This is a genomic window from Mesorhizobium sp. B2-3-10 (assembly GCF_006442275.1).
GTDB classification, from domain to species: Bacteria; Pseudomonadota; Alphaproteobacteria; order Rhizobiales; family Rhizobiaceae; genus Mesorhizobium; species Mesorhizobium australicum.
Genome location: NZ_VFVT01000001.1, coordinates 1 through 56,721, shown reverse-complemented (window position 1 = coordinate 56,721; position 56,721 = coordinate 1). Strand labels below are relative to the sequence as shown.

Below are 56,721 nucleotides of genomic sequence, written 5' to 3'. Positions count from 1 at the left end.
TGCACGGTCGATGGCAGCGGCTCAGCCAAATGCCGGCAGCACGCCGCTGTCTCACCCCACTGAGCGTGCCGCCGCCCGGCCGGCGCTGCGGCCCGAGAAGATACAGCCGCCCAGGAATGTGCCTTCGAGCGCCGCGTAGCCATGCACGCCGCCGCCGCCGAAGCCCGCCACTTCACCGACCGCATATAGGCCCGGCACCGGCTGGCCGCCGGCATCGAGCACGCGGCTGTCGAGATCGGTCTGCAGGCCGCCCAGCGTCTTGCGGGTCAGGATGTTGAGGCGCACCGCGATCAGCGGTCCGTTCGCCGGGTCGAGCATCTTGTGTGGCTTTGCCGTGCGGATCAGGCGGTCGCCGAGATAGGCGCGCGCGCCGCGCAGCGCGGTGATCTGCATGTCCTTGGAGAAAGGATTGTCGAGTTGCATGTCGCGGGCGCGGATCTCGCGTTCGACCCTTGCGACGTCAAGCAGCGGTTCGCCGCCGGCCAGCGCGTTCATGCGCGCGACCAGTTTCGAAAGATTGGCCTCGACGATGAAGTCCTCGCCCTTTTCCATGAACGCCTTGACCGGGCCGGGGATGTCGCTCGTGGCGCGACCGAGCACCTGGCGCCAGCTTTTTCCCGTCAGGTCGGGGTTCTGCTCCGAGCCCGACAGCGCGAATTCCTTCTGGATGATCTTTTTCGTCAGGATGAACCAGGAATAGTCGAAGCCGGTGCTCATGATGTGGCTAAGCGTGCCCAGCGTGTCGAAGCCGGGATAGAGTGGCACCGGCAGGCGTTTTCCCCGGGCATCGAGCCACAGCGAGGATGGGCCGGGCAGGATGCGGATCGCATGGTCTGTCCAGATCGGCGCCCAGTTCTTGATGCCCTCGACATAGTGCCACATGCGGTCGCGGTTGATGACCCTGCCGCCGGCCTGTTCCGATATGGCCAGCATGCGGCCGTCGACGTGGTCCGGCACGCCGGTGATCATGCGCTGCGGCGCGTTGCCCAGCCGCGTGGGCCAGTTTTCCCGCACCAGCCGATGGTTGGCGCCAATGCCGCCGGAGGCGACGATCACCGCCTGCGCTTGCAATGCGAAATCGCCTGATACCTCGCGCGGGCTCTTGTGGCCGCGCTCGACAGGACTCGGTTGCAGGATGTCGCCCTGTACGCCGGTCACGGCTGCACCCGTCCGCGTCAGGGCATTGACCCGGTGACGAAACCTGAAGTCGATCAATCCCCGCTTTTGCGCCTCGCGCACGCGCAGCACGAAAGGCTCGAGCACGCCGGGACCGGTGCCCCAGGTGATGTGGAAGCGCGGTACCGAATTGCCATGGCCGATGGCGTTGCCGCCGCCGCGCTCGGCCCAGCCGACGACAGGAAAGAATTTCAGGCCGCGCTCGATCAGCCAGGAGCGCTTCTCGCCGGCGGCGAAGCCGACATAGGCCTCGGCCCATTTGCGTGGCCAGTGGTCTTCCGGCCGGTCGAAGGCGGCGGTGCCCATCCAGTCCTCGAGCGCCAGGTCATGGGAGTCGCGGATGCGCATGCGCCGCTGCTCCTGTGAATCGACGAGGAAAAGCCCGCCGAACGACCAGAACGCCTGGCCGCCCAGCGATTGCTCCGGCTCCTGGTCGACGATGATGATTTTCTTGCCCGCTTCCGCAAGCTCGGCGGCGGCAACCAGTCCGGCAAGGCCGGCGCCGACAATGATCACATCCGCGTCGTCAGCCATTTTTCCTCCCCAGGATTAGCCGGCTATGTAATATGGGTTTCAGACGGTCTCCCAGCCGCCTGTGTCGCCGGCGCGGAAGATGGCGTCGATGACTTTCTGGTTGAGCACGGATTCTTCCAGCGTGAAGACGCGCTCCTTGCCGCCAAGAGCTGCCCGCGCGAAGGTCTCGACCTCGAGCCTGTATTGCTGCGTGCCGGGGAAGCGGAACACCTGCGCCTCGGTGTGGTTCTGGTTGTGCAGTTCGACGCGGTGATGGTCGTAGAGCCCGGCATTGAAGGGCGAGAACAGTTCGATGAAACCCTTCTCGCCGTGGAACACCATCACCTGCCGCGCCGCCATCTGCGTCGACAGGTAGAAGGACAGTTCGAAATCGCCGAAATCGGCGCGGATCGACGAATAGATGTCGGTGCCGAATGTCTTGTCGCGCTCGATCGTCGCCTGTACGCGCAGCGGCTCCTTGCCCGTCGAGAAGCGTGTCGACACGGTCGGGTAGACGCCGATGTCGGGCAGCGCGCCGCCGCCGAGATCGAGCTTGTTGCGCATGTTGTTGGGGTCGACATTGTAGTAGGAAAACGCGCCCTGCACATGGCGCAGCCGGCCGATGGCGCCGCCGGCGATGAGATCACGCACCTTGATCCACTGCGGATGGTAGATGACCATGAAGGCTTCGCAGACCAGCACTTTTTTCTGGTCGCGCAGCTTGATCAGGGGTGCGATGTCCTTGGCATCGAGTGCCAGCGGCTTTTCGACCAGCACATGCTTGCCCGCTTCGATGGCTTTTGCAGTCCATTCGACATGCTGCGAGGTCGGCAACGGGATGTAGACGCCATCGACCTCGTTGGAAGCGAGCAACTCCTCATAGGAGCCGAAGGCATGGCGCGCGCCAAAGCGGTCGCCCAATGCCTTGGCCTTCGACAGGTCGCGGCTGGCGATCGCCGACAGGACGCCGTTCTCCGCTTCGACGATTGCCGGCAACAGCTGCTCGCGGCCGATCTTGGCCGTCGACAACACACCCCATCGGAACATCACGCTTCTCCATATCGATTGCAGGCAAGGAGGTTTGCCTGAAATCGCTGGAAAAGCCAATGCAGGTCGCTCGGTTCCTCGGCCCGTGAAAGCGGGCAAGGAACCCAGGTACCTCAGCCGCGCGCTAGCCCCTTTTCCCGGTCAGCGTCATGTCGAAATCGACGACGTTGGAATAGAGCGGCGTGCCGACATCCATGCCGTAGCGCGAGCGCAGCACCTTGCCGGTGACATGGAATTTGATCGTGCCGCCCTTCAACCCGTCGAGCTCGGCGGTGAATTTTTCCGGAAACGTCTTGCCGCGCGCCGTCAGCCTGCCGGTGACAAGGGCCGACGTGTCGCCGGTGCGGGTCACGCTGGTCGAGCGGAACTGGATTTCGGGACTGTTGGCCGCGTCGAACACCGCGTCGGAGCGCAGGAACGCATCGATGCGGCCTTGGCCGGTGCCGACGCTTTCGGGATAGATGGTGAGGTCGACCTTCGAGCGGCCGACATCATTGTTGTCGATGCGGATCATGCCCTTGAAACGGGCAAAGGCGCCGTCGAACCCGCCGCCGCCGGCCTTGCCGATGGTGAAGCGGATCGCGGAGCCAGTTTGGCTGATCGTATAGCTGCCGGCGGCATCGCCGAGCACGACCGCCGCATAAACAGGCATGGCAAGGCAGGCGGCGATAGCCGCCAATCCGAGGATTCGCGCACGCATTGGGTTGTTCCTTGTTAGGAGGAAGCGCTCTCTGGCGTCCTCACCCCACAAACGAGACCAAGGCGCCTTCTATTCCCCGGCTGACGAAGGCGTGATCATACGCGCGAGCACCCCGTCGCGAAGCAGGAAACGGTGGCGCAGGGCAGCCGCGACATGCAGGGCGACAAGCGCCGCGCCGGCATAGGCGAGATACCAGTGTGCCGACGTCCAAAAGCTTTCGGCGGCATCGGATTCGGCGAGCGGCAGGTTCGGCATGACGAACAGGTTGAACGGCATGCTGGGAATCTCCAGCGTCGAGACCGACACCAGCGCCCAGCCTGACAGGGGCAGGGCGATCTGGAAGGCATAGAGCGCCAGATGCGCCAGCGGCGCCGAGCGGCGCTCCAGGGCGCCGACAGAAGGCGGCAAGGGCGGTGCCGCATTGCCGAGCCGCCAGGCGATACGCAGGATGATGAGCCCCAGCAGCAGGAAGCCCAGGGATTTGTGCAGCTGGATCAATTCGAAGGCCGTGCGTTGGCTCGGGGTCCTGACCATGACGAAGCCGAGCATGAACTGGCCGATGAAGATAATCCCGATCAGCCAGTGGAGGACGATGGTTGCCCATCCATAGCGGGTCGCGGTGTTGGTGATTGAAGCCTGCATGCGAGGCGAACGTTGGCGCGGCCAGCTTTCTTCCCCTTGCCGACGAGGAGGAGAGTTGCCTACCCACCCACCTTGAAGAAATCGACGAAAGCCCTCAGCGCCGGCCGCATCTGGCGGCGGCTCGGGTAATAGACGAAGAATCCCTGGAAGGGTGGGCACCAGTCCTCCAGCACGCGGATCAGCCGTCCATCGGCGAGCGGCGCGCGGACATAATCCTCGAAAACGAAGGCGAGCCCGGCGCCGTCGACCGCGGCCTGGGCGATCAGATGGTCCTCGTCGAGGATCAGCGGCCCTTGCACAGCCATTTCGACCTCCTCGCCGTCCTTTTCGAATTCCCAGCGGTAGAGGATGCCGCTGGAGAAGCGGAAGCGGATGCAGCGATGCTCGGCAAGATCGCGCGGGTGGCGGGGCCGGGGCCTGCTCTCGAAATAGGATGGCGCGCCCACCACCGCGCCACGAATGTCCGGCCCGATGCGCACCGCGATCATGTCGCGCTGCAGGCTCTCGCCGAGCCTGACACCAGCATCGAAACCGCCTGCCACCACGTCGGTGAAGCGATCCTCGATGATGATCTCCAGCACGATGTCGGGATAGGCCGATGCAAAGGCGCTGAGCCGTGGCGTCAGCACCAGATGCGCTGACGTGCGCGGCACGCTGAGCCGCAAGTTCCCGGCGGGCCGGTCGCGCGCCTCGACGGCCGTCTCCAGCGCCAGGTCGATCTCGGAAAGCGCCGGCCGCAATCGCTCCAGCAATTGTGCGCCTTCCTCGGTCGGAGCGACACTGCGTGTGCTGCGCGCCAAAAGGCGCACGCCAAGCCGTGCCTCCAGGCTGGAGACCGCGTGGCTCACCGCGGAGGGAGCTATCGCCAGTTCCCTGGCCGCGCCGCGAAAACTGCCGCATTGGGCAACGGTTGCCAGTACCGCGAGCTGTGAGAGATGTGCTCGGTTCATTGATCTATTTCATGGAACGACCCGTACGAAGAAGAGCCGATTATCGAACGTTCTGCAAGGCGTTATTTCCTAGGCATCACAACAAGGAGATGCGTGATGAAAACCCGCAAGCTAGGAACTGAGCTCGAAGTCTTCCCGGTCGGCCTCGGTTGCATGGGCATGAGCTTTGCCTATGGCGGCCAGCCGGAAGCCGAGGCGATCGCCACCTTGCACCGCGCCGTCGAGATCGGGGTCAACTTCTTCGACACGGCCGAGGTCTACGGCCCCTACGAGAACGAGATCCTGCTGGGCAAGGCGCTGAAATCGGTTCGCGATAAGGTGACGATCGCGACCAAATTCGGCTTCAAGATCCTGGAGGAAGGCACCGGCATGGATCGCATGGCCGGTGTCGACAGCCGTCCCGAGCACGTCAAGGCCGTCGCCGAGGCGTCACTGAAGCGGCTCGGCACCGATGTCATCGACCTCTACTACCAGCACCGCGTCGACCCGGACGTGCCGATCGAGGATACGGTCGGCGCCATGGCCGAGCTGGTGCGCGAGGGCAAGGTGCGGGCGCTTGGCCTGTCGGAGGCAAGTGCCGCCACCATCCGCCGGGCACACGCAGTGCACCCGATATCAGCAGTGCAGAGCGAATACTCGCTGTGGAGCCGCGACCCGGAAGACGAGACATTCGCCGTCTGCCGCGAGTTGGGCATTGGCTTCGTGCCCTACAGCCCGCTCGGCCGCGGCCTGCTCACCGGCACCATCGCGAGGCCGGAGACCCTGAGCGACGACGATTGGCGCCGCACCTTGCCGCGCTTCCAGGCCGACGCCATGGAAGCCAATGGCAAGGTGATCGCCACGCTGGAAAGGATGGCGATGGAGAAGGGCGTCACCTCGGCGCAGCTGGCGCTGGCCTGGGTGCTGCACCAGGGCGACTTCATCGTGCCGATCCCGGGTGCGCGAAAAATCCGCCATTTGGAGCAGAATACGGCGGCGGCTGACATCGTGCTCAGCGCGGCAGAGGTCGCGGCGATCGGCGATGCGCTGTCGCCCGACAAGGTTATGGGCAAGCGCTATACGGAGGAGTTGCTCGCGCTGGTGAATGGGTGAAGGTGGAAAAGGGCGCGCCCTTTTATGCAGCGAATTAAAGGGCGTTGGCGCGAGGCACCCCCCTCTGTGACAGAGGGGGGTGCCTCGCGCCAACCTGAAACTCTTTTAGCTCACCACGGCACCACCGTAATCTCCGGCCAATACGCCCGCGCTCGCGCCCTTCTCCTCATGCGTCTTCCGGTTATCCATCAGCCGGCTGGGCGTAATTCGAAACGAAAAAAGGTCGTCGAGCCCGAACGGCGCCACGAGGTCCAGCTGCCCGTCCCCGTCGAACCGCACCCCCACCGCATGCGTCTTCGAGGCAAAATAGCTGACGGATTGGCTGGCACTCGTATAGCGCGGGCACGGCTGCCCGAACTTTTGCGGATACCACAGATGCACGCGCGCCTGGTTGCGCACTTCCACCGGCAGCGGCAGTCCTTCGAAATGCCTGGCGGCCCGTTGGATCACCGCGTCTTCGGCCTCGTAGGACAGGTCGGAACCGTCGAAATAAAACAGGTCGACATCCCTGATGCCGTAGCCCGATGGCTTGCCGGTCAGGTGGTTCCAGACGCTATTGTAAAGCGCGCCGGAAACCACCAGCCAATCCGGCAGCGCAAGCGCGCGCACCCTCGCCAGCATTTCGGCAAGCAGCGGGTCAGCCGCGACGATGTCGAGAAAAGCCGTACGCTGTTTCTCGAAGGAGAGCCCAGAATAGCGCAGATGGTCCATCGCCCTTTGGAAAGCGATTCGCCATCCGCCCGCAAGTCTCAGCCGCGCAGCACGCCGCCCGTCTGCTTGCCGACATTCTCGACGATGCGCTTGGCCAGCGTCTCGAAATCCTCGTCTGTCAACGTCTTCTCGACCGGCTGGATCGACACTTCGATGGCGATCGACTTCTTGCCTTCGCCCAGCGACGCACCTTCGAACACGTCGAAGACCGAGACAGCCGTGATCAGCTTCTTGTCGGCGGCAAGCGCGGCACGTACCAGCGTGCCGGCCTCGACTCCCTTGTCGACGACGAAGGCGAAGTCGCGCTTCACCGCCTGGAAAGCGGACAGGTCCAGCCTGGGCTTGGTCTTGGTCGGCTTGGCCTTCGGCTCGGGCACGGCATCGACGAACACCTCGAAGCCGCAGAGCGGCCCCGAGACATCGAGCCCTTCCAGCGTCTTCGGATGGAACTCGCCGAACGTGCCGAGCACGGTCTTCGGGCCAAGCTTGATCGTTCCGGAACGGCCGGGATGGTACCAGGCGGGTCCGCCGGCCTCGATCTGCAGCCGGTCGACCGGTGCGCCACAGGCTTCGAGTGCGGCGATCGCATCCGCCTTGGCGTCGAACACGCCGACCGGGCCCGAATTGCCGGCCCAGTTGCGGCCGGAGCCGTCGAGCTTTGCCGTGCCGCGGCGCACGCCGGCGGCGACGCGCCGCTGCTGGTCGGCGCCGTCGCCCTCATAGGTGCCCGAGACCTCGAACAGCGCCACGTCGCCGATGCCCTTGTCAGCGTTGCGCTGCGCGGCCGAAATCAGCCCCGGCAGCAGCGAGGGCCGCATGTCGGACATGTCGGCGGCGATTGGGTTGGCAAGCTTCAGCGCCGTCTGGCCGCCGCCGAACAGTTCGGCGTGTTTGGCCGGGATGAACGACCAGGTAACGGCCTCCATCATGCCGCGCACCGCAAGCGAACGCTTGGCGGCACGGGTGCGGATCTGCAGCGTCGTCAGGATCTTGCCGTTGACCACGTCATGCGCGCCGAGCGGCTGCGGCGCGATGTTGTCGACGCCATGGATGCGCATGACCTCCTCGACCAGATCGGCCTTGCCGTCGACATCGGGCCGCCAGGACGGCACGGTCACGTCGACGACGTCGCCCGATCCCTGCGCGTGGAAGCCGAGACGCGACAAGATGTCGAGGCTCTCCGACCTTGGCACCTCGATACCGGTCAGCCGTTTCACTTCCGATAGCGGGAGCGACACGATCTTCGGCTGATGCCCGGCATAGCCGGCCACCTCGGCCTCGGTCGGCGTGCCGCCGCAGAAATCGATCACCAGCTTGGTCGCCAGTTCGATGCCCGGCACCATGAATTCAGGGTCGACACCGCGCTCGAAGCGATAGCGTGCGTCGGTGATGATGCCGAGCGTGCGGCCGGTGCGGGCCGTGGTGATTGGGTCCCAAAGAGCGGATTCGATCAGTACGTCCGTCGTGTTCTCGTCACAGCCGGAGTGTTCGCCACCCATGATGCCGGCAATGGACTCGACGCCATTGTCGTCCGCGATCACGCACATCTCCGGCGTCAGCGTGTATTCGCGCCCGTCGAGCGCCTGCACCTTTTCGCCATTCTTGGCGCGGCGCACCACGAGGTTGCCGGCGACCTTGGCGGCATCGAAGACATGCAGCGGCCGTCCGCGGTCGAAGGTGACGTAATTGGTGATGTCGACCAGCGCGCTGATCGGCCTCAGCCCAATGGCGATCAGCCGCTGCTGCAGCCATTTCGGCGAGGGTCCGTTCTTGACATCCTTGACCAGCCTGAGGGCGAAGCCGGGGCAAAGCTCCGGCGCTTCGATCGTCACCTTCACCGGGCACATGCCGTTGCCGACATGCGGCATGATCGCCCCGCCGACGAGGCGGCCAAGCCCGCTCGCCGCCAGATCCCGGGCGATGCCGTAGACGCTGGTGGCGTCGGGCCGGTTCGGCGTCAGATTGATCTCGATGACCGGATCGTCGAGATGCGCATAGGACGCAAAGCTGGTGCCGACCGGCGCATCCTCGGGCAGGTCGATGATGCCATTGTGCTCGTCGGACAGTTCCAGCTCGCGCTCGGAACACATCATGCCATGGCTTTCGACGCCACGGATCTTGCCGACCGTCAGCGTCACGTCGATGCCGGGCACATAGGTGCCGGGCGCGGCGAAGGCGCCGATCAGGCCGGCGCGGGCATTCGGCGCGCCGCAGACGACCTGCACCGGCGGCTTGCCGTCGCCGGTATCGACGGTCAGCACCCGCAGCCGGTCGGCGTCGGGATGCTGCACCGCCGTCAGCACCTTGGCGATGACGAAGGGTTTCAGCCCCGCCTTGTCGTCGACATGCTCGACCTCGAGGCCGATCGAGGTCAGCCGCTCGACGATTTCGGCCAGCGTGGCGTCGGTTTCAAGGTGATCCTTGAGCCAGGAGAGGGTGAATTTCATTGGGCTGTTCCGTGGTAGCTGGCAGCAGGAGTCTTCAGGGCCGTCACGCGCTCAAGCCTCCGAACAACGTCGGCATGTCGAGCGGCCGGAAGCCGTAATGCGACAGCCAGCGCACATCCGCGTCGAAGAAGGCGCGCAGGTCGGGCATGCCGTATTTCAGCATGGCGATGCGGTCGATGCCCATGCCCCAGGCAAAGCCCTGGTACTCGTCGGGATCGAGCCCGCCGGCCCTGAGCACATTGGGGTGCACCATGCCGCAGCCCAGGATCTCCATCCAGTCGGAGCCTTCGCCGAAGCGCACTTCGCCGGGCCTGGAGCGGTCGCACTGTATATCGACCTCGAGGCTCGGCTCGGTGAACGGGAAGAAGGAGGGGCGAAAGCGCATCTTGACCTGCGGCACCTCGAAGAAGGCCTTGCAGAACTCTTCCAGCACCCACTTCATGTTGGCGACGTTGGCCGATTTATCGATCACCAGCCCCTCGACCTGATGGAACATCGGCGAGTGGGTGGCGTCGGAATCCTGGCGATAGGTCTTGCCCGGAATGACGATGCGGATCGGCGGCTTCTGCTTCTCCATGGTGCGGATCTGCACCGGCGAGGTATGAGTGCGCAAAAGCTTGCGCTCGCCCTTCTCGTCCGGCTGGAAGAAGAAGGTGTCGTGCATCTCGCGTGCCGGGTGGCCCTCCGGAAAATTCAGCGCGGTGAAATTATAGTAGTCGGTCTCGATGTCGGGTCCTTCGGCGATGGCGAAGCCGAGATCGCCGAAGATCGCGGCGATTTCGTCGATGACCTGGCTGATCGGATGGATGCGGCCGCGCTCGGCCGGCGACTGTCGCACCGGCAGCGTCACGTCGACCTTCTCAGCCGCCAGACGGGCGGCGATCGCCACATCCCTCAGTTCAGCCTTGCGGGCCGTCAGCGCCTCGGTGACACGGTTCTTGAGGCCGTTGATGGCCGGGCCCTTCACCTGCCGGTCCTCGGCGCTCATCGCGCCAAGCGTCTTCAGCATTTCCGAGATTGAGCCCTTCTTGCCAAGCGCCGAAACGCGCACCGCCTCGATCGACGTCTCGTCGGCGGCCGAGGCGATGTCAGCCATCAGGGTATTTTCGAGTGCATCAAGGCCAATGGTTGCGTCGTTCACGATCAAACTCGCTGCGTTGGAAGTCGGCTTAAGTGAAAGTCACTTTAAAAGTGAAATTTCAGGCAGAGACAAAAGAACCCGCGCCAGCCGTGCCAGCGCGGGTTCCCCAAATCAGAATTTCGAATGCTTGGGAAGCGCTGGGCTCGGAGCCCGATCCCGAAAAGTTGCAGACTTTTCGGAAAAGATCGCGCTCCCCGCTAATTTCCCTGGAGCATGATGTTGTCCAAAAAGTCAGAAACTTTTTGGCATCATGCTCTAGGCGACAGCGCTTTCAAAAGCATTCGGAGTGGTGTTCTTGAGGTACTCAAGAGCAACCTTGGCCTTGGCCACCAGGGCGGCGAAAGCCTGCGGCTCGTGGATGGCCATGTCGGACAGGATCTTGCGATCGATCTCGATGCCGGCCTTGTTCAAACCGTCGATGAAGCGGCCATAGGTCAGGCCATGCTCGTGCGTCGCGGCGTTGATGCGCTGGATCCACAGCGCGCGGAACGAGCGCTTGCGGTTCTTGCGGTCGCGGTAAGCATACTGCAGCGACTTTTCCACCGCCTGCTTGGCAATGCGGATGGTGTTCTTGCGGCGGCCGTAGAAGCCTTTCGCGGCTTTCAGGACCTTCTTGTGCTTGGCGTGCGAGGTGACGCCTCTCTTTACGCGTGCCATGTCATGATCTCCTTAAAAGCAATTCCAGGTGCCTGGCGGCGTTCCGTTCGAAATTGCGTAAAACTGATGCGTGTCCGGACCGAATGCCTTAGAGGCCGTTCGGCAGAAAATTCTTGATGACCTTCTTGCCATCCGGTTCAGCCAGAACCATCGTGCCGCGGGCATTTCGAATGAACTTGTTGGAACGCTTGATCATGCCGTGACGCTTGCCGGCCGCAGCCGACAGGACTTTACCCGTACCTGTGATCTTGAACCGCTTCTTGGCGGCCGATTTGGTCTTCATCTTGGGCATTTTGCTACTCCGTATTGTTGGCGCACGATCGCGCTTCTTGTTCGCTCCGGGCCGACCAAAGCCCGAAAAGCAAATGAAACCGCCACGGCATGCCCTGCCGGGCGGTTTTCTTGGAACGGCGGTGCTATAGATCAAAGATGGCGCGGGCGCAACACCCTCAGCACCGTGTGCGACGCACTGTCCCCGGTCAGGGCAGCCTAAACCAGACCGGCAGCATGCCCGACAACTGCGCGCCGTCGATCAGTTCGAAAGCCGGCAGCGCGATCAGGAACACCAGCCCGTCGAGCAGTGTGGTCAAAAGCAGGCTCGGCCTGAAGCTGCCGGTGTCGCCTTCCTGGTAGAGCGAAAGCTTGGGGAAGAAGCGCGGCACGCGTGCCAGATAGTCGGCATAGGGTGCACCGAGCGCCTCCTTGAGGAACTTCTCCTCGCGCAGGATGACGATATGGAAGGCACCGGCGCACAGAACCGCGAAAAGGATGATGCCGGAGAACGAGCCGATCTGCGCGCCGACGCCGGCGGCGGCCACGGTCGAGAACACGTAGAGCGGGTTGCGGGTGATCGAGTAGGGGCCGCCGGTCACCACCTCGGAGGATTTGCGCCCGCCTATATAGAGCGTCGCCCAGAGGCGCCCGACGATGCCGAGGAAAATCAAGAGCACGCCGAACATCTCGATCGTTTCGTGCACCGGCGTGTCCGGCGGGAAGGTCGACTGGCCGAACAGCAGCGCCAGAAACAGCACCACCACGAGCACGGCAAGCACCAGCCGGCGCATCTGCTGGTAGTTGCCCAGCCCGTGTTTGACGTCCTTGACGTCCGAAACCTTGTCGTTGGCCATGCGGGAATCCGATCGTCGAAGAGCTTTGCCGGCGATCGCAGCTTTGAGCTAAGAAATAAGGCGTCCCGCCGATCGCCGGGACGCCCTGTAGCACAATTCAGGCGGATTTAGAGCGCGATGTCCGGGCCTGACGTCATCGTGATCCAAGTGGGTTCCGCAAACCTTAGCGCGGCGCCAGCACCATCATCATCTGGCGGCCTTCGAGCTTCGGCTCGGCTTCCACCTTGGCGATGGTCGCCACCTCCTCGCGCACCTTGTTCAGAAGCTGCATGCCGAGTTCCATATGCGCCATCTCGCGGCCGCGGAAGCGCAGCGTCAGCTTGACCTTGTCGCCTTCCTCGAAGAAGCGGCGCACCGCCTTCATCTTGGTTTCGTAGTCATGGCTGTCGATGTTCGGGCGCATCTTGATCTCCTTGATCTCGATGACCTTCTGGTTCTTGCGCGCCTCGGCCGCCTTCTTCTGGTTGGCGTATTTCAACTTGCCGAGATCGAGGATTTTTACGACGGGGGGGACCGCGTTGGGCGATATTTCGACGAGATCGAGCCCGGCCTCTTCGGCGAGCAGCAATGCGTCGTTGATGGAAATATCGCCGCGATTCTGGCCGTCGGCGTCGATAAGCTGGACCCGGGGAACCCGGATGTCACGATTGGAGCGCGGCCCATCCTTGGTCGGCGCCGCTGCTTTGAAAGGTCTGCGAATGGTCGTGGTCTCCTTGGCCGTTTCGTTCGGGATTTGTCGGTCTTGATACGTGGACGCGCCAATGTGGTGAGCGCGCGGGCGGAGTCAATAGCACAGCATTGACAGAAAATCACCCTGATCGCTGGCCTGCACCAAACAAAGAAACAGCGCGAGTACTTTTCGCCACGCCTCCGGCTGTGCCACAAGGACCGCGTGCCAAAAGACGGGCCTGAGGAAAAAACCATGATCGCCACGCCCCCATCCTCTCTGGCTCCAACTTTTCTGGATGTCGACGGATCTGATATCGCGGTGCGCCATTCAGCCGGCTCGACGCCCGGCATCGTCTGGCTCGGCGGCTACAAGTCGGACATGCTGGGCACGAAGGCCGAGACGCTGTCGGACTGGGCGGCACGGGAAGGCCGGGCCTTCCTGCGGCACGACTATTCCGGTCATGGCGAATCCGGTGGCGCCTTCGCCGACGGCACGATCTCGAAATGGCTTGCGCAAAGCCTGGCCGTCTTCCGGCATTTCGCCAAAGGCGATCAGATCCTGGTCGGCTCGTCGATGGGCGCCTGGATCGCGCTGCGCATGGTGCAGGAATTGCGCAAGGCGGGCGACGCAAACGTCGTCGGCCTGGTGCTGCTGGCCCCGGCGCCGGATTTTACCAGCGACCTGATCGAGCCGGTGCTGACCAAGCCACAGAAGCGCGATCTCGCCGAAAAGGGCTTCTTCGCGGAACCCTCGGATTATTCCCCCGAGCCTTACGTCTACACCCGCGCCCTGATCGAGGATGGGCGCGATAACCGGGTGATGACCGGGCCGATCGACACGCATTGCCCGGTTCACATCTTGCAGGGACTGGCCGACGCCGACGTGCCGTCGAGCCATGCCTTGAGGCTGGTCAGCCTGCTGCCGGCCGACGATGTCACGCTGTCGCTGATCCCTGACGGCGACCACCGCCTGTCGCGGCCGCAGGATCTCGACATGCTGGTGCGGGCGGTCGGCGATATGGCCAGGCGAGGCCAGTGACGATGCGCCTGTCCATCCCGATCTCCGCCTTCGTCGCGGCCATCGTCGGTTTCGGCGGCACGCTGGCCATCGTCATTGCCGCCGCCAAGGCGGTCGGCGCGACGCAGGTCGAGACGGCAAGCGGTGTGACGGCGATCTGCCTGGCCATGACCGTCGAGTGCCTGTGGCTGTCATGGCGCACGAAAATGCCTGTCATCACCGCCTGGTCGACGCCAGGCCTTGCACTGGTCGCCGCCTCGAGCGGCTTCTCGATGGGCGAGGCCGTCGGCGCCTATATCGTCACGGGCGTGCTGCTGGTCGCTACCGGCCTGTTTGGGCCGCTGACCCGGCTGATATCGAGAATACCGGCTTCGGTCGCCTCCGGCATGCTGGCCGGCATCGTCGCCACCTTCGCCATCAATGCCATGAAGGCCATCCCGGCGGACCCTTGGCTCATCCTGCCGCTGATCACGGCATTCTTCGTCATCCGGCTGTTCAATCCGGCGCTGTCGGTGCTGGCGGTGCTGGTTGGCGGTGGCCTTGCCGCCTTCCTTACGGGCCGTGTCGGCGGCCTGCCCGCGCCCGAACTGTCGACACTGACGTTTATCGCTCCCCATTTCACCGCCAAGGCGATCATCGGCCTGGCGCTGCCGCTCTACCTCGTCACCATGGCTTCGCAGAACCTGTCGGGGCTGGCGGTACTGCGGGCGGCCGGCTACCACCCTGAACCTGGCCCGCTGATCGGCGTCACCGGCCTGTTTTCGCTCCTGTCGGCACCATTCGGTGCCGGAACCACCAATCTGGCCGCGATCTCGGCGGCCATCTGCACCGGCCCTGACGTCCATCCCGATCCCGCCGAGCGCTGGAAGACCGGGCCGTTCTACGCGCTTGCCTATCTCGTCTTCGCAATTTTCGGCGCTTCGCTGGTGGCGATCTTCGCCGTCCTGCCGCAGAGCCTGATCGTGCTGGTGGCGGGACTTGCGCTGATGGGGTCGCTCGCCAACGCGCTGGCGATCGCGCTGAAGGACGAGGGCGAGCGCATGGCCGCAACCGTCACCTTCGTCGTGACCGCCTCCGGGCTGACGCTGTTCGGTGTCGGCGCCGCATTCTGGGGCCTGATCGCCGGGTTGGTCGTGCTTTTCCTCGATATGCTCAAAAAGCAATAATCATTTCAGGCCCTTGTTCGGTTTTGGCGGACATCGTCTTGAATCGCCGTTTTCGCCTTCCCATTTCGATTCCACGCAGCCGGTTCTGGCTGTCTCCAACCGAAGGAATGGGAGAAAATGAACACATCTGCATTGATCCGCCCGGCCTGGACGCCGGCGACCATCGCGTTGATGGTGATCGGTTTCATGGTGTTCTGGCCGCTCGGCTTCGCCATGCTCGCCTACATCATCTGGGGCGACCGGCTCGAGGGCTTCAAGCGTGACGTCAACCGCGCGACCGACGGCATCTTCGCCGGCTGCCGCCGTGGCTCCGACAAGGCCGCGCGCTGGGGCAACGGCTCCGCCCGCACCGGCAACGTCGCTTTCGACGACTGGCGCGAAAAGGAGCTTGAGCGTCTGAACGAAGAGCGCCGCAAGCTCGACGAGATGCTGACGCAGTTCGATGAGTATGCCCGCGAATTGCGCCGCGCCAAGGATCAGGACGAGTTCGACCGGTTCATGGCCAACCGCAACAAGTCGACCGCGCCGGCCAAGACCGATCCGAGCACCGGAACGACCCCCACCAAGCGTGGCAAAGGCTCGAACCTGCTCGACGACTGAAGCCCGGCGACAGGGCCAAGGTATGATGACGGCGTCGCGCGAGCGGCGCCGTTTCTTTTTTGTTCTATTCGTTCTCCTCGAATCGCGTATCGTCCCGCCATGACCATCGGGTTCTTCCGCAATCTGACGAAGCCCAAACCCACGCCTGTGGTGGAGCGGGAATATTGCGTCGCCGGCCGCACGCTGCCGCTCAAGATCGTCGAGAGCGCCAGGGCGAAGCGTCTGACGCTGCGCATCGATTCCGGCGGACAGGGCCTGCGCATAACCGTGCCGCCGGGCCTGCGCCGCGGCGAAGTGGACAGGTTCCTCGACCGCCACCAGGACTGGCTGGAACAGCGGCTGGCCAAGGTGCCGACACGGCCGCAGGTGCGTCCGGGCATAAAGATTCCGGTACGCGGCGTGGCCCACCGTATCGTACATGAGCCGTCAAAGCGCGGCACTGTCACCATATCGCGCGACGACCGCGGCCCGCTGCTGATCGTGCATGGCGACCGCATCCATCTGCCGCGCCGCATCGCCGATTTTTTGAAGCGCGAGGCCAAGAAGGAGATCGAGAAGCTGGTCGTCAAGCATACGGAGGCGCTTGGCAAGCGCGCCAAGGCGATCCGCTACAAGGACACCTCCAGCCGCTGGGGCTCCTGCACTTCGGAAGGCAATCTGTCCTTTTCCTGGCGCATCATGATGGCGCCGCAGCCTGTCATAAACTACCTCGTCGCGCATGAGGTGGCGCATCTCAAGGAGATGAACCACGGGCCGAAATTCTGGAAATTGTGCGAAAAGCTCTGCCCCGACACCGATCGCTGCAAGGATTGGCTGAAGCGCAATGGCGGCGCCCTGCAGGCGATTGTGTTCGAGTAGGGCGCCTCAATCATCATTCGCCGCATTGAGCTCATCCGGCCGCAACCCTTCGTCGCTATGGTGCGGCCAGGGTAGAAAGTTCCGGTCGAAAGCTTCGCCGCCGAAATAATCCAGCGCTCGATGCGCCTCGGCGCCATTGAAGGCGGCCCTGTCCATGAGGTGCGCTATGACCTCGCGCGCCTGCGCGATCTTCTGCTTCAGTTCGGCAACGGTCTGGTCGGCCATGGCTGTGCTCCCGCCTTGCATGCTGTCCAATCCATAGGTAGCGCCTTTGGCCCTGCCGGCAAACAGCATGCTTTTTCTCGACTCTTGGCGCTTTTCGTGCCAATTCCCGCGCCATGGCGCTCGACATCAAGATCTGCGGCTTGAAGACCGACCAGGCAATGGCCGCGGCCCTGGCCGGCGGCGCCAGCCATGTCGGGTTCATTTTCTTTCCAAAAAGCCCGCGTTATGTTGAGCCGGCCGAAGCCGGCCGTCTGCGCGAAGCGGCTCGTGGCAAGGCCTTGGCGATTGCCGTCACCGTCGATGCCAGAGACGCCTTCCTCGACGAAATCGTCGAAAAGCTGCAGCCCGACATGCTGCAACTGCACGGCTCCGAAACCCCCGAGCGAGTGGCTGAACTGAAAGCCCGCCATGGGCTGCCGGTGATGAAGGCGTTGCCGCTCAGCGAGGCCGCCGATCTCGAACGGATAAAGCCGTTTGTCGGCATCCCCGACCGGTTCCTGTTCGACGCCAAGCCGCCAAAGGGCTCGGAGCTGCCGGGCGGCAATGGCGTCGCCTTCGACTGGCGCATTCTCGCCGGCCTTGACGCCGGGATCGATTACATGCTTTCCGGTGGGCTCAACGCCGCCAACATCGGCGATGCCCTTAGGCTTGCCAATCCGCCCGCGATCGACATTTCGTCAGGCGTGGAAAGCGCCCCGGGCGTCAAGGATCCGGCGCTGATCGAACAGTTTTTCCGGGCCGTCAGGGCCGCGCGGGACGACCGCGCTGCCTGAACAAAATTTCGAACCCTGAGCATGTCCCGGAAAAGTGGGAACCGTTTTCCGACAGGACATGCTCAAAGTACAGATCTAGGAGATCGGCGATGAACAAGCCGGCGACACCCAATTCCTTCCGCACCGGACCCGACGAACAGGGCATGTTCGGCATTTTCGGCGGTCGTTTCGTTGCCGAAACGCTGATGCCGCTGATCCTCGACCTGGAGAAAAACTGGAACGAGGTCAAGAACGATCCGGAGTTCAGGGCCGAACTGACCGGTCTTTCGACCCACTATGCCGGACGGCCGTCGAAGCTCTACTTCGCCGAGGGCCTGACCGGGCATCTTCGTGAGGTTTCCTCGGCGAAAGGCCTCGGGGGGGGCGCGAAAGTCTATTTCAAGCGCGAGGATTTGAACCATACCGGTTCGCACAAGATCAACAACTGCCTGGGCCAGATCCTGTTGGCCAAGCGCATGGGCAAGAAGCGCATCATCGCGGAGACCGGTGCCGGCCAGCATGGCGTGGCATCCGCCACGGTCGCCGCTCGCTTCGGCTTTCCCTGCGTCGTCTATATGGGCGCGACAGACGTCGCCCGCCAGAGCCCCAACGTCTTCCGCATGAAGCTGCTCGGCGCCGAAGTGCGGCCCGTCACCGCCGGCCACGGCACGCTGAAGGACGCCATGAACGAAGCTCTTCGCGATTGGGTGACCAATGTCGAGGACACCTATTATTTGATCGGCACCGCGGCTGGCCCGCACCCCTATCCGGAACTGGTGCGCGACTTCCAGTCGGTGATCGGAACCGAGGCGCGCGCGCAGATCCTCGAACAGGAGGGGCGGCTGCCCGACACCATCATCGCCGCCGTCGGCGGCGGGTCCAATGCCATCGGCATGTTCCATCCCTTCCTCGATGACAAGGAGGTTCGGATCATCGGCATCGAGGCCGGCGGGCGCGGCCTCGACGGCATCGAGCATTGCGCCTCGATGAATGCCGGCTCCCCCGGCGTGCTGCACGGCAACCGCACCTATCTCCTGCAGAATGCCGACGGCCAGATCATGGACGGCCATTCGATCTCGGCCGGCCTCGATTATCCTGGCGTCGGCCCGGAGCATTCCTGGCTGCGCGACTCCGGCCGTGTCGACTATGTGCCGATCCTTGACGACGAGGCGCTCGAGGCCTTCAAGCTGACGACCCGCGTCGAAGGCATCATCCCGGCGCTGGAATCCGCGCACGCCATCGCCCATGCGGTCAAGATCGTGCCCGCCATGGACAAGGACCAGATCGTCATCGTCAACCTGTCCGGCCGTGGCGACAAGGACGTCCACACGGTGGCCTCGATGCTGGGCATGGAGATCTAGGCCCTTTGGACCGTTCGACCTGGGAGTTGATTATGAGCAAAATTCGTCCAAAGGGCCTGACATGACAACCCGCATCGACCGCCGCATGGCGAAGCTGAAGGCCGAAGGCCGCCCGGCCCTCGTCACCTATTTCATGGGTGGCGACCCCGACTATGCAACCTCGCTGTCGATCATGAAGGCGCTGCCCGGCGCCGGCTCCGACATCATCGAGCTCGGCATGCCGTTTTCCGACCCGATGGCCGACGGCCCGGCGATCCAGGCGGCGGGCCTCAGGGCGCTCAAGGGCGGCCAGACGCTGGTCAAGACGCTGAAGATGGCGTCGGACTTCCGCGCCGGCGACGATGAAACGCCGATCGTGCTGATGGGCTACTACAACCCGATCTACATCTATGGGGTCGACCGCTTCCTGAAGGACGCGATCGCCAGCGGCATCGACGGGCTGATCGTCGTCGACCTGCCGCCGGAGATGGATGAGGAACTCTGCATCCCGGCGCTGAAGGCCGGCATCAATTTCATCCGGCTGGCGACGCCGACCACCGACGACAAGCGCTTGCCCAAGGTGCTGCAGAACACATCCGGCTTCGTCTACTACGTGTCCATGACCGGCATCACCGGCTCGGCGCTTGCCGACACCGGCAAGGTCGCCACAGCGGTCCAGCGCATCAAGGGTCACACCAACCTGCCGGTCTGCGTCGGGTTCGGCGTCAAGACCGCCGAACAGGCGCGCGTGATCGGGGCCAACGCCGACGGCGTGGTCGTCGGCACGGCGATCGTCAACGCGGTCGCGAACGTGCTGGGGCCGAACGGTGAAAAGACCGCCGATCCGGCGGAGGCAGTCGCCACGCTGGTCAGCGGCCTTGCGCAAGGCGTGCGTTCGGCCCGCCTTGCTGCCGCCGAATAGTTTCCCTACGTCTTTACCCAACTCTTCGTCAGGACAGGAGCCGAAGCGATGAACTGGATCACCAATTACGTTCGCCCGAAGATCAATTCGATGCTCGGCCGGCGCACCGACATGCCCGAGAATCTCTGGATCAAGGATCCCGAGACTGGCGAGATGGTGTTCCACAAGGACCTGGAATCCAACCAGTTCGTCATCCCGTCTTCCGGCCATCACATGAAGATCTCGGCCAAGGAGCGGCTGAAATTCTTCTTCGATGACGGCAAGTACGAGACCCTGGACAATCCCAAGGTCATGCAGGATCCGCTGAAGTTCCGCGACGAGAAACGCTATGTCGACCGGCTGAAGGACGCCAAGGCCAAGACCGGCCTGGAAGACGCCATCATCAATGCGCTGGGGACCGTCGAGGGCTTGCCGGTGGTGGTGACGGTGCAGGATTTCGCTTTCATGGGCGGTTCGCTCGGCATGGCTGCGGGTGATGCCATCGTGCATGGCTTCGAGGTCGCCTTGCAGCGCAAGCGGCCGTTGATCCTGTTCGCCGCCTCCGGCGGCGCGCGCATGCAGGAAGGTATTTTGTCCCTCATGCAATTGCCGCGCACCACGGTTGGTGTCGATAGGCTGAAGGAAGCCGGCCTGCCCTACATCGTCGTGCTGACCAACCCGACCACCGGCGGCGTCACCGCCTCCTATGCCATGCTGGGCGACGTGCACATCGCCGAGCCCGGCGCGCTGATCGGTTTTGCCGGGCCGCGTGTCATCGAACAGACCATCCGCGAGAAGTTGCCGGACGGCTTCCAGCGCTCCGAATATCTGATGGAGCATGGCATGGTCGACATGGTGGTGTCGCGGCTGGAGCTGCGCGAGACCATCGCCCGCCTGTTGAAGATGCTGCTCAAGATGCCGGAAGAGCAGAAGCCTCTGGAACCGGAAATCTTGCCGCCGGCCGTGGTTGCCGCCGAAGTCCGGCCGCAAGCTTGACGCTACATCGACATGACGCGAGACTGGCCTGACGTGAGACTGGCCTGACGCGACATTGGCCGCCGCGAACAGCGATTGCGCGGCATCCGTTGCGCGCTGTAGCCTTTCGATAGCCGTGGTCTTTGCGGGAGCGATTCTGGCTCCAGGCCATGCACGGGATTTGCCATGACGACGCTTGCCGCGGACCGCGAAATCGAAGCCCTGATGGCGCTTCACCCGAAGGGCTTCGACCTTTCGCTCGACCGCATCTCGCGGCTGTTGGAGCGGTTGGGCAATCCGCAGGACCTGCTGCCGCCGGTCATCCACATCGCTGGCACCAACGGCAAGGGTTCCTGCGCCGCCTTCTCGCGGGCGCTGCTGGAAGCCTCCGGCCGGCTCGTCCATGTCCACACCTCGCCACATCTGGTCAGCTGGCACGAGCGCTACAGGCTGGCCGCCGAAGGCGGCGGCAGGCTGGTCGACGACGACATCTTCGCGGAGGCCATTGCCCGCGTTGCCAAGGCCAATGCAGGCCAGAAGATCACCGTCTTCGAAATTCTCACCGCCGTCACCTTCATCCTGTTTTCGGAACATCCGGCCGATGTCGCGATCATCGAGGTCGGTCTTGGCGGCCGTTTCGACGCCACCAATGTCATCGCGCGGCCGGCCGTGTCGGTGATCATGCCGGTGTCGATGGACCATGAGGCCTATCTCGGCGATCGCGTCGAACTGATCGCCGCCGAAAAGGCCGGGATCATGAAGCGTGGCTGCCCGGTGGTCATCGGCGCGCAGGAAAGCGAGACGGCGCTGCAGGTGCTGATCGACGCCGCCGAGCGGCTGGAATGCCCGACCCTCGTCTACGGGCAGGATTTTCTCGCTTTCGAGGAAAACGGCCGCATGGTCTATCAGGACGATGATGGGTTGATGGATCTGCCGCCGCCGCGGCTGCCCGGTCGCCACCAGTTCGCCAATGCGGCCGCCGCGATCGCCGCGGTCAAGGCGGCCGGCTTCGAGATCAGCCACCGCGCCGCCGAGAAGGCAATGACCAACGTCGCCTGGCCGGGCCGCATGCAGAAGCTGGCGCAGGGCCGGCTGGCGGAACTGGCGCCTAGGGGCGCCGACATCTGGCTCGACGGCGGCCATAATCCCGGCGCTGGCGTCGTCATCGCCGAAGCGCTGGCCGAGCAGGAAGAAAAGAACCCGCGTCCGCTCTTCCTCATTTCCGGCATGATCAACACCAAGGATCAGGCCGGCTATTTCCGCGCCTTCAAGGGCCTCGTCCGGCATGTCTACACCGTGCCGGTGAGCATGAGCGATGCCGGTGTGCCGAATGACGAACTGGCGATCCGTGCCACGGAAGCCGGGCTGACGGCCGAACCGGTAAGCTCCGTCGCCAGCGCCCTGATGCTGCTGCGCGACACCTGGGACGGCCCCACGCCGCGCATCCTGATCGGCGGGTCACTTTACCTGGCCGGCGCGGTTCTCGCCGAGAACGGCACGCCCCCAACCTGAGGCCGTCCATCGCCTCGTTATCCCCCGGAGTAGCGAGGAGCGAAGCGAAGCAGCGCAGACCCCAGGAACCGCGACTTCAAAGCGCCGCAGCGGTGCGGAATTTCCTCCGCTGTATTCGTCGATGGCCGTCACAGCATGGATACCTGGGTCTTCGCGACGGAGCTTCGCTCCTGCTTCGCCCTGGTATGACGAAGTTAGGGAGGTCTCGCTCAGCGTCAGAGGTGCCGCTTACTTCAGCTCAATCTCGATAAAAGCGTACTCGCCCTCATTGGCGCTGACGACGTCGTGTTCCACTCCCTCCTTGCGGAAATACGGCGCGCCTTTCTTCATCTCGGCGAAGGTTTCGCCGTCCTTGGTCACCAGCTTCAGCTTGCCGTCCATCAGTGGCACCACGACATAGTCGTGGCCGTGGCGATGCCAGCCGGTGTTGTCGCCCGGCTGGAAGCGGTACTCGGTGACGATGACGCGTTCGTTGTCGATGAAGACGGTGGCCTTGGCGGATCCGGTCATTTCTCTCTCCCTGCTTCTGCTGCCAACAGAGGACATGGAGTGGCCCGATGTGAGGGCCAGAGCGGCGCACCGATGACGCCAACAAAAAGCCCGGCGCGATGGCCGGGCTCAATGCTTCGAATTCAGATGGCATCAGGCGAGATTGCCGTTGACCCAGTGCGACAGTGCGGTCTTGGGCGCGGCGCCAACCTTGATGTCGGCCACTTCGCCGCCCTTGAAGATCATCAGCGTCGGGATCGAGCGCACGCCAAACTGGGCGGCAAGCTCGGGATTTTCGTCGATGTTCAGCTTGGCGATCTTTACCTTGGCGCCGAGCTCAGTGGCGATGTCTTCGAGCGCCGGTGCGATCATCTTGCAAGGGCCACACCATTCCGCCCAGAAATCAACCACAACCGGCACCTGGGCATTAAGCACGTCAGCCTGGAAATTGTTCTTGTCGACCTTGACGGTGGTCATGCGGAAATCCTTTCGAAATTTTTCGTCCCACCAAATGTGGTGGTTGTCGCGCCCTTCTTCAAGCAGTTCTTGTGTCACGCTCCCGTGAGTCGGGCAAGGGCGTCGTCCATGGCCCGGGACGGCAGTTCGATCAGCCTTGGCGCTTCGGTGAACAGCAGGGCTGCCTTGACCTCCCGCCCGGGGTAAAGCGGCTGCAGCAGGGCGCGATAGAGCGCGAGCTGAAGCAGATAGGCCGGCGGGACTTCCGCCAGGGAGGCGGGTGCGGGCCGGTTGGTCTTGTAGTCGACGATCGAGACCGCGTTCGGGGTCACCGCCAGCCGATCGATCTTGCCCGAAATGGAGCGGATCTTGCCCTTGACCTCCAGGCTGCCCATGATCGCGACCTCGGCGCGCGAGGAGGGCGCGAACAGATGACCGAGGCCGGGGTCGGCAAGGATGGCGATGACCGATGCCAGGGCCTTTTCACGCTCGGCCTCAGGCCACGCCGCACCCGTTCGGGAGAGATAACGCTTCGCAGCGTCCTCCCGTGCGTCCTCGGCGATGCCGGGCAGCATCTGCAGCAGTTTGTGCAGGGCGAGCCCGCGCAGCACGGCAAAACCCGGCTCGGCAGCGGCGTCCAGCACCGGCGACGCCTTGTCGACAACCGCTTCCTTGCCTTCCTCGATCAGCGCCGAGGCGCCCGACGGCGACAGGGGACGCGGCAGGTCCTCGAAAGGCGGCAAGGGCCTGAACAGGGTCGCCGGCAGGGGGCTGAAAGCATCGGCCTGCCGCGCCTGTTCGCCCGGACTTGGCGCAACCGGCGGCAGTTTGGTGACGTGGAAACGGTAGACAGGCTCCCCGTCGGCAGGATGCGGACGCTGTTCGCTTTCGGGCGCGCCGCTCAGCGCGCGGCTGACGATCGAATGCCAGGTGCCGGCGTTCGGCGCCCGCTTGCCGTGATAGCCGCAGACGACAAGCCGATCCTCGGCGCGCGTCATGCCGACATAGAGCAGCCGGCGGTACTCGTCGTCGGCGAGTTCGCGGGCGCGAGCGGCGGCCGTCTTCGAGAAGCCGTTGGCGACGTCGCTGGCCGAACGCCAGAGATAGCCCCTGCCATCCCAATGTCGGCCAGAGCCGTCGAAAGGCATCAGGCGCGGCAAATGCTGGTCGCTGAACGGGGCGGAACCGCCGTCGACCAGGAACACCACGGGCGCCTCCAGGCCCTTGGCCGCATGCACGGTCATGACCCGGACTTCATCGCGGGTCTGGTCCATCTCGCGCTTGATCTCGGGCCCGGCGTTTTCCAGCGTCGACAGGAAGGCTTCCAGCCCGGGCAGGCCGGTCCGCTCTTCGGCAAGGCAGAAGCTCAGGAACTCATCGAGGATATCGCCGGCTTCCGGCCCGAGCCGCGCGATCATCTTGCGGCGTACGCCATCGCGCGCCAGCAGGGCGGCATAGAATTCGAACACCGGCTTGAAGGCGGCCTCGTCAGCCCAGGCGTCGAGTTGCGCGACGACCGCCGCGAGCGTTTCGCTTTCGCCGGCATGCTGGCGCAGCGATGCCGCCAGCGACACGCCGGACGGCCGCTGCGCGGCGAGCGTGAACAGTGTCTCTTCCGGCAGGTCGAAGACCGGGCTGCGCAGCAGAGCGGCGAGTGACAAATCGTCCTGCGGCTGGATCAAAAGGTGGCCGAGCGCGATCAGGTCCTTGACGGCAATATGGCCCGACAGGCTCAGCCGGTCGGCGCCGGCAACCGGGATGTCGCGACGCTTGAGCGCGCGGGTCAGCGCGTGGACGAAGCTGTCGCGCTTGCGCACCAGCACCAGCACGTCGCCCGGCCGCAGCCGCTTGCCACGCCCCTCGATGATTTCCCCCTTGCCGATCCAGCCGGCAATGGTGGCCGCGACATTCTCGGCGACGCGTACCGCCGGCGCATGGGCATGATCGATCGCTTGCGCCCAGTCGTCGGGCTCGTCGACGGCCTCGGCACCGACCGACGGCCAGACCTCGACATAGCCTGGCGCATCGGTGCGGATGGCCTTGTGGTTCAGCGGATCGGGATCGTGGCTGATGCCGCGCCGCACGATGGGATCGGCAAAGACCCGGTCGACGGCGGCCAGCACATCGTCCGTGGAGCGGAACGACCAGGTCAGCTTGAGGTCGGCGAAGGACGCTTCGGCATCGCGCACACGCCCGGCGAACAACAACCGGCTGTCGGCGAAGGAGTCGGGTGCCGCACCCTGGAAGGAGTAGATCGACTGCTTCTCGTCGCCGACGGCAAAGACCGTGCGGTGGACCCGCTCGCGGGCGCCGAAGCCGGCAAAGAATTCTTCCGCCAGCCGCTTCACCACCTCCCATTGATCCGGGCTGGTGTCCTGCGCCTCGTCGAGCAGGATGTGATCTATGCCCTGGTCGAGCTTGTATTGCACCCATGGGCCGGCATCGGGCCGCGCCAAAAGGTTCACCGTGCGGGTGATCAGGTCGTTGAAATCGAGAAAGCCGCGGCCGCGCTTCAGCACTTCGTAGCGTGCGATCAGCCAGTCGGCGATGGTCAGGGCCGCGCGTGTGCCCTCCAGCATCCGGAATAGCGCCAGCCGGTCGACAGTCTCCATGATGGCGCTGGCGGCCGACACATAGCGCTCGGCCAGCTCAGGCAGCCGGTCGGTGAGCGCCTTTTTGAACGCCTTTGCCGGATCATAAGGATCGCCGTCGGTCTTGAGGAAGGCTCTTGCAAGCAACTGCAGCCGGCGGAGAGGGTCGCTCTCGGCGAAGGCCAGGCGCGCATAGGGCAGGATGTTGTTCAACACCGACCTGGCGTCGGTGGCTTCGGCTGCCTGGGCAAAGCCGGCAAAATAGTCCGGCAGGAAACCAGGCAGCGGCCATACAGATGCCGCTATGCCTCCGGCGGTCTGGCCGGGCTGGAAATGGAATTCATCGAACAGCGGCTGGAAGCCGTCACGCCCGACAGCATCGAGGAAATGACGCAACCCGTCACGCTTGCGCACGATCTCGCCAAGCAAGGCGTCGAGACCGGCTTCACCGCCGCGTTCTAGGATAGTGGCGAAGGCCTCCGCCAAAGTCCTGTCGCCGGCGGCGGAGATCATCTCGCGGCGCGCAGCGGCAAAAAGCGAGGCCTCCATCTGGCTGTCGAGCATTTCGAAATGGGCGGGGATGTTGGCTTCCAGGGGGAACTGATGCAGAACGGATTCGCAGAAGGCGTGAATGGTCTGGATTTTCAACCCGCCAGGCGTCTCCAGCGCCTCGGCGAACAGGCGACGGGCACGGCGCATGGTGTCGCGATCGGCCCGGCGCCCTTCCAGCGCCTCTATTCTGGCGGCCAGCTCCAGATCACCCAGCGATGTCCATTCCGACAGCGTGGAGAAAACCCGGTTCGACATGTTGGCGGCCGCGGCGCGCGTATAGGTCAGGCACAATATCTTCGAGGGATCGGTGCCGTTGAGCAGCAGCCGGATGACGCGCTGGGCCAGCACGTGCGTCTTGCCCGATCCCGCATTGGCCGACACCCAGGCCGAATTGCCGGGATCGGCGGCCCGCGCCTGGCTCGAAGCCGTATCGCTCGGGACCGGATAGGCTTTCTTCATGCCTCCCCTCCCTCATCCCCGGCGTCGCCGCCGGCGGACCATTCGAGCACGCGGGCGAGGTGGTCGTAATCGCCATCGGTTTCGCCTTCGCGAAACGGCAGCGCGCGCGACAGATAGCCGGTCGCCGGGTCGGCATAATGGATCAGCAGTTTTTCCAGCCGCGCCCAGGCCTCTTCGGCAAGATCGGCGGCGGTGCGTGGTTGGCGGTTGTGTTCGAGTATGGACTCCTCGAACACCTCGCCATTCGGCTTCAACCTGATGAAGGCCAGTTGCGACGGTTCGCGCGTGCCCAAATCCTTGAATGCGCCACGCCTGAGCAGCGCCCCTTCCAACGCCAGTTGCGGCGCCAATAGCGTATGGGCCTGTGCCTTGGAAGGCGATGAGCCCGTCTTGTAGTCCAAAATGTCCGCCATGCCGCCGGCCAGCAGGTCGACACGGTCGGCATAGCCGGACAGCGTTACGCCGGACTGTCCGACCACAGTCTTGCCGGCGCGCTCCTCGGCATGCCGCTGGATGACCGCGTCGGCGCGCGTTCGCTCCCATTCGATGATGTTGGCGGCGAGCTTTTCGAACCGCGGCCACCACACCGCCTCGATATCGGCCGGAAGCGCCGCCTCGGCAAAACAGGCGCGGCCGGCGGCGATGAGCCCGGCCAATGCGTCCGGCGCGCGCGGGTCGGCCACCTCGGACGAAAAGAGATGCAGGATGGCGTGAAACAGCGTGCCGCGCTCCGCCGCACCCGGATCGCGGACGAGCGGATCGAGCGGCGTCAGGCCAAGGATCCTCCGGGCATAGACAGCGTAGGGGTCCCGGCGCAGCGTCTCGATCTCGGTGACGGAGAAATGCGTCGGGCGGACCGAGAGCGGTGGCTTCGGCTGCGGCCGTGGCGCGAAATCCCGCTTCGGCCCCGTGTCGAGCGCGCGCGCCCAGGCGAGCAGTTCATCGCCGCGCCGGCGCAGTGCCGCCGCCTGATCGTTGCCAATGAAGGTGAGCAGCCGCTGCAACCAGCGCGACGGCACGGCGGGCGCGTCGCCGGCACGCGCCGAGCGGGCCAGCACCACATGTCTCGCGCCCATGGCCATCTGGAAATCGTGCGCGGCAAGCCCGATGCGCCGCTCCGGCGGTTCTAGGTCGATGCCGGTCTTCATCAGCCGCGACATGAAGCGGTCGCTCTCCGGCTTGCGCGGCCAGACTCCTTCGTTGAGCCCGCCGATTACCAGCGTGTCGACATCCTGCAGCCGCGCCTCCAGGGCGCCCCAGATGGCGATGTTCCTGTCGGTGCCTTGCGCTGGCTTGACGGTCTCGGGCGCGATCAGCGCCTCCATCACATCGGGCCATTCGATTGCCGCGAACGACAGCCGCGCCGAAGCCGCGACCAGCCCGCGCAGCAGTTCGGCGAGTTTTTCGCCGGCATCGCCGGCGTAGAGTTCGCCAAGACCACCGTCGGCGGAACGGCCGAGATTTTCCAGGGCAACGACGCTGGCTTCGACCAGCTCGGCAAGGCCGGCCTCCGCCTGGCCGCGAAAGGCCGAAAGCGGCGCCAGCGCGTCAGCCAGGCGTGCGAGAAGGGTCCGCGCAACCTCAATGGAGCGCACGGTCAGGCGGGCAAACCAGAACGGCGGCCGGCTGCCGTCGCCTAGCCCGGTGAGGCGGGCCTCGAAAAGATCCGGCAGCGAAGCGATGTCGGGGCGGCCGGTGCCGCCGCGCAGCGCCACCAGTTCGACCAATTCCGCCGCGTGGCGCACGTTGACCCGTTCCAGACCCAGGCCAAGCAGGGGATGCTTGAGCAGCGACAGCAGGCCGACCGGATCGCCCGGCCGGAACACCGCTTCGAGCGCCAGCCTGAGCAGGCTGGCCGCCGGCGTGTTGGACAGCGGCGTGCCGCCGGAATCGTCGGCAACGACACCGAAGCGCTTGAGCTCGACCGAGACGCGGCGTGCCAGCGCGCGGTCGCCGGTCACGAGAGCGGCCCTTTGGCCGGGTTCTTCCACTGCCTGCTTGAGCGCGACGGCGATCGCGACGGCTTCGTCGCGCTCGCTTGCCGCCTCCAGCAGCGTCACGTCGGCGAAGGCGCCGGCAATATCGGACGCTGAAAACCCGTTTCGTGTTTCCGCCCACAATTCCGTGGTCTCGGCCGGCCGCAGCGCCTCGCCGACAAGGGCGGCGCGGCGCGCGAGCTTCGGCTCGGCCGCACCGATCTCCTCGACATCGCCGCGCAGCACGCCGATCTTGCCGATCAGCTTTGCCAGGCCGTATTGCGGATGGCCCAGCACGGCTGGACGCGCGCCGGGAGCGACGAGCGCCTGGAAGGAGGCTTCGTCGAGCATCTGGTCCAGCCCGGGCAGCACGATGGCACCGCCGGACAGGCCGGCGATGGTCGCAAGCAGTTCCGCCGTGGCGGGTATGGAGCCGGTGGACCCCGCGGCTATGACCGGCCCGGCGGGTGGATTGCGCCGCAGCCGCGCGGCCTCGGCACGGATCAGGGCGCTGCGATGCGCGGCTGGGTTGGAGCGGTCGCTCTCTGCGAGGAATTTCGGCCAGGCATCGGTGACGATGCCGAGGAATTCGAGCGTGACCTGCCACCATCCGGCAAGGTTGCCACTGACGAGCCCGGCAAGTTTGGCCCAATCGGTGCCTTCCGTCTCGATCTCGTCCATCAGCCCGGCCAGATCGCGCGCCAGCCAGATCGCGTCGGCGGTGGAGGCCGGGACGACGATCTCCTCGGCGAAGAGGACCGCGACATGGGCGGGCAACCGGCGTTTCCACGCCCGCACCAGCGGCGTCAGCAGCAACAGTCTCTCGGTGGCGGGGATCGCGGGCGCGAGATCGATTGCCGCCGTTGGATCGGTCTCGAATGCGGCCTCATCCTCGTCGAATTCGCCGAGCGGCCGGATCACCGGCAGGATCGCCGAACCGCCGCCGCCACGCGCCTTCAGGCTGTCGACGAAGACGCCGCGCAAGGCACGTGCGGCCCGGCGCGTCGGCACATAGATGGTAACATCGGCCAAAACGAGGGGGTCACCGTCGAACCGAAAGCCGGAGACAAGGCGGCCGTCAAGCAGCGCCTCGGCCAGCGTCGGCAGAAACGGCGCTCCGGAGGGAATGGAGAAAACGCGGCTTGAGCCGCTCATTGCGATCCGATGAGTGCGCCGGCCACTGCGTCTTCGGCGAGCGGAATGGCATCGGGCGTGCCGACGGTTATCCAGTGGCCATGCATCGGCATGCCGAACAGGCGGCCGGCGGCAATCGCCTTGTCGAAATAGGCATTGAGCGAATGCGGTTCGGCGGGTGCGTTTTTGAACAGGCGCGGATGGATGATCGCCGCGCCGGCATAGATCAGGCCAGCGGGATCGCCTTTCGAACGCCGCAGGGCGCCATCCGGCGCCACCAGGAAATCGGTGCTGCCACAGTGCCCTGTCGCCTGATGGAGATCCGCCAGCATCAGCAGAATATCCATTTTCGCGGCGTCCCATGCAAGGGCAAGCCGCCCGAGATTGAGCGGGCCGTGGTCGATCCAGAATGTATCGGCGTTGAGGATGTAGAACGGCTCCTGGCCGAGCTCCGGCAGCGCCTTGACGATGCCGCCGGCGGAATCGAGCAGCCGGTCGCTCTCATCGGAAATGACGACGCGCGGCGCGCGGCGCGCGGCCACATGAGCGACAATCTGTTCGGGAAGGTAATGGACATTGACCACCGCCTTGCCGACGCCGGCCGCCGCCAGGCTGTCGAGGCCCCAGTCGAGCAGCGTCTTGCCGGCGATGCGGACCAGCGGCTTGGGGATAGCGTCGGTGATCGGCCTCATGCGCTTGCCGAGCCCGGCGGCAAGGACGATGGCGGTGTCCGGTTTCATTGTCACAGCGCTCGTTCCTCCAGCAGCCCGTGCGCGCTATAGAAATCCCGCAGGTCGGCGAGCGTGGGATGTGACAGCGCCCGCCTGAGATAATCGCGGATGCGCGGCAGGTGCCTGAGATAATAGGGTTTGCCGTCACGTTTTTCGAGGCGCACGAAAATACCCAGAATCTTGGAATTGCGCTGCGCGGCCATGATTGCATAGGCTTCGAGGAAGCTTTCTTCGTCGAAGCCGCCTGCTGCATGACGCGCGGCGACATAGGCGTCGAGCGTCCGCTTCTCGATCTCGGGCGCCATGGTGACGCGGGCGTCCATGGCGAGCGAGGCGACGTCATAGGCGCAAGGCCCGATCAGCGCGTCCTGGACGTCGACGATGCCGAGCCGGTCGAGGCCGGATCGCTCGCCGCGCCAGATGATGTTAGGCGAGTGGAAGTCGCGCAGCATCAGCGTGTATTCGCTGCCTTGCAGCCGGTCGAGAAGCGCATTCCATATCTTGTGGTAGCCGGAACGCAGCGCCTCGCTTGCCGGCTCGCCCGATATCGCCGGCACGTACCAGTCGATCAGCAGGTCGGCCTCGATCAGCATGGCGTCGCGATCGAAGGGCGGCACGTCATGAACGACGCCGGGAGCCGCCTCCATGCGGTGAGGCCAGGCCTTGCCGTGCATCATGGCAAGCAGTTCGGCCGCCGCCTCGTACCGTTCGGCGACCGGCTCGCCATTGCCGTCGAGGAAACCTTCCGAGCCCAGATGCTCGAGCAGCAGGAAACCCTGGTCGAGATCCTGCGCGTCGATCCTGGGCACCGCGACCCCGGCGGCCAGCAGCGCACGGTCGATGGCGACGAAGGCGGACACCGACTGCGCCGTATGGGCAATCACGGCATAGGGTTTGCCGTCGCGCACGGGCGGGCCGAGCACCAGCCGCGGCGAGTTCATCAGCACGCGCGGCGCTTCGCCGGCAAGCGTTACGATCTCGTAGGAGCGGGCCGAGGCATCGCCGATGAAGTGCCGGCGCCGCGCTTGCCCCCAGCCGGTGCTCTCCAGAAAGCCGCGCATGGCCAGCGAGCGCGCCATACGGTCGAAGGTAGCGCCTTGCCCCGACAATCGGGCCAGCCGGCCCTCGCCATGCTGGACGAGCTCGATCAGCACCGTCGCTTTGGGCAGGTAGCCGTCAGCCCGTTCAGGCCATTCGATCAGGGCGGCACCTTGCGCCAGCGCCTCCTCGAAGCCGAGTTCGTCGAGCTCGGCCGCCGAGGACAGGCGGTAGAGATCGAAATGGTGAACCGGCACGCGGGTATCGTAGCTCTGTACCAGCGTGAACGTCGGGCTCGGCACTTCGAGACCGGCATCGTCGGCCAGCGCCCGGATCAGTGCCCTTGCCAGCGTCGACTTGCCGGCGCCGAGATCGCCCTTGAGCGCCAGCACGTCGCCCACGCGCAGCGCCAACGCCAGATCCTCGCCCAGCCGGGCTGTCTGGGTCTCGTCGGCGAGCAAACGCTCCAGCACCGGTTCCGTCATCGAGCGCGCTACTCGGCCGCTGCGCGGATACCCGGCATGTCGGGAAAGGTGCAGATGACGGTCGTGCCCTTGTCCTTGCCGGTTTCGATGCGAACGGCGCCGCCATGCAGTTCGACAAAGCTCTTGACGATCGACAGGCCGAGGCCAGCGCCGCGCCGGCGGCCGCCATTGGCGCGCGGTTCGAAGCGGCGGAACACCGAATCGAGCACATCGGGCGGCATGCCGGGTCCGTCGTCGTGAACCGAGAACTCGACCCCGTCCGCCAGCTGGCGGCAGGCCAGCCGGATGGTGCTGGCCTCCGGCGCGTAGTTGGCGGCGTTGCTGAGCAGATTGTAGAGGATCTGGCGGATGCGCGTTTCGTCGCCATGGAACGTCTTCGGCGCGGCGGCGGCATCGACCGCGAGGCGGATCGAATGCTCCTCCAGCCGGTCGGCGACAAGCTCGGCGGCAGCCGCGATGGTGCGGTCCACATGCACCTCGGAAATGTCGAGCTGCATGATGCCGGCATCGACGGTCGCCAGGTCGAGTATGTCGTTGACGATGGTCAGCAGCACCGAGGAGGACGAGCCGACATGTTCGACATATTCGCGCTGCTTCTGCGTCAGCGGGCCAGTCGCCGGCAGCGACAGCAGCTCGGTGAAACCGATGATGTTGGTCAGCGGCGAACGCAGTTCGTAGGACACATGCTGGACGAAGTCGTTCTTGAGCTGGTCCGATTTCTCCAGCGCCTCGTTCCTGTCCTTGAGCGCGCGTTCGACATGGACGCTGTCCGTGACGTCGACGAAGGTCATCATCACTTGCCCGTTGGGCAGCGGAATCACCGCGTAGCGCAGCACGGTGCCGTTGTTGAGCTCGGTCTGGCCGTGACGCTCGCGGCGCTCGTCGTCGAAGCCGGTGATGGCGGCGACAAAGCCGGGCCAGGGGCTCTCGACCGCCTGCCGATCTGAGAGCTCGCGTATGGTCGATACGTGCACATTGGGCTTGGCGACTTCCGTGCCCAACCCCCACAGCGTGGCAAAGGCCGGGTTCGACAGCCGCAGCCGGCCATCGGGACCGAACACCGCCACGCCTTCGGCCAGATTGTCGAGCGTTTCGCCCTGGACCCGGACCGCGGTGCGGTAGCGGCTTTCGAGATCCATCTTCTCGGTCAGGTTCTCGAACACCCAGGTGACGCCGCCCTTGGGTTGCGGGTTGGCGACGACGCGGATGGTCTTGCCGTCCGGCAGGTGCCACCAGTGTTCCTGCGATTCGACCGCTCGATAGGCGCCGAGCAGGCCTTCCTTCCAGCGGCGCCATTCCGGCTGTTCGGCGATCTTGCCCTCGCTGCGCAGCCGGTCGAGCAAAAGGGCGTTGTCGGGCGCGCTGTGCAGGAAGCCGCTGTCGAGCCCCCACAGTTTCTGGAAAGCCTGGTTGAAGAAGCGCAGCTTCTCGTTCGTGTCGAAGATGGCGACTGCCGTGTTGAGCTGGTCGAGCGTATCGGCATGGCTGCGCACGGTCCGCTCATATTCGCCGCGGATGGCCTCGATGGCGCTGGTGTCGCAGGCAAGGCCGGCCGAACCGTCGGCGCCGGCAAAGTCGGTCACGGCAAACACGCGGCGGTCGCCTTCGATCACCGTCGAAAGCGATTGCTCGAACACCGGATGCGATTTGTGCTGGGCGGCGATGGCCTCGCGCGCCTGGCCGCCGAGGAACTCCTGGGCGTCACGCACGGCGGCTTCAGCGTTCTCGGCTTCGACCGCGTCGGCATAGGCCCGGTTGACCCATTTCAGCCGGCCATGCTCGTCACGCAGCCATGCCGGCATCTTCAGCGCCTCGAGCAGGCCGATCATCGTGTCATGGTCGGCGGCCAGCCGCTGGTTTTCGATCTTGAGCCGGGCCTGGCTGCGCTGTGTCTCGGACAGCGAGACAAACCGCACCAGCACATGGGCCGCGCTCTTTCGGCCATGCACTTCCAACGGAGCGCCGGCCTGCGATTCCACCACCAGGTCGAACGCCCTGCCTTTTTCCCGCAAACCCGTCACGGCATGTTCGAGTGCCGCCGCCGAGCGCGGCATCAGCCAGCGCCCAAAGGCGAGGAATGCGGCCCGTTCCTCCGGCGCTCCGCTTTCGGTCGGCAATGTGCCGATGAGCTCGGGTTTCTTGTTTTCCGAGGCCCAGACCACCACACGCTGGTCGCGCAGATTGAGCAGCGCTTCCGAACGTCGCAACGCTGCGCTGATATCGGCGACGCGGCTTCTCAGCTCGACATTTTCCGCCGAGGTGCGCGCGCGTTCGCGAATGAGAACGATGGCCGAAAGGAATGCCGCTCCCATCACTCCGGCAAAGACGGCTAGCTGCATGACCTCGATCGTGCTGACCGAAAGGCCGGCCGCCACTTCGGCGCCCTGGGCGCATGCAACCCCGCCAAGCAGCGGGCCGGCAAGTGTGGAGCCGGCAAGCAACAGCCCCGCGCGGCCACGCCACGAAAGGCGCCGCGAGCCAGTGGTCCCCGAATCCTGATGGCCGCCGGAAACGGCCTGTCCCGCGTGAAGCGGGTTTTCCCCCGGCATGTCTTGGTCCTCTTCGCCGCCTGAATGCAAGACCGCCCTGACGCGTGCGCCGGTCCTCGCCCCTGGACCCGCGAATCACAACAATAGCGCCTGCTGGAATCGGCGTGAAGAATCATTCGGCGCAAAAAAATGCCGGGCGAAAAGTCAATCGCCCGGCATCAATATCTTGTAGCAAATTCGGCTTTGGTTAATAGCGGTAGTGTTCCGGCTTGAACGGCCCCTGCGGCGTGACGCCGATATAGGCGGCCTGCTCGCCCGACAGCTCGGTCAGGCGGGCGCCGAGCTTGTCGAGATGCAGGCGTGCGACCTTCTCGTCGAGATGCTTGGGCAGCACATAGACCTGGTTCTGGTACTGCTCGCCCTTGGTGAACAACTCGATCTGCGCCAGCACCTGGTTGGTGAAGGAGGCCGACATGACGAAGCTCGGGTGGCCGGTGGCGTTGCCGAGATTGAGCAGGCGGCCTTCCGATAGGAGGATCATGCGCTTGCCGTCCGGGAAGGTGATCATGTCGACCTGCGGCTTGACGTTGGTCCACTTCAGATTGCGCAGCGACGCAACCTGGATCTCGTTGTCGAAATGGCCGATGTTGCCGACGATCACCATGTCCTTCATCGAGCGCATGTGGTCGAGGGTAACCACATCCTTGTTGCCGGTGGTGGTGATGACGATGTCGGCGGTCGGTGCCGCATCTTCCAGCGTGACCACTTCAAAGCCGTCCATCGCCGCCTGCAGCGCGCAGATCGGATCGACCTCGGTGACCTTGACGCGGGCGCCCGCGCCCTTGAGCGAGGCCGACGAGCCCTTGCCGACGTCGCCATAACCGCAGACGACCGCGACCTTGCCGGCCATCATCGTGTCGGTGCCGCGGCGGATACCGTCGACCAGCGATTCCTTGCAGCCATATTTGTTGTCGAACTTCGACTTGGTGACCGAATCGTTGACGTTGATGGCCGGGAAGGGCAGCAGGCCCTTCTTCTGCAACTGGTAGAGCCGGTTGACGCCGGTCGTCGTCTCTTCGGTGACGCCGCGGATCGCTTCCTTCTGCTTGGTGAAGAAACCCGGCGAAGCCTTCAGGCGCTTCTTGACCTGGGCGTAGAAATATTCCTCTTCCTCGCTCTGCGGATTGGACAGCACGTCCTCGCCGGCTTCGGCGCGGGCGCCGATCAGGATGTACATGGTGGCGTCGCCGCCGTCATCGAGGATCATGTTGGAGAGGCCGCCATCGGCCCACTGGAAGATCCTGTCGGTGTAGTCCCAGTACTGTTCGAGGCTCTCGCCCTTGACGGCGAAGACCGGAATGCCGGTCTCGGCGATGGCCGCGGCGGCGTGGTCCTGGGTCGAGAAGATGTTGCAGGAAGCCCAGCGGATGTCGGCGCCGAGCACCTTCAGCGTCTCGATCAGCACCGCCGTCTGGATCGTCATGTGCAGCGAGCCGGTAATGCGCGCGCCCTTGAGCGGCTTCTTGGCCCCGAATTCCTCGCGGCAGGCCATCAGGCCCGGCATTTCGGTTTCGGCGATATCGAGTTCCTTGCGGCCCCAGCCGGCAAGAGAGATGTCGGCGACCACATAGTCCTTGCTACCCGTCATGGCAGTGCTCCGATGCGAATTGTCTTGCTGTGAATTGATCGTTTGGCTTGCGAATTGGTTGCGGATGCGCCCGCGCCGGTCGGCGCGTCGAAGGGCGCGAATTGCCGGCCTGACTAGCAGATCGGGCTTCGCACGACAATGGGATATAAAGAAATCTTTATTCGTGCATGTCTCGGATGGCTGACTTCCGGGTCAGCACTCCTCGCCGAAACGGGAGGCGACGAGCTGCTCCAGCGCGTCCATGACCTCGAGCGCCTCCGGGCCGCTGGCGGTGACGCGGATCGAGTATCCAGGGCTGGCCGCCAGCATCATCAGGCCCATGATCGAGGTGCCGCCGACCTTGACGCCGTCCTTCTCGACATGGACCGAAGCGTTGAAACCGCTGGCAAGCTGGACGAATTTCGCCGAGGCGCGCGCATGCAGGCCGCGCTGGTTGACGATCGGAAACTCCCTGACGATCTGGTCCTTGTCAGGCGACAGCGTACTCATTTGCTGCTCAAAAGCTGGCTGGCGACGTTGATATATTTGCGGCCCGCGGCTTGCGCTTCATCGAGCGCGGCCGCCATGTTGTCGCCCTTGCGGATCGACGACAGCTTGATCAGCATCGGCAGGTTCATGCCGGCGATCACCTCGGTGCGGCCGGACTCCATTACCGAGATGGCAAGGTTGGACGGCGTGCCGCCGAACATGTCGGTCAACACGATCACACCCGCCCCCGTATCGACACGGGCGACGGCGTCGACGATGTCGCGGCGACGCTGCTCCATATCGTCGTCGGCACCGATCGCCACGGTTTCGAAATTGTCTTGTGGCCCGACGACATGTTCGACGGCATGTCTGAACTCGGTGGCCAGTTGACCGTGCGTTACAAGCACGAGTCCGATCATTCTTTGGTGGCTCCCGTCATCGCCGCTTCACAGGCGCATTTTATGCTCGCCAGCCAATCCAGGCGGCGGGAGCGCTATCTTGTCGACGCGCGGCCCGTTGACAAGCCCAAAATTGCGCCGGCCCACGCCATTTTGACGCATTGCAGCAAAAAACCCAGCGCGGATCATAGAAAAGGCGGGATCGACAGCCGCGCCATCACGGCGAGCAAGGCGGCCGCGACATTGCGCTCGGCCAGATCGATGCGCGCCACCGCACAGCCGGCGATGTCGTCGCTTGCATCCTCCTGGAAGCGTGCGATTTCGCCGGCCGGCAACAGGCGCACATGCAGATCGACGACGCAGGCCGGTTCGAACGGCAGGGACCGTGGCCCATGTCCCGGCACCTCGGCAAGGCCTTCGATGGTGGCGGGCGCACGGCACACCAGCCGCCCGGCATGGGCTTCGACGAAGAGCTGATCGTCGCCGACGAGCCGTGAGAACAATCCGCGTTGCAGGCAATGGCTGATCAGCGTCAGCGCCAGCGTTGTCTTGCCCGACCCGGATGAGCCGCTGATGAGAATGCCGCTCTCGCCGATCAGCAGCGCCGTGGCGTGTATGTTGTCAGGCCGCACGTCGCGATCCCTGGCGATTGGCGGTCATCCCTCGGCCGGGAGCGTCACGACGAAGCGTGCGCCCTTGATCTCGCCGGGCTTGGTGCCTGGTATGTTTTCGGCGGTCAGCGTACCGCCATGGGCCTCGACGATCTGCCTGGAGATGGACAGGCCAAGGCCGGAATTCTGGCCGAACGCCTCGCCGGCGGGCCGGTCGGTGTAAAAACGTTCGAAGATGCGGTCGATGGCGTCGGCGCGGATGCCGGGACCGTTGTCGTCGACGGTCAGGATGTTGAACTTGCCGGCGCGCGCCAGCGACAGGCTGATGTGGCCATGGTCCTCGGGGACGAAGGAACGGGCGTTCTCGATCAGATTGGTGATGACCTGGCCGATGCGCAGATCGTGACCTACGACGACATAGCCCTTGGCGCCCTGCGGCAGCTTGGCGACCTTGAGCTCGATCTCGACCGCCTTCTTGTTGCGCGTGGTTTCACGCGAAACAGCGACGAGGTCGGTGACGAATTTCTTCAGGTCGACGGTGCCGGCATCTTCGCGCGCCAATTCCGCGTCGAGGCGCGAGGCGTCGGAAATGTCGGTGATGAGGCGGTCCAGCCGTTTCACGTCATGCTGGATGATCTCCATCAGGCGCGCACGGGAGGTGTCATTCTTCGCCAGCGGCAATGTTTCGACAGCACTGCGCAGCGACGTCAGCGGGTTCTTCAACTCATGCGAGACATCGGCCGCGAAGCTTTCGATCGCCTCGATGCGCGCATAGAGTGCGTTGGTCATGTCGCGCACGGCAATCGACAGATTGCCGATCTCGTCCTGGCGGTCGGAAAAGTCTGGGATTTCCTCGCGGCTCTTGACGCCGCGACGCACCCGTACGGCCGCCGCCGACAGCCGGCGCAGCGGGTTGGCGATGGTGGACGCCAAAAGCATCGACAGGATGGCTGTGACGAGCGCCGCGATGCCGAAGACGCGCAGGATCGCCTTGCGTTCGGCGGCGACGATCTTGTCGATATCACCGCCTTCGGTCGACAGCATCAGCACGCCGAGCACGGCGCGAAAACGCTGGATCGGCACCGCCACCGAGACGATCTGCTCGCCCTGTTCCGAGACGCGCACGATGGTCGACGGACTGCCCGTCAATGCCTTGACCACTTCCGGGAAGGCGGCGCCGTTGCCGCCGGGCTGTTCGTGATAGACCGGCAGGTCGGTGTTGCGGAAGAAGTCGAAGATGAATTTCTGGACGCGCTCGACAAGGTCGGGCTCCTCCTCCTCGACCGGCGGCAGGTCGTAGCGCAGGATCTGACCGCGCGAATAGAGATGGCGCGAATCGAGCAGCAAATTGGCGTCGCGGTCATAGATGCGGGCTCGGGTGCGGGTCGGCGAGATCAGCCGCCGCAGGACCGGCGCCACGCGCTCGGGATTGATCGGAAAATCCAGATTGTCGAGTTGGTCCGAGCCAGGCCCCAGGCTTTCGCCGGCCTGCAGCTCAAGCAGTTTTTCCGGGTCGATGCTGATCGAATCCGTCTCGACCGTCGCCGACGCCGCAATCGCGCCGGCGATGATTTCGCCCTGCGTCATCAGGCTTTCGACGCGCGCGTCGATCAGCCCGTCGCGGAAGGTGTTGAGATAGAGGATGCCGGTGACGAGCACCGCCAGCCCGGCGAGATTGAGGAAAAGAATACGCCGCGTCAGGCTGGAAAAGATATGGTGGCCGAGGAAGCGGCGCATCGGCACCGTGATTTTCGACACGAAGGAAGGCATGATGCGCGACGGCCGCCTGGCGGCGCCCGCCGGTCTTGTTCGCTGTGCTTCCACTGCCATCGAACAGCAGCTCCCGCTAGTCCCAGGTTTGACGTATGTCGCAGCCCCACACTAGGGACCGCTTCTGCTCGACATACATCAAATTACGCTTCGCGGAACCGATATCCGACTCCGTAAAGGGTTTCGATCATCTCGAAGTCGTCGTCGACAGCCTTGAACTTCTTGCGCAGCCGCTTGATGTGGCTGTCGATCGTGCGGTCATCGACATAGACCTGCTCATCATAGGCCGAATCCATCAGCGCATCACGGCTTTTTACCACGCCGGGACGCTGCGCCAGCGAATGCAGGATCAGGAACTCCGTGACGGTAAGCGTCACCGGCTCACCCTTCCAGGTGCAGGTATGGCGTTCCTGGTCCATGACGAGCTGGCCACGTTCGAGCGAGCGGGCCTGCTGACTCGGCGCTTTTGCCGCGGCCTCGCGGGCACTGGCACGGCGCAGCACGGCGCGCACCCGCTCCACCAGCAGGCGCTGCGAGAACGGTTTGCGGATAAAGTCGTCGGCGCCCATCTTGAGACCGAACAATTCATCGATCTCGTCGTCCTTGGAGGTCAGGAAGATCACCGGCAGGTCGGATTTCTGGCGCATCCGGCGCAGCAGCTCCATGCCGTCCATGCGCGGCATCTTGATGTCGAGGATGGCGAGATTAGGCGGCCTGGCCGCCAGGCCTTCCAGCGCGGACGCACCATCCGTGTAGGTCTCGACACGATATCCCTCGGATTCGAGGGCGATCGACACCGACGTCAGAATGTTGCGGTCGTCATCGACAAGCGCGATTGTTGCCATTTCAAGCGGCTCCCTCATGAGCTGTCCCTTCTGTCGTAGAGAAGGGGCTTTTGCAGGACAAATTAGGTACAAAATGTGGCATAGGCCTTAACCGCTGTCACGCGCGGGGTGCCGCCGGCCACAATCCGACCTCGACATGGATTGGACGAACGAACCTCGCCAATCCTTTGGGCAACCGTGAAACTTTTCGCATATATAAACGATTTAAACAACTTTCAAAATATCTAAATCGATTAATGATTTGATATCATTTGGCTTTTCTGGTTCTGACCATCCTAGCCTGCTTAGTGGGTGTGCCGGAAATACGCCGGCAAAGATGCGGCAAATCTTGAGAAGGGTCACCAATGTCGGAAGTCGGCAAACGCAATCCTGCCTGCGCGATCGATCGTGTCGGTCTGAAAACCTCTGGCACGGTGCGCTACAATTTCGGCGCGGCCGCGCTCTACGAGGAAGCGATCCGGCGCGGTGAAGCCCGGCTGACCGCGCATGGCGCGCTGCTCGCCGAGACCGGCCAGCACACCGGTCGCTCGCCCAAGGACAAGTTCATCGTCCGCGACGCCGCCACCGAGCCGCAAGTCTGGTGGGACAACAACAAGGCGATCTCGCCGGCACAGTTCGACGCCTTGCTCGCCGATTTCCAGGCCCATGCCGGGGACAAGGACCTCTATGTGCAGGATCTGGTCGGCGGTGCCGACGCGGAGCTAAAGCTGCCCACCAGGGTGATCACCGAACTTGCCTGGCACTCGTTGTTCATCCGTAACCTGCTCATCCGTCCCGAGGCGGCCGAACTCGAACACTTCGTGCCCGGGATGACGATCATCGACCTGCCGTCCTTCCGCGCCGATCCCGGCCGCCACGGCAGCCGCACCGAAACGGTGATCGCCGTCGACCTGACGCGCAAGATCGTGCTGATCGGTGGCACCTCCTATGCCGGCGAGATGAAGAAGTCGGTGTTCACCATGCTCAACTACCTCCTGCCGGAGAAAGGCGTGATGCCGATGCATTGCTCGGCCAATGAGGGACCGGCCGGCGATGCCGCTATTTTCTTCGGCCTGTCGGGAACCGGCAAGACCACGCTGTCGGCCGATCCGTCGCGCACCTTGATCGGCGATGACGAGCACGGCTGGGGTCCGCACGGCATCTTCAATTTCGAAGGCGGCTGCTACGCCAAGACGATCAAGCTGTCGGCGGAAGCCGAACCGGAGATCTTCGCCACCACGCAGCGCTTCGGCACCGTGCTGGAAAACGTCGTACTCGACGCCGATGGCATGCCGGATTTCAATGACGGCCGGCTCACCGAAAACACACGGTGCGCCTATCCGCTCGACTTCATCCCCAATGCCTCGAAGACCGGGCGCGCCAGTCATCCGAAGAACATCATCATGCTGACCGCCGACGCTTTCGGCGTGATGCCGCCGATCGCCCGGCTGACGCCGGCGCAGGCGATGTATCATTTCCTTTCCGGCTACACGGCCAAGGTGGCCGGAACGGAAAGAGGCGTGACCGAACCGGAAGCGACCTTCTCGACCTGTTTCGGCGCGCCGTTCATGCCGCGCCATCCGTCGGAATACGGCAATCTTCTGCGCGAGCTCATCGCTCGCCACGGCGCCGATTGCTGGCTGGTCAACACCGGCTGGACCGGCGGTGCCCATGGCACCGGCAAGCGCATGCCGATCAAGGCGACGCGCGCCTTGCTCGCCGCTGCCCTCGACGGCTCGCTGAAGGCAGGCGCTTTCCGCACCGACGCCAATTTCGGCTTCGAGGTGCCGCTGGCGGCGCCTGGTGTCGACAGCGCCATCCTCGATCCGCGATCGACCTGGGCCGACAAATCGGCCTATGACCGGCAAGCGGCAAGGCTGGTCGGCATGTTCGCCGTCAATTTCGAGAAGTTCGAAAGCCATGTCGACGCCTCCGTCCTCGGCGCGGCGCCGCACATGCAGGAAGCGGCGGAATAGGCGCAGGCAGGACGTCGGTGCCGTCAGCCGTCGGTCGAGACAGTGACAGACTTCCACACCTCGATTTCCTGCCGTAGACGTTCGATTCTGTCCGACACGAGCTTGAGAGCATCGCTGCCAAGCAGAAGCTGCGGCGGCGGATCACTGGACTCGACCAGGCCTAAAACGGCGGCTGCCAGTTTATCGGGATCACCGAGCTGCTTGCCGCTCTTTACCTGTCGCGCCTCACGTATCGGATCAAAAAGCGCGTCGTAGTCAGTGATTGATCTCTCTGTGCGGACCATTGATCGTCCAGCCCAATCCGTCCGGAACGAGCCGGGGCAGACCGCGGTCACGCGGACACCGAACGGGGCCATTTCCGAACGCATCACCTCCGATATGCCCTGGAGCGCAAACTTGCTGCCGCAATAGTAAGCAATGCCGGGCATGGTAATCATGCCGCCCATCGACGTGACATTGACGATGAATCCACGACGTCGCTCCCGAAACCGGGGAAGAAAAGCCTTAGCGACGGCGACAGCGCCGAAGACATTCACGTCGAACTGACGCCGCATCTCTTCGATCGGCGACTCTTCAAGCACTCCCTCATGCCCATAGCCGGCATTGTTGATCAGCACGTCAACCGGTCCATGTTCGTTCTCCGCCTGCCTGACGACGTCGGGTATGGCGTCGAATTCCGTTACGTCGCACAGTACCGGTCGAGCTGCGGGAAGAACGTCGGCGAGCGCTGCGCGTGATGTCTCCGAGCGAACGGCGCCAATCACCTTATGGCCGATCTGGATAGCCGCGGAAGCTATGGCCAAGCCGAAGCCGGAATTCGCGCCGGTGATAAAGAAGGTCTTCTGTGACATGATCGCAAGCTTTCCTTGATTGGTGATGAGTTAACAAATATTATGAGGAACCGAGCATTTCGATCGCGGATTCTCTGAATTTGTTGCCAAATCCTATTCCTCCCAAACACGGACGATCCAAGCTGGTCGAGTTGGCCGGAGCTCTCGCCCCTCGTTGCGGCTACAATCCGACCGCGTTCAGCCGCGTCCGCATACTCCGGACGGAAGCCGTGCTTCACGACATCCCGGTCCTCTATAAGCCAGGCGCGGTGTTCGTATTACAGGGAAGCAAGCAGGGTATCCTCGAAAGGGAGATCTACCTCTACGACGAGGAGCACTATCTGGCGGTTTCGGTGCCCGTTCCATTCCGCATGAAATCGATGGCCAGCTCGGAGCGACCATTGCTTGCGGTCTATGTTGAGTTCGATATGCAGATGGCAGCCGAACTCGCCATGCAAGCGCAGATGCATGCCGAACCGGCGAGCGGCAAGCCGCGAGGTCTCGTGTCAAGCAGGATGGCCCCCGAAATAGAGGATGTCCTGCTGCGCCTCCTTGTGGCACTTCGCAGCCCCGTTGAAGCTCTCGTCCTTGGTGACGGCATTCTGCGCGAACTGCATTACCGGGTGCTGGTCGGCCCGCAGGGCGGTGCAATGCTCGCGGCGCTACAGCAGAAAGGCACGTCCGGAAGGATTATCCAGAGCCTGGCCTGGTTGCGAGAGAACTACGGTTCTGAAATTTCGATCGGCGACCTGGCAAAAGACGTGGGCATGAGCGTTCCTTCCTACCATGTCCATTTCAAGAGCCTGACCGGCAACAGTCCAATGCAGTACGTGAAGGCGATACGGCTCCACGAAGCACGATTGATGATAGCACGCCAGAACAGGACGATCGCAGAGGTCGCGGCTTTGGTAGGCTATGCGAGCCCCTCCCAATTCAGCCGCGATTTCAAACGGCATTTCGGGCGCACGGCATCGGAAGAGACGAAATGGCTCCGTCGCCATCTTGGCGAACTCGCCTGGGCGTCGTGATCAGGATCGTCATATGTCAGTTAGGGGCTGCGCTTTCGATCGGGCCTTTTCTTTTTCGGTCCGCCGCGCCATGACTGCGGCATGCCGATCGACGACGATATCATCATATCGGGCGAAGCCGTGATTCACCCGGGCGACCTGCACGAGGATTTCATCCGCTCGTCCGGTCCCGGCGGCCAGAACGTCAACAAGGTGGCGACGGCGGTGCAGCTTCGCTTCGACGCGCGGAACGCCGAGGGCCTGTCGGACCGCGTACGCGAGCGGACCATAAAACTTGCCGGCCAGCGCGCCACCAAGGATGGGGTCATCGTCGTCGAGGCCGGACGCTTTCGCACGCAGGAGCAAAACCGCGCCGACGCACGGGCCAGGCTGACGGCACTGGTCGCCAAGGCCGCCGAACCGCCGCCGCCGCCGCGCAAGAAGACACGGCCGTCGAAAGGCGCGGTCGAGCGTCGGCTGAAGAGCAAGGCGGGGCGCGGTACGATCAAGAAGCTGCGCGGTCGCGTGGAGAACGATTGAGCAACACGCAAATCGTGCCCGCAAAACCACTTTCAATTTTGCGTTGCGGATGCGAGGTTTCCCTTATTGCCACAGCAAGGGAGACCTAGAGATGGGTATGTTCGATTTCGTCAAGAACGTCGGCAAGAAGCTCGGCATCGGCGGCGACGAGGAAGCCGCACCCACCGCCGACACGCTCAAGAAAGAGCTCGATTCACACAAGCTCGGTACCGATGGCGTGCAGGTCGTTGTCCAGGGTGATACGGCGGTGCTGAAGGGCGTCGTCAAGGACCAGTCGATCTTCGAAAAGGCGGTCATCGCCGTCGGCAACACGCTGGGCGTCTCCAAGGTGCAGACCGACGAGTTGCAGGTCGCGCCGGCTTCCGGCACGGCGGCCGCAGCCAAGGAGCCGACTTTCTATACGGTCCAGAAGGGCGACAATCTCTGGAAGATCGCCGAAAAGAGCTATGGCAAGGGCCAGGGCGCCAAGAACACGGTCATCTTCGAGGCGAACAAGCCGATGCTGACCCATCCCGACAAGATCTATCCGGGCCAGGTTCTGCGTATTCCAGAACTTGGCTAATCGCCGGGCATGGTTGTATCAAAACGCTGAATCAGTGCGCCGCGCGTCCGAAAGGCGCGCGGCGTTGCCTTTACCAGCGGCGCTTCAGCGAAGCCGTGATGTTGCGGCCCTGGCCCATGTAGCAATAACCGGAATTGCACACCGTCGCGCGGTCATCGGCAATATTGCGGACGGCGAAAGCGGCCGAGACACCTTCATACCTCTTGTCGATGGCGCCGAAATCGTAGGACGCCGAGGCATCGAGATAGACGGCGGCATCGTTCTTGGCGGTGTTTGACGTGTCGGTATAGGTCGCGCTCTGCAGCCGCACGCCGGCTCCCACCGAAAGGCCGGGTGCCGCACTGCCCTCGTCGAATTTGTAGTTCGCCCAGAGGCTCGCGACATGTTCGGGGGTGACGGCGGGGACCTTGTCCAACTCCGTCGAGTCAGGGCCGGCGCCCGTGATCTCGGCATGGTTGTAGTTATAGGCCGCGATCACGTCGAGCCCGTCCATGACGGCCGCGCGGGCTTCCAGTTCAAAACCATTGCTGGTGACCTCGCCCAGTGAACGATAGGTGCCCGCATTGGGATCGACGACTACCGGCTTGTTCTTCTCGACCAGATGGTAGGCGACCGCGGACAGCAGGATATCCGTTCCCGGTGGCTGGTACTTGACCCCCACTTCGAACTGTTCGCCCTTCGTAGGCTGAAGAATGCCGCCGCCATCGGCCGAGCGGTTCGAGATCGGTTCGAATGACGTCGCGTAGCTGGCGAAGGGCGCGACGCCGCTATCGAACAGATAGAGGGCGCCGGCCTGCATGCTGAAGGCGTTCTTGTTCACCGCTTCGGAACCGCCCCCAAAATAGTCGCGCGTCTGCTCGACCCAGGTCTGGCGGCCACCGAACGTGAAACGCCATTTGTCCAGTTCGACCTGATCCAGCGCATAGACGCCGGTCTGGCTCAGATCCGCGTCGGATGCAGAGAACGTGGTGTCCGGGGTCGGGCCGGAGAAACCGTAGGTCGGGTTGGCAATGTCGAAATCGTAGGCCGGATCGGTCGGATCGAACCCATAGCCGAAGGAAGAGGTCAGGTTCGTGTAGTCGAGGCCGAGAAGCAACGTGTGGGCGAGCGCCCCGGTGTCGAACCTGGCCTCGACCTGATTGTCGGCCTGGAAGACGTTCATTTCGTCGCGAATTGCGGTCGCATAACGATGCGCGACCGTGCCTGTCCAACCGGAGACCGCGAGATAGCGCGACCTCAGGTCGAGATGGGAGTATCGTACATTCTGGCGCACCGTGATGCCGCCGCCGAAATCGTGCTCGAACTTGTAGCCGACCTGCTGCTGCCGGATCTTCTGATGGTCATAGTCGGGGTCGCTCTCGCGCAGGGTGTGGACCTTTCCCGACGGATCGGTGATCACGCCGACATTGGAATCGGTCTCGTCCGCCTGCACCAGCCCATAGATGGTGAAGGACGTCGCGGCGTCCGGATTCCAGGTGAACGACGGCTGCAGCAAATAGCGGTCGTCGGCGATGTCGAAATTGGTGTCGCCGTTTCGCGCCAGGCCGACGATCCTGTAGAGGAAATCGTCACTGCCCTTGGTGACCGGACCGCCGAAATCGAAGGCGGCCTGCGCCCTGTCCTTCGCGCCATAAAGCAGTTCGACTTCCCTGATCCTGTCCTTGGTCGGCAGCTTGGGCACCTTGTTGACGATGCCTGCCGGCGTTCCCGCGCCGTAAAGCACCGATACCGGTCCCTTGATCACATCGACGCGTTCGAGCGAGTAGGGGTCGGTGCGGAACGTGCCGTAGTTGATATAGGGCTGGCGCAGGCCGTCCTTATAGTCGCCGAGCGTGGTTGCGTCGTAGCCCCTGATGTAGATCTGGTCGAATCGCGGGTCGAATCCGTAAGCGCCGGTGCTGACGCCTGAGGAATAGCGCACCGCCTCGACAATGTCCTGCGCGCCGCGCTCCTCGAGTTCCTTGCGTGTCACCACCGAGACGGAGCGGGGCGTTTCGATGAGGGGCGTGTCCGTCTTGGTCGCACCGGAGCTGCGCTTGGCAGCCACCGTCCTGTCGTCCTCACGGGACGTGTCGCCGCCGGCCTCGCCGCTGACCGTAATGGGCTCGAGCACGGTGGCGCCGCCCGATGCCTGGGTGCCTGCCTGCTGGGCGGAGGCTTGGTAGGCACCAGCCAGCGTCGCCAGGCATGTCGTGGCAAGCAGTCCTCGCCGCGACCAGATGCAGCCCCGTTCGATCGCGTTGAAGCCTTGAAGAAATGTCACTTCCATATCCCTCGCTCTCGTTGGCTGCCCGCGGCTTCGCTGGACGCGGAAGCTGAAAATTCTTGTGTCAACCGGTCCGGTTCTAAATCTTGACTATGTTAGTCATCTTTGTTCGTCAACCGCCATTTGGCCAAGACGAATTCGCTGCGGCCATCCCTCGTAAAAACCACGACCGCTTTCGGGTCGCCGTTTTCGTCTGGCGGTGGCATGCTGAGGCTCCGAACCATTCACATGAGCCAACCCATGCTCGTTCTGCCCAAAGGCATCCGTCACATGCCGGCCCATCTGTCCCGCGCCGTCCAGGAGACGCTGGTCGAGGAGGTGAGAAGCATTGTCCAGCAGGCGCCGCTGTTCGTGCCGGCCATGCCTCGGACCGGCAAGGAGATGAGCGTGCGCATGACCAATTGCGGTCCTCTCGGCTGGGTCACCGACAAGGAACGCGGCTATCGCTACCAGCCGACGCATCCGCTGACCGGAGAGCCGTGGCCGCCTATCCCCGACAGTCTGCTAGACCTGTGGCGTCAGGTGTCGGGCTATCCCAATCCACCGCAGGCCTGCCTGATCAATTTCTACACGCCGGAAGCGAAGATGGGCCTGCATCAGGATCGCGACGAGGCCGATTTCTCGGCACCCGTCGTCTCCGTCTCGCTGGGTGACGATTGCCTGTTCAGGGTCGGCCAGACAACCCGCGATGGCGCCACCAAATCGTTCAGGCTCAAAAGCGGCGATGTCGTCGTGCTTGGCGGCGAGGGCCGTCTTGCCTTCCATGGCGTCGACCGCATCTACCCTTCGACCTCGGCGCTGCTCAAGAACGGCGGCAGGATCAATCTGACGTTGCGGCGGGTGACGAAGCCCGACGAGGGCGCCGTATAGGCGAGGGTTCGCGCCCCGCACGGCGCCGCCGACCTTTGGGCGACCAGCGATAGTTCAGTTCAGCGCAGCGGTGAAAAAATCGCCGAGACCAGATGGAAAGGCAAAGCGCCGTAGGTGGCGACCGTCGCCTGATCGTCCCATTGGCGGAACTGCCGGGACGGTCGCGCTTCCAGCGTCAGGGCATGCTGTCGGCCATCGAACGTAACCTTGCCGCGAAAGCACAGCACCCGCTCTCCACCAGACCGGCTGATGGCCATCGCACGCAGACGCGCCACGTGGTCGTCGCCCACATTGATCTCCATTTCGATGCGGCGCCGGACCGGCGGGACGCTGATCCTGATCGTGATGTCCAGCATCATCTCCCCTGCCGTCGCAGGGCACGGTATGGCCTGCGAGAAGGCCAGGGGCGACTGTCCTTCCAGCGGCTCGCGAGGTGCCTGCCTGCCGCGCCATGCTCTGCCGCGCCATGCCCTGGCGGGCGGCTCCTGCCGCAGCCGACCGCTCTTGCGTCTCAGCCGCAACTGCTTGGCGAAGCCGCGCGACAGCCAGGTCAGCCTGCCGAAGTCGGTTCGCGGCTTGGCCTGCAGCACCGCCGACCAGCGTGCAAGGCCGGTGCGGTCGGCCATGTCCAGCACGCGCGCCAGCACCTTGTCAGGCACCGTCACGCCAACAGCGAGCGCAAGGTAGGAAAGCGCCACCGCCGCGGCAACGGCAAGGCCACGCCTGGCGACGACATCGAGGAACACGTCCCAGTCGACGCCGCCGGTGCGAATGGCCACCGCGCAATCGACCAGCCAATCGCTGTGGGTATGGGCATCGAGCCCGCCATGCGCGATGGCGAGCGCGATGCGATCCGCGGGCGACGGCACCAGCACGCCGACACCGCTGAATTCGGCCGTCGCCGCGCGCTGCCAGATCGCCTGGTCATCCTCGTCGCTTTGCTGCGAGCCGTCATAGGCAAGCTGGTGCAGATCGATATCGCCATAACTGCCCTTGAAAAAATTCATCGAGCGCAGCGACGCCAGCCTTGTCCTCAGATATTGGGGACTCACCCCGGTGGCGATCTGCCAGTCGCCGTCGCGCAGCACGCCGAATGCCGCCGGCATGTCCTGCGGCCGCACCAATATGTCGATGTCGTGCGCCACCCGGCCACGCTGCGCCGAGGCGTTCAAGGCAATGCGGCTGGCACCCTTGATCAGCATCACCAGGCAGCCGGAATCCGTCATCGCCTGCAGCGCCGGTTCGGCCTCGCGCATCGCCATGCGCGACTTGGTCCACAGCATCTTTTGCAGGCCGACAAGGCGCGGATAGGCGGATTGGCCGGCCAATTTCCGGCCGAACCGATCGCAGATCGCGGCCAGCAGCCGGTGTTCCCTGAAGGAGACAAGGTCGATGTCGTTCGCGCTTAGCCACTGCATGGCGCAACCGGCGGCCGCGTCCTCATCGACAAGAAGGGCAGCCTTGAGCAGTTGGTCGAGCCCGCCCGTCGGCCAGGACCAGCCATAGTCCGGGAAACGTCGGCTGATGCGGCGAATGCCCGCCATCAGCCCGCGCCGGCCTTGTTCCGGGCCCGTCGCAGCATGGCGAGCCGCGCCACTTCGAGATAGCCGCGGTCGCGCGCCGCATCGCGGCCATAGGACAGGCTGCCGGGCCTGATGCGGCGCAGCGCCAGCACCTCTTCCACCATGTCGAGGGCAAGGCCCGTCTCGCGTGCCCGCGCGATCCAGTCGATCATTTCGCCGCGGCCGCCCGGCGGATCGACGATTGGTCCGACGGTCTCGGCGGCCTCGCGCCGGATCAGCATCGTGGTCCGCGACCAACCGGGTACGATCGCGTCCTCGGGTGCATCGGGCCGGTCATTGCGGAAGTTTCGCAAATGGCAAAAAACGCCCGACGTTGCGGGATGCCTTTCGAGATGCGCGAGCTGTGTTTCGGCCTTGCTCGGCAGCCACAGATCGTCGGCATCGAGCGTTGCAATGAGCGGCGTCGACAAGGCGGCGATGCCCCTTGTCGTGGCGCTCCCAGGTCCGGCATTTGCCTGGCGCAGCAATTGCAGCGGCAGGTCCGTTCCGCCGATCGCCGCCGCGAGATCGTCGCTGGATCCATCGTCGACGATCACCACCAGCTCAGGCCGCACTGTCTGCGCCGCGACCGATCGCAGCGTCTCGGCGATGGTGCCGCTGGCGTTGAAGGCCGGTATGACGACGCCATAGCTCCGCATGCTACATGAAGCGCCAGTTGGCGAGTTCTTTGACATCGAAGATGCCTTCGATCCCGCGCAGTGAAGGGTCGGCCTTGCGCCGTTTCATCGATTTGTGGATGGCCCGCAAGAATTCCCGAAGGGATGTGTCGACCTGCTTTGTCATGTTGCCGGGATGACGTCGGTAGTAAAGCGATACGGTATCCGGCAGGACGAATCTGGGGCCGCTTTCAAAGGTGCGCAGCAGGTAGTCGGTGTCTTCGGCCTGGCCGAAGGCCTCGTCGAAGCCGCCGATCCGTTCGATGAGCTTACGCGAGAAAATGCCTGACGACAGATGAATTCCCCGCACGGTCATGAAATGGCTGCCGGGGCAGGGTTCCAGCAGATCGTCGTCGATGTGTTCGACCATCATCATCAGGGAATAGGTAAGCTCCAGAGCGGGGTCGGCGTCAAAGCATGCGATATCGGCCTTGAATCGTCCCGCAGGCGAGACATCATCCGAATCGAGGAACGACACGAGCTCCGTTTCCGGCGTGAGCAGTCTGAGACCAGCGTTGCGAGCCCGGGTCACGCCCATGTTCTCTTGCCGGAAAAGACGAATGCAGGGGTTCTCGGCCATCATCGAACGCACGGCCTCCGGCGACCCGTCGGTCGAGCCGTCGTCGATCACGATGATGTCGAGATCGGCGGCATCTTGCTGCCGCACGAGCGAGCGCAGCGCCGAGACGACATAGCGCTCGCGATTGTACACAGGCATGATCACGCTGAGCTTCACCGGGCGCCTCGTGTCAGGAAATCCTCGATCGTGCGGGCGATCTCTGCCGGGTCGATGCCGAGGGACAAACGGAAGCACGGCAGGTGGCGCGTCAATTCGCTGAAGAAGCGAAAGCCGCTTTCGCGCTCGCCCGGCATCTGGGCGATGCCGGACGGCGCCAAGGCAATCATGGCATCCCTGCGCGACACCGGCATAATCGAACTTGCTCCGCCTCCGCTGATATGTGGCACCACCAGCGCGACGATGTCCAGCATGGCGGGCACCGGCCGAGGCGCGATATCATGAATATGGAACGTGTGCTTGCCTTGCCAGTTCAGCGGGCCTTGCGCCGTTAGCCGCTGCCGCAGGCCCAGCCGGGCGAAACCTTCCGTGTCCTGCTTCAACGTCGAAAAAAGGGGGCGCGCGGTCACGCCGTCGGTGAGATCGATCAGCACATAGTCGTCGCCGACACTGTCGAGCCCGTTAAGCAGGCCGGCGGCGACGGTCCCCGATTTCCCGGCCCCGCCCGAGCCGGCAAGCAGAATACCGTTGCCGTCGATGCCAAGCGTGCCGGCATGCGTCAGCCGCATGCCGCGCGCGGCATATTCCCAGTGCAGGAAGGCGCGCAGCGGTGCTCCCGGCTCCCAGGGCGGAAAGGCATCGGCCGAGGCCATCAGCTGCACGCCGACGCGGCGGTGCGGATCGTAGACCTGCCAGAAATCCAGGTCGTGGAAATGGTGCCCGCGCAAACCGGCTTCGGCGAGCCGTTTGGCAAAACCGTGCTCGGTGAAATGGGCATCGCCCCAGTGCGCCGGCTCCGGGATGCCGTCAATGCCGGGATGCGCGATGAAGATGCGACCCGTGGACGGTGCCGGCTGGTCATGCCCGGGCTCGACAAAAGCATGGCCCAATGCATCGGCAAGCACGCCGTGACCGAGATGCACGGTCAGTTCAAGCCAGGGCAGGCGAACCTTTCGCATGGTCGGATAGCACGCGGCCGCGCCTTCAGCGGCGGCGATGAGATACCTGGCGTAATCCGGCAAGGTTTCGAGCGTGACGCGCGGCATCAATCGCCTTCCATCACGCTGCGGCCGCCCCGTCAGGAAGCCTGCTTGACCGCCGGCCAGCCGAGAGGTTCCTCGACCTCGTGGATGGGATCAACGACGATCAGGTCGGCGAGGTCGTCGTGAATGCTCACATTGAGCGGCTCGTTCGTGGCGGCAAGCTCGGCAGGCAAATCGCCCGGCAAAGGCTGCGCCGCCGCGTCCAAGCGCACCAGCAAACCCAATTCGAGCAATTGCGATATGAAGCGTTCGAGTTCGGCCTGGCCTATTGTCGAGCCGCCGGCGCTCAGCCCGACCAGAGCCTGGGCGTCCGCGCCGGATGAAAGCGCCTGCCATACCTTGCTGCCGGAATCGGAAAAGCCGAAATATTTGCCATTGGCAAGATTGAGCACCACGGCCTCGCCATCGAAAGATTCGAAAACGATATCCCGGCTCGCTACCGCATAGGCGTGGGAGTCATGCGTCATTGTTGCCCCGTCCTGCATTTCCTGCCCGCCAGCAGGACCGCTTCCACCAACAACGCCTGTAAACTTTCAGGTCTTCCTTGGCAAGGTAACCTTTGCCGGCAACGCGGGACCATTTCCGGGTTCAGTCGAAAGCCGGGCGGATCAAGCCTCGATTTCAAGCGGCGACAATGGCTTGGAACAACAGGCCAGGATGAAGCCATCATCGATCTCATGATCGAGGATGCCGCCATTGTGGCTCATCTCGACGCTGCCGGAGACTTTCTTCACTTTGCAAGTTCCGCAAAGGCCGAATTCGCAGGCGGCCGGTATTCGCACGCCCGAGGCGCGCGCCGTCTGCAGCACGGTCTGGCCGCCGACACAGTCGGCGTCGACATCCGAAAGCGCGAAGCGGATCGGCGTCGCGGCTTCGACGCAAATCGCCGCGCCGTCTTCAGCCGGCGAGGCAAACGGCGCCGGGATTTCCTCCGCCGCCGGCGCGGCAAAGCTCTCCTGATGGTATTTTGCCATGTCGAACCCGGCGGCCTCCAGCATGCCGCGCACGGCGCGCATGAAAGGGTCGGGGCCGCAGCAGAAGATTTCGCGTTCGCGGAAATCGGGCGCCAGGAGCGGCAGCCGGATGGCGTCGATGCGGCCCATATGGCCGTACCAGCCCTCGCGGCTCGACCGCTCCTCGATCATGAAGCCGAGCGACAGGCCCGGCATATGGCCGCCGAGCAGTTCGAGTTCCTTGCGAAAGATGATCTCTTCCGGGCGCCGCGCGCAATTGACGAAGCCGACATCGGTCCATGGCGCGCAGTCGTTCAGCCAGCGCAGCATCGACATCATCGGCGTCACGCCCGAACCGGCCGAGATGAACAGGTATTTCGCCGCCGGGTGGCTGTGCAGCGAAAAGTCGCCGCCCGGTCCATAGGCCTTGACGTGCGAGCCGGGCGTCAGGTGATCGAACATCCAGCGTGTGCCGACGCTGCCCGCCTGCGCCTTCACCGTCACCGCGATCGAGAATGGCCGTGACGGCGATGATGACAGCGTGTAGGTGCGCATCAGCGGGCCGTCCGGTGTCGGCAATTCCAGCGTCACGAACTGGCCCGGCTTGTAGCGGAACCAGGTCTGGTTGTCGGAGCGGAAGGTGAAGGTCTTGACGTCGGGCGCCTCGTCGCTGACGCCGGTTACTTCCAGCACCTGCAGCCTGTCGTTCCACGGCGCCATCTGGTCGAGGTGGCGATAGAGGCCAAGATCAGTCATGGCGTTCATCCCTGCATACCTTTCATTTTGGGCGTGTCGTGATCCCAAAGCCGCTGCACAGTTTTGGCCGACATGCGCTAGGCGACACTGCGCAGAGCAGGCCGGCCGTCTTCGGAAAGCCGTGGGCCGATAAAGCGCGCGTACCAGTCGACGAACTGGATGACGCCGCCCTCGTGCAACTCCGAATAGGGACCGGGCTCGTAGGCCGGCGACAGGATGCCGAAGGCGTTTTCCTCGACGATGCGGCGGTCCTGGTCGTTGGTCTCGGTCCAGACATGGGTGAGTTCGGCGAGATCGTAGTCGACGCCTTCCACGGCATCCTTGTGGACCAGCCATTTGGTCGTAACCGCTGTTTCCGTGGCGCTGACCGGCAGCACGCGGAACGTCACCGCATGATCCACGAGGATATGGTTCCAGGTTGTCGGGTAGTGATAGTGCATCAGCGTGCCGATCCGGTCGGCCGAGACGCTGTCGGACAGGTTCTTCTTCACCGCGCGCTTGCCGGTCATCGTGTAGCTCTGGGCATCGCGCAGCAGCGGCGCGCGGGTGGCGCGGTATTGTCCAGCCGGGTCGATGCGAAACTTGCTGGGCAGGCCAACAGCTTCGCACTTCGCCCAGTGGGCCAGCATCTCCGGATCGCTGTCGGCGCCTTGCACGCCGGTCACGGTCGGCGCTTCCGGGAAGGTCTTGCACAGCTCAGGATGATTGCCCGCGCAATGGTAGCATTCGCGGTTGTTTTCCCAGACCAACTTCCAGTTGCCCTTCTCGATGATCGTGCTCTCGAAGGCGATCTTGGCCTCGCTCAGCCGGTGCGGCTGGAGATAGGGCTCGATCATCGCCCGCATCGGCGCGAAGTCGGCGGGCTCCTTGGCCAGGCAGATGAAGACATAGCCGGCGACGCTTTCGCAGGCGACCGGCTTGAGCCCGAACTGGCTCTTGTCGAACCCATCGGCCATCTGGCGGGCGAACAGCAGCCGGCCGTCGAGTTCGTAGGTCCACTGGTGATAGGGACACACCAGTTTGGCGGCCATACCCTTCTCGGTGTTGCAGACGCGGCTGCCGCGATGGCGGCAGGAATTGTGGAAAGCGTTGATCTTGCCCTGCTGATCGCGCACCAGCACGACCGGATAATCGCCGATCTGCACGGTGATGAAGCTGCCCGGCTTGGGCAACTCGCAATCATGGCCGATGAAAAGCCAGTCGCGATACCAGATCAGTTCCATGTCAAGCTTGAAGTAGTCCGGGTCGGTATAGAAGGGCTGTTCCAGCGAAAGGCCCTGTCTGCGGCCGTTCAAAAGCCTCAGCATGTCGTTGCGCGCGTCCATGTCCTGTCCTCATTTTCAAGGACTGAACTGGTGGTGATGGAGGAAGGACTGGGCGCAAGCCGGCGAAAGCCGGACAACACCATCCGCCCCTTGACCGCCCACCGCGATCAGTCGAGTTCTAGCGATCTCGGGCTGGTTTCCGGGCTCTGGAGTTGTCCTGGCGGACCATCGCGACACCTTCCCAGGCTTTCGCCCAGTGGTCTCCCGTTGCGACTTGAACTCCACCACCGTTGCGGGGGCAGCGCCGGAATCTGACCGGCTTCCCAATTCTCCGCTCCGTCGTCACGCAGCGGCACCTGAGATCGCTCGATCTAATCACGACAGGGTTTGCGACATCGGCACGAAAGCGACATCGCATCCATGCGGCGCGACACATACGCGGGATCGTCCCGGCGCGGTTGCAGCGGGGGAATCGCCTTTTCTCGCCAGGCGCGCGGGCACCGTTTTCGACCCTCAGCCGGGCCGGAAAAGGGTTAATGGTTTCGAAAAGTGACTATTAGCAGAGTCTAAAATCGAACCGAACGGTTCGTTTCTGTTGACGGTGCGTGCAGGACGGTGTGAACGCCCAGCCTTCCGACACAGTTGGTGATCGGGTCGTGATCTTAGACAACTATTTGATATCAAATGAAAAAATGAGACATGTAGAAGGCGTTGGTACAATTTCAAGTGGTGGAGTCATGGTCCACGCTGAACAACTTCGTGATTGGAAACGGCAAGGGGGCTCTCCCACATCGGGGCTGTCCGAACGACGCGATTTAATCCCAAGACACGCCGCTAGACGGACGGGAAAAATACTGGAGTACAAAAATGAAAAAGATCATTCTCACTGCCGCCGCCCTTCTGGCTATTTCCGGCAGCGCCTTCGCTAGCAGCGACCATTATGGTTCGAACGCCGCGACCCCCACGGCTACTGTCGACAGCTCCTACACCGCTTCGACCAAGAAGTCGGAGCCGGCTGCCCAGACGCCTGTGACGGGCGCCGACCACAACCTCTTCGGCAACAATTAATAGCCATCCCCGGCACGCGGCGGGTGACCCTGCCGCGCTGGTGGACCCTACAAATTCAGGAGTATTAAAATGAACAAGATCCTCATTGCTGCCGCCGCCGTTCTGGCTCTCTCCGGCAGCGCTTTCGCCGGCAGCGACAACTATGGTTCCAACGGCGCCAACCAGGCTGCTGCCGCTTCGACCGACAATTCGAACACCGCGTCGATCGGCAAGTCGGCTCCGGCCACCTCGGCGCCTGTCCAGCAGGGCAGCGACCGCAACCTCTTCGGCCA

The 56,721-nt window shown here is 64.0% G+C and carries 51 protein-coding genes, 1 pseudogene and 1 riboswitch; of the genes and pseudogenes, 17 read left to right on the top strand and 35 right to left on the bottom strand.

Annotated elements, in window-relative coordinates:
• Positions 1 to 51 precede the first annotated feature (51 nt).
• The 5 genes from FJ943_RS00265 to FJ943_RS00245 form a co-directional block, all read right to left on the bottom strand.
• Positions 52 to 1,710: an FAD-binding dehydrogenase gene (locus FJ943_RS00265; RefSeq protein WP_140719160.1), complete on the bottom strand. Its 1,659-nt coding sequence runs from the start codon at positions 1,708 to 1,710 to the stop codon at positions 52 to 54.
• Between the two features lie 39 nt (positions 1,711 to 1,749).
• A complete protein-coding gene (locus FJ943_RS00260) occupies positions 1,750 to 2,736 on the bottom strand; it encodes a Gfo/Idh/MocA family oxidoreductase (RefSeq protein ID WP_140719158.1) in 987 nt (328 codons plus the stop codon).
• 124 nt (positions 2,737 to 2,860) lie between these two features.
• Complete coding sequence (locus tag FJ943_RS00255; protein WP_140719156.1) at positions 2,861 to 3,436, bottom strand: YceI family protein; 576 nt, start codon at positions 3,434 to 3,436, stop codon at positions 2,861 to 2,863.
• A gap of 69 nt (positions 3,437 to 3,505) precedes the next feature.
• Positions 3,506 to 4,078, bottom strand: coding sequence for a cytochrome b (locus FJ943_RS00250; protein WP_140615164.1), 573 nt, complete (start codon positions 4,076 to 4,078; stop codon positions 3,506 to 3,508).
• A gap of 59 nt (positions 4,079 to 4,137) precedes the next feature.
• The gene (locus FJ943_RS00245) at positions 4,138 to 5,028 is read right to left on the bottom strand and encodes a LysR family transcriptional regulator (protein WP_140719154.1); all 891 of its coding nucleotides are present in this window, start codon (positions 5,026 to 5,028) and stop codon (positions 4,138 to 4,140) included.
• 96 nt (positions 5,029 to 5,124) lie between these two features.
• Between FJ943_RS00245 and FJ943_RS00240 the strand changes: the two genes are divergently transcribed.
• Positions 5,125 to 6,120, top strand: coding sequence for an aldo/keto reductase (locus FJ943_RS00240; RefSeq protein WP_140719152.1), 996 nt, complete (start codon positions 5,125 to 5,127; stop codon positions 6,118 to 6,120).
• Between the two features lie 110 nt (positions 6,121 to 6,230).
• On the opposite strand, the pseudogene FJ943_RS00235 reads toward FJ943_RS00240, so the two are convergent.
• From FJ943_RS00235 to infC, 7 genes and pseudogenes are all read right to left on the bottom strand, one after another.
• A pseudogene (locus FJ943_RS00235) lies at positions 6,231 to 6,831 on the bottom strand (nucleotidyltransferase family protein).
• Between the two features lie 38 nt (positions 6,832 to 6,869).
• Positions 6,870 to 9,278, bottom strand: coding sequence for a phenylalanine--tRNA ligase subunit beta (gene pheT, locus FJ943_RS00230; RefSeq protein WP_140719150.1), 2,409 nt, complete (start codon positions 9,276 to 9,278; stop codon positions 6,870 to 6,872).
• A gap of 43 nt (positions 9,279 to 9,321) precedes the next feature.
• Positions 9,322 to 10,374 (bottom strand): phenylalanine--tRNA ligase subunit alpha, encoded by a 1,053-nt coding sequence (gene pheS / locus FJ943_RS00225; RefSeq protein WP_224525363.1) that lies wholly within the window; start codon positions 10,372 to 10,374, stop codon positions 9,322 to 9,324.
• A 300-nt stretch (positions 10,375 to 10,674) separates the two neighbouring features.
• Complete coding sequence (gene rplT, locus FJ943_RS00220) at positions 10,675 to 11,076, bottom strand: 50S ribosomal protein L20 (RefSeq protein WP_006201247.1); 402 nt, start codon at positions 11,074 to 11,076, stop codon at positions 10,675 to 10,677.
• Positions 11,077 to 11,164: 88 nt separating this feature from the next.
• A complete protein-coding gene (rpmI, locus tag FJ943_RS00215) occupies positions 11,165 to 11,368 on the bottom strand; it encodes a 50S ribosomal protein L35 (protein WP_006201248.1) in 204 nt (67 codons plus the stop codon).
• A 187-nt stretch (positions 11,369 to 11,555) separates the two neighbouring features.
• Positions 11,556 to 12,203, bottom strand: coding sequence for an isoprenylcysteine carboxylmethyltransferase family protein (locus tag FJ943_RS00210; RefSeq protein ID WP_140660118.1), 648 nt, complete (start codon positions 12,201 to 12,203; stop codon positions 11,556 to 11,558).
• A 163-nt stretch (positions 12,204 to 12,366) separates the two neighbouring features.
• Positions 12,367 to 12,903 (bottom strand): translation initiation factor IF-3, encoded by a 537-nt coding sequence (gene infC / locus FJ943_RS00205; RefSeq protein WP_023772325.1) that lies wholly within the window; start codon positions 12,901 to 12,903, stop codon positions 12,367 to 12,369.
• Positions 12,904 to 13,125: 222 nt separating this feature from the next.
• On the opposite strand from infC, the gene FJ943_RS00200 reads away from it, so the two are divergent.
• The 4 genes from FJ943_RS00200 to FJ943_RS00185 all read left to right on the top strand — a co-directional run bounded on the left by FJ943_RS00200 (position 13,126) and on the right by FJ943_RS00185 (position 16,514).
• A complete protein-coding gene (locus tag FJ943_RS00200; protein WP_140719148.1) occupies positions 13,126 to 13,911 on the top strand; it encodes an alpha/beta hydrolase in 786 nt (261 codons plus the stop codon).
• A gap of 2 nt (positions 13,912 to 13,913) precedes the next feature.
• Positions 13,914 to 15,056, top strand: coding sequence for a benzoate/H(+) symporter BenE family transporter (locus FJ943_RS00195; RefSeq protein WP_140720329.1), 1,143 nt, complete (start codon positions 13,914 to 13,916; stop codon positions 15,054 to 15,056).
• Positions 15,057 to 15,173: 117 nt separating this feature from the next.
• Positions 15,174 to 15,656: a DUF2852 domain-containing protein gene (locus FJ943_RS00190; RefSeq protein WP_127873324.1), complete on the top strand. Its 483-nt coding sequence runs from the start codon at positions 15,174 to 15,176 to the stop codon at positions 15,654 to 15,656.
• Between the two features lie 99 nt (positions 15,657 to 15,755).
• Complete coding sequence (locus tag FJ943_RS00185) at positions 15,756 to 16,514, top strand: M48 family metallopeptidase (protein ID WP_015314374.1); 759 nt, start codon at positions 15,756 to 15,758, stop codon at positions 16,512 to 16,514.
• Positions 16,515 to 16,520: 6 nt separating this feature from the next.
• On the opposite strand, the gene FJ943_RS00180 is transcribed toward FJ943_RS00185, so the two are convergent.
• Positions 16,521 to 16,808, bottom strand: coding sequence for a hypothetical protein (locus FJ943_RS00180; RefSeq protein ID WP_246671807.1), 288 nt, complete (start codon positions 16,806 to 16,808; stop codon positions 16,521 to 16,523).
• A 44-nt stretch (positions 16,809 to 16,852) separates the two neighbouring features.
• On the opposite strand from FJ943_RS00180, the gene FJ943_RS00175 reads away from it, so the two are divergent.
• The 5 genes from FJ943_RS00175 (at position 16,853) to FJ943_RS00155 (ending at position 22,219) form a co-directional block, all read left to right on the top strand.
• The gene (locus FJ943_RS00175; protein WP_140719144.1) at positions 16,853 to 17,512 is read left to right on the top strand and encodes a phosphoribosylanthranilate isomerase; all 660 of its coding nucleotides are present in this window, start codon (positions 16,853 to 16,855) and stop codon (positions 17,510 to 17,512) included.
• A gap of 89 nt (positions 17,513 to 17,601) precedes the next feature.
• Positions 17,602 to 18,852 carry a tryptophan synthase subunit beta gene (gene trpB, locus FJ943_RS00170; protein WP_140719142.1) on the top strand — a complete coding sequence of 417 codons (1,251 nt, stop codon included), beginning with the start codon at positions 17,602 to 17,604 and terminating at the stop codon, positions 18,850 to 18,852.
• 61 nt (positions 18,853 to 18,913) lie between these two features.
• A complete protein-coding gene (gene trpA / locus FJ943_RS00165; RefSeq protein WP_140719140.1) occupies positions 18,914 to 19,753 on the top strand; it encodes a tryptophan synthase subunit alpha in 840 nt (279 codons plus the stop codon).
• A 48-nt stretch (positions 19,754 to 19,801) separates the two neighbouring features.
• Positions 19,802 to 20,728 (top strand): acetyl-CoA carboxylase, carboxyltransferase subunit beta, encoded by a 927-nt coding sequence (gene accD, locus FJ943_RS00160; protein WP_015314369.1) that lies wholly within the window; start codon positions 19,802 to 19,804, stop codon positions 20,726 to 20,728.
• Positions 20,729 to 20,893: 165 nt separating this feature from the next.
• Positions 20,894 to 22,219, top strand: a complete 1,326-nt coding sequence (locus FJ943_RS00155; RefSeq protein WP_140719139.1) for a folylpolyglutamate synthase/dihydrofolate synthase family protein — start codon at positions 20,894 to 20,896, stop codon at positions 22,217 to 22,219.
• A gap of 228 nt (positions 22,220 to 22,447) precedes the next feature.
• Here FJ943_RS00155 and FJ943_RS00150 read toward each other — a convergent pair whose 3' ends face one another.
• From FJ943_RS00150 to FJ943_RS00085, 13 genes are all read right to left on the bottom strand, one after another.
• On the bottom strand, positions 22,448 to 22,729 hold the full coding sequence (locus tag FJ943_RS00150) for a cupin domain-containing protein (RefSeq protein ID WP_015314367.1): 282 nt from the start codon (positions 22,727 to 22,729) through the stop codon (positions 22,448 to 22,450).
• 132 nt (positions 22,730 to 22,861) lie between these two features.
• Entirely contained in the window at positions 22,862 to 23,185 is a 324-nt protein-coding gene (gene trxA, locus FJ943_RS00145; protein WP_015314366.1) for a thioredoxin, read from the bottom strand.
• Between the two features lie 74 nt (positions 23,186 to 23,259).
• A complete protein-coding gene (addA, locus tag FJ943_RS00140; protein ID WP_140719137.1) occupies positions 23,260 to 26,766 on the bottom strand; it encodes a double-strand break repair helicase AddA in 3,507 nt (1,168 codons plus the stop codon).
• Complete coding sequence (gene addB, locus FJ943_RS00135) at positions 26,763 to 29,897, bottom strand: double-strand break repair protein AddB (protein WP_140719135.1); 3,135 nt, start codon at positions 29,895 to 29,897, stop codon at positions 26,763 to 26,765. The genes addA and addB overlap by 4 nt, the downstream gene beginning before the upstream one ends.
• Positions 29,894 to 30,616, bottom strand: coding sequence for a nucleotidyltransferase family protein (locus FJ943_RS00130; protein ID WP_181174466.1), 723 nt, complete (start codon positions 30,614 to 30,616; stop codon positions 29,894 to 29,896). The genes addB and FJ943_RS00130 overlap by 4 nt, the downstream gene beginning before the upstream one ends.
• Before the next feature lie 2 nt (positions 30,617 to 30,618).
• Entirely contained in the window at positions 30,619 to 32,130 is a 1,512-nt protein-coding gene (gene tsaE, locus FJ943_RS00125) for a tRNA (adenosine(37)-N6)-threonylcarbamoyltransferase complex ATPase subunit type 1 TsaE (RefSeq protein WP_140719131.1), read from the bottom strand.
• An 8-nt stretch (positions 32,131 to 32,138) separates the two neighbouring features.
• Positions 32,139 to 34,679, bottom strand: coding sequence for an ATP-binding protein (locus FJ943_RS00120; RefSeq protein WP_140719129.1), 2,541 nt, complete (start codon positions 34,677 to 34,679; stop codon positions 32,139 to 32,141).
• 187 nt (positions 34,680 to 34,866) lie between these two features.
• Entirely contained in the window at positions 34,867 to 36,267 is a 1,401-nt protein-coding gene (gene ahcY / locus FJ943_RS00115) for an adenosylhomocysteinase (protein ID WP_140719127.1), read from the bottom strand.
• Positions 36,268 to 36,459: 192 nt separating this feature from the next.
• Entirely contained in the window at positions 36,460 to 36,756 is a 297-nt protein-coding gene (locus tag FJ943_RS00110) for an HPr family phosphocarrier protein (protein WP_015314359.1), read from the bottom strand.
• Positions 36,753 to 37,154 carry a PTS sugar transporter subunit IIA gene (locus FJ943_RS00105; protein WP_010912939.1) on the bottom strand — a complete coding sequence of 134 codons (402 nt, stop codon included), beginning with the start codon at positions 37,152 to 37,154 and terminating at the stop codon, positions 36,753 to 36,755. The genes FJ943_RS00110 and FJ943_RS00105 overlap by 4 nt, the downstream gene beginning before the upstream one ends.
• 164 nt (positions 37,155 to 37,318) lie before the next feature.
• On the bottom strand, positions 37,319 to 37,765 hold the full coding sequence (locus tag FJ943_RS00095) for an HPr kinase/phosphorylase (RefSeq protein ID WP_140719125.1): 447 nt from the start codon (positions 37,763 to 37,765) through the stop codon (positions 37,319 to 37,321).
• Between the two features lie 24 nt (positions 37,766 to 37,789).
• Complete coding sequence (locus tag FJ943_RS00090) at positions 37,790 to 39,574, bottom strand: sensor histidine kinase (RefSeq protein ID WP_015314357.1); 1,785 nt, start codon at positions 39,572 to 39,574, stop codon at positions 37,790 to 37,792.
• 83 nt (positions 39,575 to 39,657) lie between these two features.
• Positions 39,658 to 40,359 (bottom strand): response regulator transcription factor, encoded by a 702-nt coding sequence (locus FJ943_RS00085; RefSeq protein WP_010912942.1) that lies wholly within the window; start codon positions 40,357 to 40,359, stop codon positions 39,658 to 39,660.
• Positions 40,360 to 40,703: 344 nt separating this feature from the next.
• On the opposite strand from FJ943_RS00085, the gene FJ943_RS00080 reads away from it, so the two are divergent.
• A complete protein-coding gene (locus tag FJ943_RS00080; RefSeq protein WP_015314356.1) occupies positions 40,704 to 42,314 on the top strand; it encodes a phosphoenolpyruvate carboxykinase in 1,611 nt (536 codons plus the stop codon).
• Positions 42,315 to 42,337: 23 nt separating this feature from the next.
• On the opposite strand, the gene FJ943_RS00075 is transcribed toward FJ943_RS00080, so the two are convergent.
• Positions 42,338 to 43,165: an oxidoreductase gene (locus tag FJ943_RS00075; protein WP_140660104.1), complete on the bottom strand. Its 828-nt coding sequence runs from the start codon at positions 43,163 to 43,165 to the stop codon at positions 42,338 to 42,340.
• 80 nt (positions 43,166 to 43,245) lie between these two features.
• Here FJ943_RS00075 and FJ943_RS00070 point away from each other — a divergent pair, with 80 nt between their 5' ends.
• From FJ943_RS00070 to lysM, 3 genes are all read left to right on the top strand, one after another.
• Entirely contained in the window at positions 43,246 to 44,172 is a 927-nt protein-coding gene (locus FJ943_RS00070) for an AraC family transcriptional regulator (protein WP_140719123.1), read from the top strand.
• A gap of 81 nt (positions 44,173 to 44,253) precedes the next feature.
• Positions 44,254 to 44,691, top strand: coding sequence for an alternative ribosome rescue aminoacyl-tRNA hydrolase ArfB (arfB, locus tag FJ943_RS00065; protein WP_140719121.1), 438 nt, complete (start codon positions 44,254 to 44,256; stop codon positions 44,689 to 44,691).
• Between the two features lie 91 nt (positions 44,692 to 44,782).
• Entirely contained in the window at positions 44,783 to 45,253 is a 471-nt protein-coding gene (gene lysM / locus FJ943_RS00060; protein WP_140719119.1) for a peptidoglycan-binding protein LysM, read from the top strand.
• Positions 45,254 to 45,323: 70 nt separating this feature from the next.
• Here the strand turns inward: lysM and FJ943_RS00055 are convergent, their stop codons facing one another.
• Positions 45,324 to 47,522 carry a TonB-dependent siderophore receptor gene (locus FJ943_RS00055; RefSeq protein ID WP_140719117.1) on the bottom strand — a complete coding sequence of 733 codons (2,199 nt, stop codon included), beginning with the start codon at positions 47,520 to 47,522 and terminating at the stop codon, positions 45,324 to 45,326.
• 237 nt (positions 47,523 to 47,759) lie between these two features.
• Between FJ943_RS00055 and FJ943_RS00050 the strand changes: the two genes are divergently transcribed.
• Positions 47,760 to 48,389, top strand: coding sequence for an alpha-ketoglutarate-dependent dioxygenase AlkB (locus FJ943_RS00050; protein WP_015314350.1), 630 nt, complete (start codon positions 47,760 to 47,762; stop codon positions 48,387 to 48,389).
• Between the two features lie 59 nt (positions 48,390 to 48,448).
• Here FJ943_RS00050 and FJ943_RS00045 read toward each other — a convergent pair whose 3' ends face one another.
• From FJ943_RS00045 to FJ943_RS00015, 7 genes are all read right to left on the bottom strand, one after another.
• Complete coding sequence (locus tag FJ943_RS00045; RefSeq protein ID WP_140719115.1) at positions 48,449 to 49,933, bottom strand: nucleotidyltransferase family protein; 1,485 nt, start codon at positions 49,931 to 49,933, stop codon at positions 48,449 to 48,451.
• Entirely contained in the window at positions 49,933 to 50,610 is a 678-nt protein-coding gene (locus FJ943_RS00040) for a glycosyltransferase family A protein (protein ID WP_015314348.1), read from the bottom strand. The genes FJ943_RS00045 and FJ943_RS00040 overlap by 1 nt, the downstream gene beginning before the upstream one ends.
• A gap of 1 nt (position 50,611) precedes the next feature.
• Positions 50,612 to 51,364: a glycosyltransferase family A protein gene (locus FJ943_RS00035; protein WP_015314347.1), complete on the bottom strand. Its 753-nt coding sequence runs from the start codon at positions 51,362 to 51,364 to the stop codon at positions 50,612 to 50,614.
• Positions 51,361 to 52,410, bottom strand: a complete 1,050-nt coding sequence (locus tag FJ943_RS00030; protein WP_140711626.1) for a serine kinase — start codon at positions 52,408 to 52,410, stop codon at positions 51,361 to 51,363. Before FJ943_RS00030 ends, FJ943_RS00035 begins: the two co-directional genes overlap by 4 nt.
• A 32-nt stretch (positions 52,411 to 52,442) precedes the next feature.
• On the bottom strand, positions 52,443 to 52,874 hold the full coding sequence (locus FJ943_RS00025) for a PqqD family peptide modification chaperone (RefSeq protein WP_140615104.1): 432 nt from the start codon (positions 52,872 to 52,874) through the stop codon (positions 52,443 to 52,445).
• A 141-nt stretch (positions 52,875 to 53,015) separates the two neighbouring features.
• Positions 53,016 to 54,116, bottom strand: a complete 1,101-nt coding sequence (locus tag FJ943_RS00020) for a hybrid-cluster NAD(P)-dependent oxidoreductase (protein ID WP_140719113.1) — start codon at positions 54,114 to 54,116, stop codon at positions 53,016 to 53,018.
• Between the two features lie 77 nt (positions 54,117 to 54,193).
• Positions 54,194 to 55,441, bottom strand: coding sequence for an aromatic ring-hydroxylating dioxygenase subunit alpha (locus FJ943_RS00015; protein ID WP_140660096.1), 1,248 nt, complete (start codon positions 55,439 to 55,441; stop codon positions 54,194 to 54,196).
• 112 nt (positions 55,442 to 55,553) lie between these two features.
• Positions 55,554 to 55,756, bottom strand: a riboswitch (cobalamin riboswitch).
• A gap of 492 nt (positions 55,757 to 56,248) precedes the next feature.
• On the opposite strand from FJ943_RS00015, the gene FJ943_RS00010 reads away from it, so the two are divergent.
• Both FJ943_RS00010 and FJ943_RS00005 read left to right on the top strand, forming a co-directional pair.
• Complete coding sequence (locus FJ943_RS00010; RefSeq protein ID WP_015314343.1) at positions 56,249 to 56,449, top strand: DUF680 domain-containing protein; 201 nt, start codon at positions 56,249 to 56,251, stop codon at positions 56,447 to 56,449.
• A 69-nt stretch (positions 56,450 to 56,518) separates the two neighbouring features.
• A partial coding sequence (locus FJ943_RS00005; RefSeq protein ID WP_140711620.1) for a DUF680 domain-containing protein occupies positions 56,519 to 56,721 on the top strand: 203 nt, incomplete at its 3' end.

Excerpts from the sequence above, each read along its gene's own strand:
- FJ943_RS00265 (WP_140719160.1), bottom strand. The coding sequence starts at position 1,710 with ATGGCTGACGACGCGGATGTGATCATTGTCGGCGCCGGCCTTGCCGGA.
- FJ943_RS00260 (WP_140719158.1), bottom strand. The coding sequence starts at position 2,736 with ATGTTCCGATGGGGTGTGTTGTCGACGGCCAAGATCGGCCGCGAGCAG.
- FJ943_RS00255 (WP_140719156.1), bottom strand. The coding sequence starts at position 3,436 with ATGCGTGCGCGAATCCTCGGATTGGCGGCTATCGCCGCCTGCCTTGCC.
- FJ943_RS00250 (WP_140615164.1), bottom strand. The coding sequence starts at position 4,078 with ATGCAGGCTTCAATCACCAACACCGCGACCCGCTATGGATGGGCAACC.
- FJ943_RS00245 (WP_140719154.1), bottom strand. The coding sequence starts at position 5,028 with ATGAACCGAGCACATCTCTCACAGCTCGCGGTACTGGCAACCGTTGCC.
- FJ943_RS00240 (WP_140719152.1), top strand. The coding sequence starts at position 5,125 with ATGAAAACCCGCAAGCTAGGAACTGAGCTCGAAGTCTTCCCGGTCGGC.
- pheT (WP_140719150.1), bottom strand. The coding sequence starts at position 9,278 with ATGAAATTCACCCTCTCCTGGCTCAAGGATCACCTTGAAACCGACGCC.
- pheS (WP_224525363.1), bottom strand. The coding sequence starts at position 10,374 with ATGGCTGACATCGCCTCGGCCGCCGACGAGACGTCGATCGAGGCGGTG.
- rplT (WP_006201247.1), bottom strand. The coding sequence starts at position 11,076 with ATGGCACGCGTAAAGAGAGGCGTCACCTCGCACGCCAAGCACAAGAAG.
- rpmI (WP_006201248.1), bottom strand. The coding sequence starts at position 11,368 with ATGCCCAAGATGAAGACCAAATCGGCCGCCAAGAAGCGGTTCAAGATC.
- FJ943_RS00210 (WP_140660118.1), bottom strand. The coding sequence starts at position 12,203 with ATGGCCAACGACAAGGTTTCGGACGTCAAGGACGTCAAACACGGGCTG.
- FJ943_RS00200 (WP_140719148.1), top strand. The coding sequence starts at position 13,126 with ATGATCGCCACGCCCCCATCCTCTCTGGCTCCAACTTTTCTGGATGTC.
- FJ943_RS00195 (WP_140720329.1), top strand. The coding sequence starts at position 13,914 with ATGCGCCTGTCCATCCCGATCTCCGCCTTCGTCGCGGCCATCGTCGGT.
- FJ943_RS00190 (WP_127873324.1), top strand. The coding sequence starts at position 15,174 with ATGAACACATCTGCATTGATCCGCCCGGCCTGGACGCCGGCGACCATC.
- FJ943_RS00185 (WP_015314374.1), top strand. The coding sequence starts at position 15,756 with ATGACCATCGGGTTCTTCCGCAATCTGACGAAGCCCAAACCCACGCCT.
- FJ943_RS00180 (WP_246671807.1), bottom strand. The coding sequence starts at position 16,808 with ATGCTGTTTGCCGGCAGGGCCAAAGGCGCTACCTATGGATTGGACAGC.
- FJ943_RS00175 (WP_140719144.1), top strand. The coding sequence starts at position 16,853 with ATGGCGCTCGACATCAAGATCTGCGGCTTGAAGACCGACCAGGCAATG.
- trpB (WP_140719142.1), top strand. The coding sequence starts at position 17,602 with ATGAACAAGCCGGCGACACCCAATTCCTTCCGCACCGGACCCGACGAA.
- trpA (WP_140719140.1), top strand. The coding sequence starts at position 18,914 with ATGACAACCCGCATCGACCGCCGCATGGCGAAGCTGAAGGCCGAAGGC.
- accD (WP_015314369.1), top strand. The coding sequence starts at position 19,802 with ATGAACTGGATCACCAATTACGTTCGCCCGAAGATCAATTCGATGCTC.
- FJ943_RS00155 (WP_140719139.1), top strand. The coding sequence starts at position 20,894 with ATGACGACGCTTGCCGCGGACCGCGAAATCGAAGCCCTGATGGCGCTT.
- FJ943_RS00150 (WP_015314367.1), bottom strand. The coding sequence starts at position 22,729 with ATGACCGGATCCGCCAAGGCCACCGTCTTCATCGACAACGAACGCGTC.
- trxA (WP_015314366.1), bottom strand. The coding sequence starts at position 23,185 with ATGACCACCGTCAAGGTCGACAAGAACAATTTCCAGGCTGACGTGCTT.
- addA (WP_140719137.1), bottom strand. The coding sequence starts at position 26,766 with ATGAAGAAAGCCTATCCGGTCCCGAGCGATACGGCTTCGAGCCAGGCG.
- addB (WP_140719135.1), bottom strand. The coding sequence starts at position 29,897 with ATGAGCGGCTCAAGCCGCGTTTTCTCCATTCCCTCCGGAGCGCCGTTT.
- FJ943_RS00130 (WP_181174466.1), bottom strand. The coding sequence starts at position 30,616 with ATGAAACCGGACACCGCCATCGTCCTTGCCGCCGGGCTCGGCAAGCGC.
- tsaE (WP_140719131.1), bottom strand. The coding sequence starts at position 32,130 with ATGACGGAACCGGTGCTGGAGCGTTTGCTCGCCGACGAGACCCAGACA.
- FJ943_RS00120 (WP_140719129.1), bottom strand. The coding sequence starts at position 34,679 with ATGCCGGGGGAAAACCCGCTTCACGCGGGACAGGCCGTTTCCGGCGGC.
- ahcY (WP_140719127.1), bottom strand. The coding sequence starts at position 36,267 with ATGACGGGTAGCAAGGACTATGTGGTCGCCGACATCTCTCTTGCCGGC.
- FJ943_RS00110 (WP_015314359.1), bottom strand. The coding sequence starts at position 36,756 with ATGAGTACGCTGTCGCCTGACAAGGACCAGATCGTCAGGGAGTTTCCG.
- FJ943_RS00105 (WP_010912939.1), bottom strand. The coding sequence starts at position 37,154 with ATGATCGGACTCGTGCTTGTAACGCACGGTCAACTGGCCACCGAGTTC.
- FJ943_RS00090 (WP_015314357.1), bottom strand. The coding sequence starts at position 39,574 with ATGGCAGTGGAAGCACAGCGAACAAGACCGGCGGGCGCCGCCAGGCGG.
- FJ943_RS00085 (WP_010912942.1), bottom strand. The coding sequence starts at position 40,359 with ATGGCAACAATCGCGCTTGTCGATGACGACCGCAACATTCTGACGTCG.
- FJ943_RS00080 (WP_015314356.1), top strand. The coding sequence starts at position 40,704 with ATGTCGGAAGTCGGCAAACGCAATCCTGCCTGCGCGATCGATCGTGTC.
- FJ943_RS00075 (WP_140660104.1), bottom strand. The coding sequence starts at position 43,165 with ATGTCACAGAAGACCTTCTTTATCACCGGCGCGAATTCCGGCTTCGGC.
- arfB (WP_140719121.1), top strand. The coding sequence starts at position 44,254 with ATGCCGATCGACGACGATATCATCATATCGGGCGAAGCCGTGATTCAC.
- lysM (WP_140719119.1), top strand. The coding sequence starts at position 44,783 with ATGGGTATGTTCGATTTCGTCAAGAACGTCGGCAAGAAGCTCGGCATC.
- FJ943_RS00055 (WP_140719117.1), bottom strand. The coding sequence starts at position 47,522 with ATGGAAGTGACATTTCTTCAAGGCTTCAACGCGATCGAACGGGGCTGC.
- FJ943_RS00050 (WP_015314350.1), top strand. The coding sequence starts at position 47,760 with ATGCTCGTTCTGCCCAAAGGCATCCGTCACATGCCGGCCCATCTGTCC.
- FJ943_RS00045 (WP_140719115.1), bottom strand. The coding sequence starts at position 49,933 with ATGGCGGGCATTCGCCGCATCAGCCGACGTTTCCCGGACTATGGCTGG.
- FJ943_RS00040 (WP_015314348.1), bottom strand. The coding sequence starts at position 50,610 with ATGCGGAGCTATGGCGTCGTCATACCGGCCTTCAACGCCAGCGGCACC.
- FJ943_RS00030 (WP_140711626.1), bottom strand. The coding sequence starts at position 52,410 with ATGCCGCGCGTCACGCTCGAAACCTTGCCGGATTACGCCAGGTATCTC.
- FJ943_RS00025 (WP_140615104.1), bottom strand. The coding sequence starts at position 52,874 with ATGACGCATGACTCCCACGCCTATGCGGTAGCGAGCCGGGATATCGTT.
- FJ943_RS00020 (WP_140719113.1), bottom strand. The coding sequence starts at position 54,116 with ATGACTGATCTTGGCCTCTATCGCCACCTCGACCAGATGGCGCCGTGG.
- FJ943_RS00015 (WP_140660096.1), bottom strand. The coding sequence starts at position 55,441 with ATGGACGCGCGCAACGACATGCTGAGGCTTTTGAACGGCCGCAGACAG.
- FJ943_RS00010 (WP_015314343.1), top strand. The coding sequence starts at position 56,249 with ATGAAAAAGATCATTCTCACTGCCGCCGCCCTTCTGGCTATTTCCGGC.